Origin of the sequence: Bacillus cereus group sp. N11 (assembly GCF_016483605.1) — a bacterium.
GTDB classification, from domain to species: Bacteria; Bacillota; Bacilli; order Bacillales; family Bacillaceae_G; genus Bacillus_A; species Bacillus_A toyonensis.
Genome location: NZ_JAEHBN010000030.1, coordinates 1 through 52,342, shown reverse-complemented (window position 1 = coordinate 52,342; position 52,342 = coordinate 1). Strand labels below are relative to the sequence as shown.

Sequence of the window (52,342 nt, the reverse complement as noted above, 5' to 3'; positions counted from 1 at the left end):
AAACTCTTTCTTCATGGCAGGAAGTTTGGCAGAGCATGTACCATATGTCAAACCTTTTCCTGTTTCTTTGTATGCATGATTCCATAGAGATAGGAAATGATTGAATACAAAACGAGAACAGCCAATCGTTTTATTGATTAGAATCGCTTGTGCTTTATTTGGATAGATACGAAATTTATATGCTTTACTGTTTCGCTAACTGGTACTCAAACTTCCAATGTAAATAATGATATTTCGGTGACATTTCTAGCAGGTGATCGTATGTCACTAAAAGTAACGACAGGAGGTGCAAATGCTACAACAGATACTGTAGCTCAAGTTGAAATTTTTTAATATACATAGACCCTTAGCGTACAAGGAAACGTGAAAAAGACATTGTTGTTGCAAAATTGTATTCTTCTTATCTTAAACAGAAGAATAAAAGCGTTAACATTATATTTATCGAGTTATGAGGTTTACATTCTCATTTAATGAATATTTTATAGGTCTATAAAGGCGTAGCGAAAATCATTCTTGATTACTCAGTAAAAAAAGACCTGACGTTATATATCAGGTCTTTTTCAGGTCTTATTCTATACCAACTGCATCATAGGCCTTCGCTACAGCTTGTATTTCTTTTGAATTTTTACCATATAAATCTTCTGCGGCTTGAAGTGCAGCTTGGCGCATCATTTTAAAATCAGATTTTGCCGTTAAATATTTTGTAAGAGCACGATAGTAAATTTTTTCTGTAGCTTCGCGGCCAACGCCACTTACTTCCACACCGTAATGCCAGCCACCTTCCGACAATAAATATGCTGCTTTATTATTGATACTACTGTTAATATGAACACCGCCATTATCATATGGTCCAGGATAATATTTTCTATAATGATCTGGATAACCTTGAGTGGGTTCTAATGGATTAGGAATAGAAGCAGGATGACTTAAGGATCGCATCGCATCCCCTGCTATATCCGGTGTATAAATATCTTCTCCTGCCTCCCAATCATCACGGTCTACCATCGCACCGAAAATATCCGAAAATGACTCGTTTAATGCACCAGACTCATCTTGATACTCTAAATTTGCTGTATACTCTGTTACAGCATGTGTTAACTCATGGGCAACTACATCTAAGCTCGCTGAAAATGGAATAAACAGTTTTCCATCACCATCACCATACGCCATATACACACCGTTCCAACTAGCGTTATTCCAGTTTTCTCCTACGTGAACAACAGAACGTAACTTCGCTCCTTTGTTATCATAGGAATTACGATTAAATGTTTTCTTATAATAGTCATATACTTTTTCTGCATTTGCATGTGCATCAACACCTGCTTTATCTTCAAAGAACTTGGATTTACTTTCAATTTCATAACCTGTATATCCCAGTCCTTTTGATGTTGAATTATAGGATTGTTTCAACAAATTTCTCCAATCAAACGTATAAACACCGTTTCCACGTTTACCATCAAATAAATGGAATGCACCTGTTTTTTCATTTTGAACAATTTCAAATGATTGTCTGTTTCCTAAAACACCATATCCAAAACCAGTAATATGATCGACCGCATTATATTTATTGATCACATTTCCATTTGTTGCATCAATAAAATAATACCAGTAGCCTGGTGCTGGTTTTGAAACAGAGGCTTTTACAAGATAGGAAAGATAATATTGTCCATCTTTTTCATAAACGTATAAATCTTTCTTCATACCATCATAGTTATCTACTTTTCCAATCTCTTTCTCAATACCAGCTTTCGCAATATTTACAGCATCATCTTCTGAAATGCTTGCAGTTGATGGGATATTTTTATTTTCTAAATTCGGTATAACTTGTCCAAAAAATGCTTTCACATTATTATTTTTATCAAGTGCTACTGTTTGATCAGATCCATATACAGGAACACCATTATATTTTTCAATAAGCTTCACATGCGTTGTTTCTGCTTCTGTGTCTTTTTCTTCTTTAACGATTTCAAAATGTTTCTCCATATTTCCTGCTAATTTAAACATGTCTTTCTTACTCTTTAAATACTCGAACACAGTCTCTTTTTTATCTAGTCCTTCTGGTGCTTTCCACTCTTCTCCAATATAAGATGGTGTTTGAAATTCTTGGTTGTATTGAATCTTTTGCTCTGCTGCATATGTACGTGACGTTCCAAATGTCGCAAATGCACCTAAAGCCATAGATACAGCTAATGTTGAAGATAAAATCACCTTTTTCAAAATACCACTTCCTATCCCATTTTTTAACACTTTTATACAATTCTAGATATGATAGTAAATCGCCTCCTATTTGAAATTATATAAATATAAAACATAAAATTCAGATAACAAAACTTATAAACATTTCATGGTCATGCAAAAGACGTAAAATCATATGAGAACCAACTATTTGTACGATATGGTCACAGTACCGTAGCCCACAAACCTATATAGTCTGTTGTGGGAGGGGTTGATGGCACACCGCAATCTTGCACGTCAGCGATACTAGAAATCGCCTTCGCCTTTGGTAGCAAGAATCCCACTGACGTTAGTCAGCTTGTGTCTTTAGCCGTAGGAGTGTCAAAAAAACGCTAAGTTGAATACAACAAAAGTCTTGCAAATCTATAAAAATAAAATTAGTGGCTCTGTTGCAAAGTTTACTAAATGAGTCTATACTCCATCGCTATCTGATGAGTATGCTATATTTTTAAAAAAACCAATATACTTGTGACCATGTAAAAAAGCACCCTGTAAACAGGGTGCTTCACTCTACCTAATGACTAATATTAGCAGTTGGGTATAAAGTCGTTCCTCCAATTGAAACTTTTATTTCATTTGTTAATGGAACATTTTGTTCATTAATAATTGTTCGCCACCATTCCCATGCAAGACCTGTACATTCTCTCGCTACGACTTTTACATTTTTTGAATTCGGTGGAAGTGGTATTACTGTAGAGTAATGAGCCGTTTTATCTTGGTTGTTTCCTTCCCAAGTTTTATGTGTTAATACTTCTTTCCCATTTGCATCATATGAGAATTCATCCCAAGATACATCAAATTGAGCAACATATGCACCGTAATGATCAAGCGTCATTTTCGCACTTGAATATTCTGTAGTTGTCGTCTCAATATAATCTGTATTGTTATGAACAGCAGCAGTTGCGTTATCTTTTAAGAAAGTGCTTGTATATGAAATTGGGTATGCTGGATTTTTAGAACTTAATTCTGCATTATCTTTAATAATATTTCGGATTTCATTAAAATCTTTTGTAACAACTTTATTATGCTCTTTTGCATCTCCGCCTAATACGACAGCGGTAAAGGTACTTTCTTCAAAAATATCTTTGTACTGTCCACTCGCTTCAACACCTTGACCCTTAATTAGAGCTTTAAAAGCAGATTGTACATCTTTACTTTTTGATGATGTTTCTAATTTTACATAAACGGTTCTACCATAGGCTACATTTGACACCATAACAGGCGGAGCCGTATTACTTACCCCTTTACGAGTCAACTCTTCAAACGTAACACTGTTATCAAAAAGATCAGATGGATTGTTAGGTAGTTCAGCACTTACGGTATAAAATATTTGCTTATATGCCGCAACCATCACTTTTTTCTCTCCATTTGCAACGGCATTAAAGTCAATGTTTAGACTGTTATCAAGATATTTAGCGTTGACATTAAGAGCACTTGCGATTTGTGATTTACTATACACCATGGACTCTGTATACTGCATTCTTGCAGGTAACGAATGTGTTGATGCATACTTCTCATTCCAAGTAGATACTAAATCATCTACTGCTCCAGAAACATTACCATATGTCGGATTTTGGACAGATATCGTATTTTCTTTTCTCATTCCAGGTAAGTCTATACTAATATTTATAGGTTTTCTCTTAGCCACTAATAAACTAGGTTGATTATCAGCAAAAGCTTTATTTGCAAGTTGTACTGCTCCTGGATACGTACGATTAGCCACAGAATCAATAATGGAAATATCCACAGGTGAAGTTGTAAGTGATTTTTTCTCACGTTCCACTACTACAAATTTACCATTTGAATTTGTACTTTCTTTCGGAACAAAACTCTCTACTTTATCCCCATTTACTGCTAAAATATCTCTACTATCATACTTTAAATTTGCTATACCAGTATCAATGCCAATAGCTTGTTTGGGTGCATTAGCTGAATTACTTTTAGGTGTTTCCGCTAATGAAATAGATGAATAATTAATAGTGCAAAAGCCGATTATTAAACTTGCTAGTAATTTTTTTCCTTTTGTATTTCTTGTTGTCTTCATAAAAATCAACTTCTTCCTTTTTTCGTATTGAGGTATAATAATTATTTATAAATAATTGCTAAATAATGAACTTACATAAATGCTTTTAAAAGTTCTTGAATTAATGGGAGTACTCCACCTATAAATTTTAAAATTATCATATTATTTCCACCCCTTTTGTTGTTGCTAAGATGTGATTTATCTTTATACTCTCATTATAGTAAGCGCTTACAATTCTATCAATACATTTTTATATGTAATATTGCATATTAATAGTGTTAAAGGAACTTTACTCACACAAATAATCTGTATATCAATTCATCTTTGATATACAGATCATTTGTATTATAATTTTTATAAATAATTGCTAAATAGTGAATTTACATAAATGCTTTTAGAAGTTCTTGAACTAATGGGATTGCTCCACCGATAAATTTTAAAACTGCCATTGCTATTTCCATTTAATTTCCTCCTCTTTTGTTAGTACTAGGATTTGATTAATCTTTATACCCTTATTATAGTGAGCGTTTACATTTGTAACAATACTGTATGCAATATTGCATATTTATACGTTTAGACAAAAATTAGACCTCTATTAGTCATTCTTTAATGGTAGCATAGCAAGGTGAGAGTCTTTAAGGGTTCTTCTTAATAGGAGGAAATATGGAAAGAGTACAAGAGATTTACAGTAATCTAAAATTTAAGAGTTGGGTTAAACAGGTATTAGCTGTGGGCGGAATGGTAGGGTTCTGCTACTTTGTGTTATATGTTTTCTGTTTCTTATTTGATATGTAAAAATTATACGACTACACTAGTGGAGTCTTGCCTAGAGAGGTAAGGCTCTCTTGTTGTACTTGACGATGAACAAACTGCATACAATACTTCTTAGGTTCGTCAGATTACTCTGTATGGTGCCTTGTTCCTCTATGTTCTAGAACCAGTAACTCCTATCATTGAAAGTAAATAAGCTTCCATTTATATTGAAAACATAATTGTATTGATAAAAAATGTACTTTTACTAGATACATATTAAAAAGACAAGCATAAGTTATATTACATTTTGGTAAAATCTTTTTGTATACATCCATCTCTATATAAACATATAAATATAATATATTAAAAATAATTTAAATGCAAGAATACTAGTAGTGGAACCGCCAGCATTTTGCTAAATAGCCTACGCTATGCGGAAGTCATTTTAAAATTCTATGTGTCGATTTTTTCTTTACCCTTACGGATAAACCACCATATCAAAGCCACAAATAGCACGAAAAGCGGTATTATTTGAATAAAGAAAAATCCTTTCCAAAAATAAAGTGGATTATTATATGTAAATTCTGTTGACGCCTCATTTGTATAAGAAAGAAAGAAACAAACGAACCTACCAAACAAGAAATTGGAATTGAGAGTAGATTTATCGCTAAACAGATCATTATCAATGATAGATTTTTAGCCTTAATTTTTGGTGAAACAGACATGAAAAATAAAGATATTGAAGTACCTGATATAAGAAAAAATGGTATTACATAAAAAATTAACATAATATCCCTCCATGATTTTGATTGTACCATCAGCAAAGACAATTTTGTGCAAATTTGCATGAATAGGGTACTCATGCGAGGTTAACATAACGTCCTTTTATCGGTAGCAAGAAAAAGGCGAATCCCCTTTGAAAGTGGAGATTCGCCTTTTTCTTTTTCTATAACCCTATTCATCTTTTTATACATTCTTGGGGTCCCACCACATGCCCATCAACTTAAGATTTTGAAATACCCCAAAACGAAAATTTTGTGTATTATGCTCGTTTTTATTATTTTGAGGTAACCCGTCCTTTTTAGCTTGATAGCGATGTGGTGCTATCCTAGTAAAACAGCTTTTTATTACACTGAAATCTGATAATGGAAATAGAATACAGACCATAACCTTAAATTACATGTATCTAGGCTGTACCCAGTTTCAACTATTTTGCCGAAAGAAAATAAAAAGGGGCAATGTTAAGACTTGTAGCGCTTAACCATAAATACACATAAAAAGAAACCAGGCGGTAGTAAATATTAAAAATATTACGGAAAAGTGTATATTAGGAACAAAAAAAGACACCATAAGGTGTCTTCCTGCGACTTGAACCATCTTAATTTTAATAATATGTATTGGACTCCCATCCGAATATTATTTTATCATGTTAAGTAATGTTTGGGTACCGCCAGCATTTTTGAAGAAAAACACGCTAAGCAAAAAATACAATAAGCTGCCCATATGGACAGCTCATTTACATAATTCTCGTTATAGGAAATAAATATCAATCACTGAGCATTAATATTCTTTAACTGAGTAACAGTTCCAAATCTTTTTTGTTTTATATGAGTCCTATAATGATTATAGGACTGAAGTATGATTCGAAATAGCGTTGATTATATGATTCCAATCGTCACAGTGAATCTCGTGACCCGATCCTTCTAGGGTTAGTAACAAAGCATGGGGAATTTCATTAACAAGAGCAAGACCATGCTCGTATGGAAGCACTATATCCTCTGTACCATGGATAACCAAAGTAGGTATATTGATTTCTTTTAACTTCCCCTCATAAGAATCATCACCTTTAAGAAGGGAGTGATTAAACATACTGAGTAGGTTATTTGCTCGTTTTATTTCTTTTTCTACCTGCTTATAAACCCTCTTCTCATCGAATTTATGATTTGAACCACAGAGTAAAGCTGATCCTGTAACCAAGTAATTTGCAACAGATTCTTCATCTGACCAATTTAGTTTGGCCGCATTAGCATGGTAAGCGAGTATCTTCTCATCGATTGGAGGTAAATTCCGGTTGTTGTCTTCAGAACCAAAAATACCTGATGCAATCAAAGTTATACTTAGAACTCTCTGAGGGTTCCTTAAGGCTACAATTTGAGCAATCATTCCACCCAATGACATTCCAACAATATGTGCTTCGTCAATATGATATGCATCGAGTACTCCAATCGCATCATCAGCCATATCTACCACAGTATAGTGGGAACTCCCGGGTTTATAAGTAGTTGACCGTCCGACATCTCTATTATCATAACGAATAACATATCGGCCCGTATTAGCTAATTGTTGACAAAATTCCTCATCCCAATAAACCATTGAACACATGGCTCCCATAATCAGTAAGACTGCTGAATCTGCTGAATTGCCAAAGCTCTCTGTACATATATCAATTTCATTAATTTTGATAATCTTTTCAGTCATGATTAACTCCTCATTTCATTCGTATTTAGTTAATAAAAAAGACACAATCAAATAAACCCACATATTTTTTTTAAAAAATAGTTGGGCATAACGAATTGTGTTTAAAATTAACGTAAACGAATGAACTTGATAATCATGTTAAACACTCTCCTATAAAAAGGGAATAAGGGTAAAACCCTTATTTTGATTATAACATAGCTCTATCAGTAGTAATATAGGTTCACTTTTTCTTATTTTATAATTAAAAAAATAATTCTTATTGTATGAATCTGCACTCTTAGTTGAAGAAAAGACGATGTATACAATATCCAAACCTAATTAACATAACGTCTCATTATTGTTAGTAAGAAAAAGCTAGATTATCCGCAAAATTGTATAAAATCTTGCATACTCTTAGCATGGCCTTTTTCCGAAATGCTGTCGAGACCGAGACCCTTTTAATGTATAAAGAAAAGACCCCCTAAGGTGCCTTCCTCCGACTTGAACCACTTTAATTTTAATAATATAGTTCTGATTTTAAAAACTACAGGGATTTTTTTGGGGCTTTGTAAGTAGTTTTTAAGAAATTATGAGTGATTTTTTTTATTTTGGTTTTCAAAATAGTTTTCTTTAATGATTTTTATAAGATATTCTTTTTCTGTTAGTTCAAATATAAATAATGCTTTTTTCATGATATCAGCAACATCTTCTTCATTATGTTGTTTTAATCTTAATAAATTCCAACCCTTTCCATAGTAGAGTTCACCTAATAGGTATAAAGTATTTAGGTTAATAGCTAATTTGATACCTATATCATTGTATTTTATTGCCTCTTCATGTTGATTTGTATGGCCTAAAATTTTTGCTAAATTAAAAATGATTTTTAATTTAATTTCTTTATCTCTAGGAAAATCTAGCTTATTAAAATTAGTTAAACATCTTCGTAATATATTAATACTTTTTTCATATTCTTTATTTTCCCCATGAAATATAGCCATTGTCTGCATAATCTCTATTTCTCTTTCTGATAAACAATCCATATTGGTTAAAGTTAGTTTTAATGCATGATTTAAAAGATTTAAAGCAATTTTTGTTGATTTATTCACCATAAATATAACGATTGCTTCATGCCATAGTAGAAATTGTTTATCTTCTGTTGATTGGAAATTATTTTGGTTTTTCTCTTGTTTTACTATTTCATAAAGTTCTTTATATTGTTTTTGCTTTGTACAATCTCTCATTACATATTTTACATTTTCTATATATTTTAATTTTTTGTTTTGAGTTAATGCAAATATACTATTTGGATCAATACCAAGTCTTTCTGATAATTGGTATAACAATATGCTAGATGGATAAATCATACCCTTTTCTATCTTGCTAATTTGACTTTGTGAACATATTCCATGACATAATTCGGATTGTGATATATTTTTTTTAATTCGAAGTTCTTTAATGGTAATACCCAAATCGTTAAATTCCATCTTTTCACCTACTATTTAGCACTTTATTAGCATAAGAATATTTTCTAATTCTTAATGTAATGTAAAATTTTTATAGTTGCAATTATTGGTTAATTAATAGTGCATATATCAGTCTATGTTTTTCGGTACTCGTAATTGCAGTAGTTATTTTTGTTGTTATGATTATGACGCAATAGATGTTCAATCAAGAAGAAATTATTCTAGGAAACAAGATACTGAGTAATTTACATAAGGACCGTACCCTTTCCATAGGATGGCGAGGCTTTTTAATGTACAAAAGAAAAGACACCCAGAGGTGCCTTCCTCTGACTTGAACCACTTTAATATTTAATAATATGTATTGGAATCCCATCCGAATATTATTTTACCATGTTACATTATTTTGTTCATTGATGGGAATCATCATATTGCCATCAACCTAAGAGTACCTACTACCTTTTATTGTTATAAATATTATTTTACCTAGATTAATAAGAAGAGATGAAAAAACACCTTCACAAGGTGTCTTTTTTCATTATAGAAATATCTTAAATAGGACTCTTTTTTATAGTCTAATTGCAAAACCTTTGGATATTTCAAATAAATAACTTTAAATCAGTCTCTATATACTAATTAATTCTTAAAAATGTAAACAGACGTTTGTTTAAAATATTTTAGTTATGAATCAATGTGTGAGGTATGATGAGTTCCGTGTTCAATTGTCTACTTAGTTAACTTCTCATTTATTATATAAAATTTATCGCTACAAGTTCTTCTTAACGTTTTTTCATGAGAAGTAATCAACTTTTAAACTTTTTTTAATATTCGAAACCACTATTTGTAATCCAATCCATATTTTATTGATACCAATATAGTTACAGGTATGCTAAAATCCATTTGAAACATTGCTTTTGGGAATGTAATTGCTATTATAATCGCAACTTATTTTCTACAAACTGATTGGATTTCAATCCAAATTGCGGTTTTATTCCGCAGTCCTTAACAAATTGTTAAGGACCTTTTTTATTTGTTCTTTAGTTGTGAAAAAATAAAATTTGCAAAGATATAAAATTTTCATAATGGGGTTAGTTAAAATTATTAGCTTGATGGACATGTGGTTGGAATCCTTTTAAAGAAAAGATTAGAAGAATAAAAGAAAAAAATGAGAATATATTTACAATCGTGAGAAAAAATGTTCTTTGTTTTGTTGTGAATAAAAAGGAGGTATGTCTGATGAATTTCATTCATATTGAAACTAAAAATCATTATAAAAGTGAAAAAGAAAATGAAATGAATAGTATACCAATTATCAAGCGGGTATATTATGAAAATGGAGAAATTAAGTTCGAAATATTAGAAGATAAAAAAATTCCTATAGCATGGTTAGATAAGTAAAAAAAAGGTACTCATTCGAGTGCCTTTTCTTTTATTCTTAAGAAGGTTTTTTACGTTCAAATTATATATGCCTTTAGATATATGAACTACCGAGAAGTGATGTTAATTGACATATATACTATATGCAAGGGATAAAAGTTTTAAAATGGAGATGAATTTCATATTGTATAAAAAGGGATTGGAGATATGAAATTAGTTTATTAGAGAAAAATGGTGTGAAGTTTTTTTATTGATTTTATTTTGCGTTTTTGATGCATTTATTAGTTATGATAAGAGTTTTTGGAGGTGAATTATGTTAAATGAAGAAAGATGGAAAGGTCTTATACCAGATGAATATTTGAGTGCTTCTGCATTAGATCCAAATTTGATTGGTCCTACATTACCACCTATTCCACCTTTTACTTTTCCAACAGGACCAACAGGGCCAACAGGATCAACAGGAACAACAGGACCAACAGGACCAACAGGACCAACAGGATCAACAGGGCCAACAGGGCCAACAGGACCAACAGGATCAACAGGATCAACAGGATCAACAGGATCAACAGGATCAACAGGATCAACAGGATCAACAGGGCCATTTGCCACTAATACCAATGCTTTTATAGTAAATTTTACTACTACAGCTCTTATCCCTCAAGGTACAGGAATACCATTAGATACTAATTTAATATTGACACCAGGAATATCACATACACCTGGTTCTAGTGTTATAAATTTAGATGCTGGTACTTATTTAGTTGAATATAATACTGTATCGCAAGCTCCAACAGGTAATTTTGTATCTACTAGAGCCCTTCTTAATGGTTCTACTATTACTGGAGCTATTGTTGTTAGTCCGCAAGTAGCTTCTGGAACATTTCAATCCTTAAGTTCAGGATTTCTTGTTATAGCACCTAATCCAGTTAATACTTTGGAAATTGCTGCTGATTCTTTAGGAGGGAACATTTATAATTCGCAGTTTGCAAGTATTCCAAATGTATCTGTAAGAATTGTTAGATTAAGCTAATAATCCACTTGTTTACTTGATTTTTAATGTATACTTTTGTTATATAAATTGAGGGTATCAGGGGAATTAGTGAGAAGTCAATAATTTAGTGGGGATGAATGTAAACTAATGGGTAAAAGTTTACTTTGGAGTTTTGAATCATTTTATAACTAATTTTGTAATAAATTTCTCAATACAGATATAGATGTTATATATGGTTGTTATATCGAAAATTAACAAAAAATATAATACTATAAAAATTAAGCTGGTTTCTGTCACTTGTTTTTCTCTTACGCTAAAGATAAGATCGTGTTCCTGGATCTTATCTTTTTTATTTAAAATTCCAACAGGAATGGAGTTCGTGAATTTTATAAAAAGAGAGAAGGTAATTTATTGCTCTTTTTCTACATCAACTTTTATTGTATATTTTGGGGTTACTTGACGTTTACATTTATTTTAAAAAAAGTACTCGTATGAGTACTTTTTCTTACCATGTCATGTAAAAACATTCTAAACTTACTTACATGCATACAATTATCAAAGATGGTTATATAATTGAGAAGATTGTAAATTATCAATCTACGTTTATATGATTAGGAAAGGAGCTAAAAGCTGAAAATGTTAGAAATCATTTTTGTTGCTGTATTACTTTTATCTAGCATCACTCCCATCTTTATCGAACGAGGTTTGACGAAAAAAAATATAGTCATTTTACTGATTAATTATGTATTCTTATTTGCCATCATCATTGTAATTGGTGCAAACTGGCGTATGATCCCCGCCTATTTCTTATTGTTCGTTTTAACATTACAAGTTTTTTTGAAGCCAAAAACTACAGCCGTTTCTGAAAAGTTAGTGATGAAAGTTTTAAAAGGTTTAGGAATTATCGTAACTACTATCGCAATGTTTACATTACCTTTACTTTTTCCGATCATAACACTCCCAGAGCCTACTGGAAAATATACAGTAGGAACGAAAGCTTTTCATTTAATTGATACAAATCGAAAAGAAACCACTGTACCAAATAATCATGAAAATCGTGAGTTAATGATACAAGTATACTATCCTGCCGAAAAAGGATCAGGGAAGCCTTCTGCTTATTTTGAGAACATAAACGAGCTGGCTGAACAATTGGCAGTAACAAACGGTGCTCCGTATATCGTAACGACACATTTAGGGCTGACAAAAACACATTCTTATCAAGATGCTAAGCCACTTCAAGATAAAGAAACATTCCCCCTCCTTTTATTCGGCCATGGGATGGGATTATATGGTCAACAAAATACATTCCAGTTAGAGGAATTAGCTAGTCAAGGCTATGTAGTAATCGCTCTTAATTTCACAGGATATGCAGCAACAACGATTTTCCCTAACGGAAACCGTGTAGACTCTATACCAATTGAATATACACCTACTGACTTAAATAACATAGTTCAAAAATGGGAACAGGATACTACTTTTGTTTTAAACGAAGTAATAGAAGGGAATTTCGATAAAAGTTTTAATACTATCGCAGACTTAATTAACTATGACAAAATTGGAATGTTCGGTCACTCTTTTGGCGGAGCAACTTCCGCACAAATGTTAGTAAAAGATACGCGTATTAAAGCCGCAATTGATATGGATGGCGGATTGTATGGTGATCCAATGCCTAAAGACGGTCCTCAGAAACCATTCATGTTGATGAATGCTGAGGCTACGATTCATTATATGAAAGAAGCTAAAAATCAAAAGACAACCGGAATCCAAAATGAATTATTGGAAATATCCTATTTAAGAAATAAAACTATTGAAAAACCTGGCGTGTACACAGTGGTAATTCCAAAAACAAATCATACTAGTTTTACAGATTTAGCAGCATTTTCACCTATTATTAACGAACCAGACGAAGATGTAGCCGCAAATTATACACTCATTAATAAACTAGTAACTAGCTTCTTCGATCAAAATTTAAAAGGAATAAACAAAAATCATTTAGAAGAAATTCAGAAGCAATATCCTGAACTTCATCTGATTAAACACTAATAACCATTTTCCGAGTTATGTAACCCCTCCTTATACTTGAGGGGTTTCTACTTTAACACAATTATAAAAAAGGCCCCATCACTGGGGCGCTCAAAAAATAATATAAGTAAATGAATTAAAACAAATAACAGACATCTAATAATTCCTTAACGTACGAAATTCACGTTATGTTGGCGAGACCCCTACTTATACTTACTTTCTAACATCGCATAACGCAATAGCTTTAACTTTGTTTCTTTTTTCAATGCTTTCCATTCCGATACAGCAATCTTTATTCTTAATTCCTCCATTAAGGGATACAGACCGCAAAACGGAATAAAACCACGCTAAGGATTTTTGAGCCATTTTAACGCTAATTTAAATTGTGTTGTATTGGATGCTATAAGGAAATCGAAATAACACTTCTTAGCAAAATTAAAAATAATAAAGAAGCCGAATTCCTTAACAGGTGGAATTCGGTTTCTTACTACAATATTTAACTTTAATTAGGAAAGGATTGTCCAATTTAAAAGATAATATATTTATTTATATTTCGGATCGAAAGGTTTTACCTAACTGGTTACCAAGACCAAAATAATGACGGAAATTATATATAAGTGGGCTCCATTTATTTGGGTCAATATGATTTTCTTCAAGAATGATTTCCTTATGAGCGTGTACATGTATAGCTTGTGTCTCAACAATTGCAAAATCAGGAGAATAATCAGGAATTCGAATATGTTTCACCCTTGCCTCAATTTGAATTGGACACTCCATAATTCGAGTAGGTTTTACCGATTTAGACTCAGTAGGTGTTAATCTACTAATATCATATTTTTCTTTTTCATATGTAAACCCATTCTTTTTCTTATAATCCGGAACAGGATTTTTCCCTGTATAGGGCGCTAATTGTTCAACATTCTCCCATAATGAAGGACTCGGAACATTGATTACACATTCAGGATGTCGTTCTAAATTTTCAATAGCTTTCCCACCAAGTCCAATTCCTAATATAATACAATCTCCTAATGCCCATGATGATGACATAGGGCTGATGTTTACTGTTCCATCTTCATTTAGTGAATTTAGTAAAATCACAGGAGTTCCGTAGTATAGAATTTTAGGTTTAATAGTCTCTGTGTTTGAAACCTGAGTCATTTTTTTCATCTTTATTTCTCCTCCTATTCATATGTTCTTCCCTATTTATTGTAGAATATAAACATTTCGATTATCATCGAAATATGGATTACATTAGGGGGAAATTAAAATGAACGCAAATCCAAATGTAGCAGTGATTGCTACTCTTGTGAGTGAAGCTTCTCGTGCAACAATATTAACAGTCTTATTAGATGGTAGATTCCACCCTGCAAGCGAATTAGCGTATATGGCAGGAATCAAACCACAGACGGCTAGTTTCCATTTGACAAAAATGGTCGATGCGAATGTAGTTATAGTTGAAAAACAGGGGAGACATCGATATTATGGAATTCGAAATCCGGAAGTTGCTCAAGTTATGGAGTCATTTTTATCAATAGCTCCACCCATTGAAATTAAATCATTAAAACAGGCTTCGGAAGATAAAGCGATGCGTTTTGCAAGAACATGTTATGATCATCTTGCAGGAAATTTAGGAGTACAATTAACAGATTCTTTAATTAAAATAGGTGTTATTTATGAAGAAAAGGACGGTTTTACTGTTACTGAAAAAGGGGAGCCATTCTTTACAAATTTTCAAATTGATCTTGAAAGGGTTAAGAAAAAGCGTCGTTCATTTACACACAAATGTTTAGATTGGAGTGAAAGACGTCACCACCTTGCGGGAGCATTAGGAAATGCCCTTCTAGAAAGACTATTAGAACTAAATTGGGTTCAACGTTTACCTAAAACAAGAGCAATAAAAATCACTTCTGACGGGAAAAAGGGACTAAAAGAAACATTTTCTTTTGATATTACAAACAACTAAGTTTTGAATATAAAACAGCCGATTTAGTCTTAAAGGGATTAAAGTCGGCTATTTTGTGTTGAAATTTGCTTAACGTGGTTTTTTTCCGAAATGCTGGCGGTACCCATTAAATAGCAAGTGTAGAGATTGCTTGTTTATAGATTAGTTGTTGTTTACCATGAACCATCATTAGGACGGTAAATTTATCTGTTGCAAGAATCTTTCCACGTACTGGAACGCCATTCTTTAAAAATACAGTAACTTCTCCTTTTTTCTCTTTCAATTGTTCATACATATCTTCTTGTAAGTTATACATGAAATGCGCCCCCTATTTTTAGCTACTTTTCTTTTAATACTTTCTGCCTTCCATTGTGGTCTATTTGTATTTCCCATTCACCTTCTATTTTTCCAAACCATTTTCCTATTTTGCTTACATTAGATAGTAAGATCCTCATGATTCAACTCCTTGCCTTTTAGATGCTTATGAACACAATATATACATTTGGAACGATGTTAATTATTCATATAGGATACCGTCATATTGATATAAAGGCGTTATCCTTTCCTATAATTTCTCAGAAAGAATAACGCCTTTTTCTTTTTAGGGGGTATTTTGTCTAGTTAGCTTGATAGCGATGTGGTTCTACCCCTTATAAATGTTACAAAAATCTTTCAAATGGCTCTAACTTGCACAATGCTTCCCGTTAATATAATACGCTGATTCTGTGAAAACCGTAAATACAACCTCTACTTCTGGAAGTCCAAAATCCATTACATATGTAGTAATGGCCTTGGCAAATCGATCACGAATTTCCTGTCCACGCTCGAACCATTTCACTTCAATAAGAGGAAACGCTTCTATTTCTTCTCCATTGAATACAAACGTAGAACTTGGTAGTTCCAACGTAAAATTATCCGTACCACACTCACAAATCTCTGCGAGCTCTTCTACTAATGGCTTGCTTATGTGTTTTAATTGTTCAGTAGTAATTCCACGAAACACAACATGCGGCATGTGAATCCCTCCGTTAGATAGCTTTATATTTGCTCACATCATAGCACAATTTATTCTGCTGCACTAGAATCTATTGATACATTTCAATGACATTCTTAAGAATGATCATATGTTATTGAAGCAATACAAATATTGTAACTATTTAAAACATGTGAGAGCTCGGTAATTGGGTAAATAAAAAATGCCTTATCACATTCTCCCTGTAAGGAGGCATGAGGGGACCTCTATTAGGAAAGGGATGGTGCGCTTATATATTTTTTTAAAAAAAGACACCCTAAAGTGCCTTCCTCCGACTTGATAACCACTTTAAAATAACATTGGATTCCCATCCGAATATTATTTTACCAAGTTAAGTAATATTGGTCATTGAGAAAGTCAAATACGTAGTGTTCATATATAGTGACCCCTAGGATCAAACAAGATTTAATACAGTTTTTTGGTTGATCCAAAGACAAACAAGAACCCTAAAACCGCGCAAAGATAGGAGTGTATAAAAAAAGCATAGATCCGTAGAACAAAAAAGAAGGTTCCTTGGTGAGATTACGGTTTCCACTGTTCCTTGCTACTGATAATGGGACGTTATGTTAACTAGACGTGTATGAGATATACAATCAAACAAAGTTATTTTCCATTTTCATTCTTATTTTGAAATAGATGCACAATCAAAAGTCCACCAACAAATAAGATTGGAAATCCTACGACTATATATAATCCGTTTTTTGGTATTCCTAATATAATTGCAAGATAAACTAAAAGAAAAAGCCCATAATGCTAAAATTATGATTTCTAACATCTTCTTTTTCATTAAAAGTTAAGCACCCCAAATCCCCTTAAAAAGTTGTATTCGGAATGTTATAACAAAATCAAAAAAAGACCCTACAAGAGGGTCTTTCATGGACTAATATTAAGCTTTTTGAACATTAGTAGCTTGTAGGCCACGTTGTCCTTGTTCTACTTCAAACGTTACACTTTGTCCTTCGTCTAAAGATTTGTAACCGTCGATTTGGATAGCTGAGAAATGTACGAATACGTCTTCTCCATCTGCACGCTCGATGAATCCAAAACCTTTGTCTGCATTAAACCATTTTACTTTACCTTGTTCCATAATTATTGCCTCCTAGTGTGGATACCCACACATATGTTACTACCCTTGCTCAAATACCTTAGACGAAAAACAAAATTTATTCTTAATCTCAAACCGAACAAAAATAGGTCTTTATTAAATTAACATACTTTCTAAAAAATAGCAAATTTCAAAACTAAGTCCTTATGGTAATTAGCCACTAATAGTGGTTGTTGGAGAAAAAGTCACTATGATAGTCATCACAGCAAGAAGTTGCCAAAGGACCTCGACAATATCATTAGTTTGATTTTTTTCAGACATTCAACAACTGATAAAATTAGCTGTCTTCGAGTTAAATTTTATTTCTGATAACGAATTTTACGTCAACTAGTCTCTCTTGTGGGGCTAGTTTTTTTGTTTAGCATGGGTTTTTTCCAAAATGCTGACGATACCCCTTTTAAAATTTAATGTAAACTAATGGGTATAAGTTTACTTTCAGTAAAATAACAAATTGTAAGTAGCGAATCCGCTTCTTTTTTATTTTGCATAGAAAAAGGAACCCTAATAGGCTCCTTAATTCGATTCAGAAGTTGTGTAGTTTTTTTTGATGATATCTTTTATGTTGATAATTAAGGATATAAGGAATCCAGCAGCTAGGATACCGTTTACCCAGTAATATGTATTCCCTGATGTAAATTTATTATAAAAGGAATCGACATTATAATATACAAAGCCTGCTGAAATCACGGTAAAAATTACTAACGTACCAAAACTTTTCATACTGTTCACCTCAATTCTAAAATTTCCGACTTTTTTACAATTATACATTTAAATAAAAAGACTTACAAAGAAATTATCATAAGGAAGAGTTAGACAAATGAGGTATCGCAAGGATTTTGGAAAAAAACACGCTAAGCAAAAAAATATAATAAGCTGTCCATATGGACAGCTTATTTACATAATTACTGTTATTGGAAGTTAGTTCATTAAAAATTTTTTAATGGTTTTAACAACTTTATTTGTTTCCTCAATATCAGGAAAATGTGCACTATGTTCAAATACAACAAGATGAGAATTCTTAATGTTGTTTGCTATTTCTTTACTAATTTCAATCCCAGTATTACGATCATGCTTTCCAACAATGATTAATGTATCAACTTTAATATTCTCTACACGTTCAATAAGTGGTATACATGGTTGATTTTCAAAAAGAGTTTTTGCTACTATTCCTGTATTAATTAATCTACTTTCTTCCCACAAACTACGATTTAGTTTGGCAAATTTCTGATCAATAAACAACAAGCTATCCACTGTGTCTGTATCAACTAATTGCCAAACTTGATTATATTTTTCTTTTAAGGATATTTTTGAATTACATAGAGTATCTATACGTTGTTTAACTTCACCTTGTGCTATTGCTGAAAAACCGTTTAATTGAATGTTATACATGCGTTCATAATCTCCTATGGACGGTGCCTGTAATATTAATTTTTCAACAAATTTAGGATATTTCAAAGCATATTCTAGACATAATTGTCCACCAAATGAATAACCCAATAAATGTATTTTTGGTATTTCTAATACTTTTTTTAATTCCTCTAAATCCTCTACAAGAGTATCTATAGAATAGTCATTATCATTGTTTGGTGCTTGAGAACGGCCCGATCCCCTTTGTTCGTAATAAATCACTGTTAAAAATTCTTCTAGTTTCACTCCTATTGTTCGTTCAAATACATAATGATTGCCACCAGGACCACCATGAACAATAATTAGAGGAATTGTGTTATGTTTAGATCCTGCAATTTTACACCAGTGTTTTATCCCCTGAAGTATAAGATATTGTTCGCCATCTTTTAGTTTACTAGTAATCACTATTTTCCCACCTTATGTTGATTTTATAGATTCTATTTTTATATGTATTAGATTCTTATTTAAAGATTGAAATCCCTGTTATATATTCTATACATATTCAGTTAACATAACGTCCTATTATCGGTAGAAAAAAAAGGCGGCCCCTTACTCTCACAAGGAATCCGCCTTTTTTTTTCTATCATTTTATACATTTCTATTGTGGCGCGAGTTTTCGGGTTCTCGTTTATTACTGGATTAGCCGAAAAACTGTATAAAATCTTGTATGCTCTTAGCGTGGTTTTATTTCGAAATGCTGTCGATACCTCTACTTATAGTTGTTTAATCTTAAGGTAAGATGCTTCACTCCACTAAAAAATATAACAATAAATTCGTTTAGAAATCTAGGTGTTAATCAACAATCGCGTCCCATTGTTGATTAACATTGAGATTCATCATCTGTTCTCGGTTTGTTTAAGAAACGGCCCTTGTTATTGTATATTCTTTAATAAGAATTCTGTAATCTCTTCATTTAGCTCATGATGGAAATATTCTCGATTAAATCCATGTGGATCTTGTGAAGGAAGAAAAGATGCATTTGTCATTTCTTTTGGAAATGGACTAAGAAACGAAAAATGTCCCGCGTTTTTAACTATTCTATGCTGAATTTTAGTACTGTCAGTTATCCCATTTAATATAATTTCTGCATGAAAATAAGGTGCAAGTTGATCTTTCTCCCCAACAAGCATTAAAATGGGGATGTTTATGTCTTCCAAAGCACCTTTTGTTTTAAACCAAACTGAAGCTGGTGCTAAAAGAACTAAAGATTTTATTCTGTAATCAGGTGTAATCTTGATAAGATGAGATTTCTCATCAGAAGACTCATAAGAGAAAGAGGTTGGTACTCCTCCCGATGCTGCTAATGCTGTGTATCCTCCCATAGAATGTCCGATGACTGAAACAGAATCAGGTTTTAAAGTTTTTGCAAAATCTTCACTATTAAAGAACCAATCGATTGCCATAGAAATATGCTTTGGCCTAATGGTTAGATTATCTACTGTACCTTCCAAGGTATTGTCGTTTCGATTATTGAATGGATGTTCAGGCATTCCTACTACAAATCCGTTACGAGCCAAGTGACGAGCAATCGTTCGATAAACTAATGGTGAACCACCGGTGCCATGAGATATTAAGACCAATCTAAACACACCTTCTCGAGGTTCAGCATTACTTGAAACATTCAAATGATAAGGTCCAATATTTTCAAATTTTTCAGGAGTATTTGTTGGATACATAACAAACATAGGAAAAGTTATATCTAATTGTTCATCAAAAAGCTCAACCCTTCGATAGCCAGCGAACATTACATCATTTTTTTCTATTTCTTCATTCATCAAATTCATCTCCTATTAACCTTTAATTATTTATCCTCGTAACCTTATTAATAATACAATTGCAATAATCCCTTTATAAGCTCAATAGGTCGTAGTTGGAAATAAAAGTAAGACTATGACCTGTTTTTACACGTATCTCGGCTGTACCCCTAGACGGTGTGTTCCCACCCTTCTGCATGTGCAGAAGTTGCTTAGTCAAATGAAGAAAAGGAGTCCCTGCATAGGTGCAGAGAGAAGATGGAAAATCCGCTTCTCATGGGACCTTGTCTTTGTTGATGCTAAGAAATCCCCACTTCAAGCGGAAGCGAGTAAGTGGGGGAGGTTCATAGTGAATTATTTTTGTACTTAAATCACTTAATCTCTAAAATCATTGCTAGATCGATTGCATAATTCGTGCGAGTTCTTTTTCTAAAGCAGCGGGCTCGTTTGCATAATTGTAAATCCCTAAAAACTTCTCTATAGCCTCTGGATGGGAACTGATTAGCTTGTTGACAGCATCCTGTTGTTCAGATATGCGTTCATTCTTCGAAATTTGGCATCCCATGTGAAACCGAACCATAAACTCATCTTCTATTGCCTTTTGATATTCTTCAGACATTTGATTTGATTGATCGGATTGTCCCTTATATTTTGATAGAATATTGGATAATATACGTGCTCCACATATAGCATCATGGATACCCTGCGCCATGCCAGGATCTTTAAAACAAACTGCATCTCCAACCAACGCCCATCCTTTTCCCATTCCTTTATACCAGTAATTATCATATCCGAGAATGCCTTTGACCGGTTCTACTAGTTCTGCATTTTTCAAGCGCTCCCCAATTGTTGTATTCGGAAAGTTATCTGTAAAGAAATTGCGTAGACAGCCTTCCGGATTCAATTTCAACCGTTCTATCAATTCCTTATTTTCTAATGGGAAAATGCCGACAATTACATATAAATCATCATTCGTCGGAAAGAGAATGGCTGTGTTATCTTTTATCTTGTATACTTCAAATTTAGGGACATTATCGTGGCGAAATCCAGAGAAATACCCGAAATAGATGCCGACTGTTGCCGGAATACTTATTTTGAGTTCACTTTTTACCAGCTTGCGAATAATAGAGGATCGGCCGTCTGCCCCGACTACCAGGCGAGCTAAAAATTCTTGTTTCTCGTTGTCGCCGTCTAAACCTTTCACGCCTATCACTGTTTCGTCATCACGGATGACATCCGTCACACGAAATCCTTCTAAAACAGTTACATTCATTTGGGATTTGGCTTGTTCAAGTAGAATATGATCGAGATAAGTTCTTCTAATACAATAACAACTTTCCTCTCCGTAAACCTCAGGGATGAGACCTTCTATCACGGTATCCTCAAATTGAAATTTAATATCCCGTACCGGCGGTGCTTTTGTTTCCAATAACTTGTCCAGGACACCGGTTTCTCGAAGAAGAGCGACAGTATTATTGAAAAAGGTATGGGTTGATAATGTGTCCCTTGGAAAATTCGCTCGGTCCACTAACAACACATGGAAACCTGCCTTAGCAAGATAAATTGCCAGGGTAGAGCCGGCACATCTAGCACCGGTAATGATGACATCATACGTCTTATTCATCGTATCACTCCATTTTCAAGTATAATTATTAACTTGCTTATCCATTAGCAGAGTTCTAAAGTTAATGCCCCTACGAGTTAAAGTAATAGGGAAAATTGATAAGAATGCACTACATACATAAAGTATGGAAGCTAAAACGAAATAAGTACAGAAAATTCCCACCTGCTATACAATTAAAAAGAATTTGTGGTAAAAATCGGAATGATAATTTAAGTATTAAATAAAGGTCAGTTTACTTGTCTCGTGAAGAGTTAATAGGGGTATCGCCACATGCCCATCAACTTAAAAATATTAACTACCCCCAAGAGTAAAAAAAGCTATTCTTACTAAAAGAATAACTTTTTTTCATTATTTAAATATGATTTCATCTGAATTTAATGGAGATTTCTCCTACAAAAGTAGTAGAATTTTTGTTTGAATTTGCTACCTCAGTTGGGTTTATCATATTTCAATTTCGATAGAATAGTAAATAGGTATATCGGATATGGAGATACATTACAATGATTATACATACTTCAGATTTAGAATTACAGTAACTACTTAACCCGTAGTTACTAATAAAGAAAGGAATAAGCAGAATGATACAGAACATATACGAAACTCATTTACATGTAAGAGATTTAGAAAAGGCAATAGATTTCTATCAAAATAAGCTAGGGTTAGCATTAGCAAGAAAACTATCCAAAAGAAAAGTGGCTTTCTTTTGGGTAGGAGAAAGTAAAAAGCAAATGCTTGGACTATGGGAAGTACATAATATTGAAGATTTTGAGATGAAACACTTTGCTTTTGGTGTAGATTTAGAATTTCTAAAGACTTCTAAATTGTGGTTAGAGAATCGTGGAATAGAAGTGGTAGGAAGTCAAGGAAAAGGAAATCAAGAGCCAATTGTCCAAAGATGGATGCCAGCTGCAAGTGTATACTTTCTGGATTGTGATGGAAATAAATTAGAGTTTATTTCTATGTTACATGATAATCCAGATGAATTAGAATATGCATCCTATTTAAGTGAATGGGATGCGGAACACCAAGAAAAATAAATGAGATTGTATCTATAAAACGAAAAAAACGTTATCCTTTTTGTAAAAATATACAGAAAGGATGACGTTTTTTATGAATCTTTCGATTCAAAACGAACTACAATTATTTGCTGAAGAATTATATGGACATCTTACTCCTTCATTTTTAGAAAATCTTGCTAGAGAACTAGGTTTTGTACAACGAAAACGTAAGTTTTCAGGTCATGATTTAGCCATTATCTGTGTCTGGATTAGTCAACGGGTATCGAGTGATTCTTTAGTGCGACTATGTAGTCAACTTCATGCTGTTACAGGAACTCTTATTGAGTCCAGAAGGACTCAATAAACGTTTCAATAAATTGGTGTTTCACACTTTCACATTTTTGAGGAAGGCGTCTTCTGTCGGAAAAACGATAAAACTCAATAATATCGAAATTTTTTAGCTATAATCATGTTCATACAGTGTGTAAACAAATCAATGTTCAATTAAACAGAAAATCTTTTTGGTTTTATAAATATATCTTTTACAAACCTCTCCACTTCCTCACATGTTGTCATATTTAAAATATGTTCAATAACTAAGTTTATTTCCGCTTTTGATAACTTAAGAATTTGGTTTCTTGCTCGTAAAATAGAAGTGGCACTCATAGAAAATTCGTCTAATCCTAAACCAAGAAGAATAGGGATTGCGATTTCATCCCCAGCCATTTCACCACATATACCTGCCCATTTCCCTTCTTTATGCGCTGCATCAATAATATTTTTGATTAAGCGAAGGATTGCTGGGTTATATGGCTGATACAGATAAGAAACACGCTCATTCATGCGGTCTGCTGCCATCGTATATTGAATTAAATCATTTGTTCCGATTGAAAAGAAATCAACTTCTTTTGCAAACAGGTGAGCCATTATAGCGGAAGATGGAATTTCCACCATCATCCCTACCTCAATACTTTCGGCAACTGTTGTGCCTTCAGCTTGAAGTTTTTCTTTTTCCTCTATTAAAATCGCTTTTGCTTGACGAAATTCATCAAGTGTAGCAATCATCGGGAACATAATTTTTAAATTACCGTGCACACTTGCACGTAACAGCGCACGAAGTTGTGTGCGGAACATATTCTGCATTTCCAAACATAAACGAATCGCACGGAACCCTAAGAATGGATTCATTTCTTTTGGAAGATTTAAATATAGAAGCTCTTTGTCGCCCCCAATATCCAGCGTACGAACAACAACCGGCTTACCTTCCATTCGCTTTAATACCGTTTTGTAAGCCTCAAATTGTTCTTCTTCTGTTGGAAGTGTATCGCGCCCCATGTATAAAAATTCAGTACGGTATAAACCTACTCCTTCGCCACCATTTTCAAGTACACCTTTTACATCATCAGGAATACCGATGTTAGCAAAAATCTCCACGTGATGTCCATCAGATGATAATGTAGGCTCATTTACAAGCTTGGCCCACTCTACTTTTTTGGCCTCGTAAACAGCTTTTTTATCTTCGTATATCTCCACAACATCTTCTGTTGGATTGACGATTACTTTGCCATCTAAACCGTCGATGATAACTAATACTCCGTTTTCGATATCATTTGTTACCCTCTTCGCACCAACAACTGCTGGAATCTCCATAGAACACGCCATAATAGCTGAATGCGATGTACGACCGCCTATATCCGTTGTAAAACCTTTTACATATTTGCGGTTTAATTGGGCGGTATCAGATGGTGTTAAGTCCTCTGCGACAATCACTACTTCTTCTGAAATCATGCTTGGATTGGCAATGGTCACACCTAAAAGATGCGATAACATGCGTTTTGTCACATCACGAATATCAGTAGCGCGCTCTTTCATGTATTCGTTCTCCATTGTCTCAAACAAGTTCACAAACATAGTGGCCACTTCGTTTAAAGCAAACTCCGCATTGACCTGCTCGAATTTGATTTTGTCCTTAATTGGATTGATTAGTTCTGGGTCTCTCAACACGAGAAGGTGAGCATCAAATATTCCTGCTTTATCTTCGCCAAGTTCTTTACGAGCATGCTCTTTTATTCCTTCAAGCTCAGTTTTTGATGTTTCAATCGCTTGTTCAAAGCGTTCTACTTCCTGATCTGTATTCGTTACTGCTATTTTTTCTACAATTAACTCTGGATTTTCTAAGCGAAAAACTTTGGCAATAGCAATGCCTGGAGAAGCTGCAACCCCTTTAATTATGATGGACATTGTTTTATTAACCCCTTTCTCATGTTATTTTTTAGCTCAAACTTATTTTAATTTTATATTTTTCTTGTACGTCTCAACGTCCAGCTGTTCAAACAGATTTACAACAAACAAATGCTCAATGTTACTTTTTTCACATTCGTCTTTACATCTTTATGCCTTATATGTGAAACTTTAATTTTTGTAATACAGTCCCATAAATTAAAGTTTCACATATAATTGTAATTTGATTAGCTATATAGTTTTTGTGTTTTTATTAAATAATTTTGTGCTAGAAACTTTTGTTTTTAATGATCTCTATTTGACAGAGGTGGGGCTAAAAGCCATCGTAATCGCGATTCCTAAAGAAACTGCAATTCCTGTAACATTCGTGCTGATGTTATTGGCCAATCCCCTCACCTTTTATTAACTCTTCGAGCGCTTCTAATGCTTCTTTTGCATCGTCACCTTCAGCTACGATTGTGACTTCAGCCCCACTCGGAACCCCAAGAGACATAACACCCATAATTGATTTTAAATTTATTGACTTCCCTTTGTACTGAAGAGCTATTTCTGCATTATATTGACCTACTTTATTGACCAACTGTGCTGCCGGTCTTGCGTGAATTCCCAATTTTTCGATAATTTTAAATGTTTTTTCTGTCATTTTATATTCCTCTCATTCTTTACTAAATTTTAATAATCATTCTAGTATCTATTTTGTGTTCTAATACCGAAAATTCCTCTTTATACGCCACTATGACAACATTTGGATCAGAAGCAGGAAACTCTGTACTTACTTCCCCTGAGAACATACGATAGATTGCTTCTGGAATAATATGTTCACGTAAATAGTTCGCCCCAACGTTCATGAGCTCTACTATAGCCAGTGCACTTTTTCCTTTGAATTTAAAGTAAACTTCGTAACATGCAAGTGAAGCCATGGACCATACGCAATTCCGTGTCCCATGATGCCATGTTAATGCTACGATTACATCATCAAAGAATCCTTCCCTTACCATCAACGTCTTACACCGCCAATTTCTTCAGGGCAATCGTAATAACAAACAGTTCCTTCTATATTGTTTTCTTCTATGTAATAACGAAGTGTCCTAGCTGCTGTCAGTGAACCTGTTCCGAGTAAGTTATATCCGCAACCATGTCCATTTCCGTCCTTTTCCACCGGATTATATTGTGGTACGCCACTTAAACTGTAATCAGAGAGGAATTTTAGAATGTATAATGGGATATAGTAAAAAACAGATTGATTGAATCACTCATAACAAATGTTATGAGTGATTCAACGATTAGGTTAATTCAGTGTAAAAGCGGCAGCGATCGCCCCTTACTATGGATATACAAAATTCAACAGGCACACCATTAGTATCGTAGGCAGTTCGTTCAAGCAGAAGTGCGGGACGACCTACTTCCGTTTGCAGATATTCACTTTCGTCGGCACGGATGAGAACGGGTTCAAATGCCTCGTTTGCTCTTGTTACCACGGTATTAAACTGTTGTGAAAATAAATCATATAAAGAAATTTCGCCTACCTTTTTTAACTGTTCTATATCTGTAACAACATGTTTCGGAATAAAAGATGATTCTAAAATATACGGCTCATCTTCAGCACAGCGAAGGCGCTTCATTTCAATGACATTCACGTTTTCACTCAGCTGCAGCGCTTCTTTGATTTTGGCGTTCGGTTTGACTTCTTCTATTTTCAGAATGATATCCTTAGGGTTCAAGCCTTTTTCTTTTAATACTTTACTAAAGCTGTAAAATCCCATCAATGACTGCTGTAATTTTGGTTTTGCCACGAAAGTACCTTTTCCTTGGATTCGGTATAGAATTCCTTCCTGTACAAGCTCCTCAATCGCTTTTTTTACCGTGTTGCGACTCACACCAAATTGTTCCATTAATTGATTTTCTGATGGGATTTTATCACCAAGTTTCCAATGACCTTTTTCAATTGAATTCTTTAATCTTTCTATTAATTGATGATAAAGCGGGATTAAACTTTCATGCTGCAATGGTTTCATTTTATTAAACCTGCCTCCAGACCATGCTAATGTTCTTTTAACAACCTAAATTATACCATCAACACTTGTAGCGTCAACCTAACAACCAGGTTCTATAACATAATAGTTTCTACCAAACTATAATAATGACGGTTTATCAAAATCGCTATTACTATCTTCTACGTTTGTAAAATATTGATAGCCCCCTTGGCCGTTTTCCGTGTTCCAGTAAAAACGACTTTTAAAAGAACCCTCCCCACACTTTCTTACCTCGATTCCTTACCCTGAGATTTTTACAAACCACGGGCTTGCTGTCTCTTTCAAGACAATATTTAGTTCTTGGATATTTTTTTTGCCGGTTTCTTGTAACCAAGCACGTCCGGCTTGTTCACTATTTTCAGCAAATTGAGCGACGCCATTTTTCCATGTTGCCCGGCCGCAGAGGACACCATTGAAAGTTGAGCCAGATTTTTTCGCAAACTTCAAGGTTTCTTGGAACAATTCTGCACTTACGCCAGCGCTTAAAAAGATAAACGGCAGATCTGTTGCCTCACTTTGCTCTTTGAAATACGCAGCGGCTTGTTCCTTGCTGTAGGCTGTCTCGCCTTCTGCGTAACCCTCTACAAACTGCATATCTACTGGAACTTCTACCTTTAAAACGTCCACCTTGTATTGTGGTTTAGAGAATTCCCTCATGGCCTCAATAACCTTATGGGGCTTCACTTTGGCATACTCCATGCTTTTCACATCATCATTTTTTGCATCGTAAGACACTATTTCAAGGAAGAACGGAATGTCTTCTTCCGCACACTCAGATCCAACTCGTTCCATATAAACGTGCTTATAGTCATTAATTATTTCATCTTCATCTACATCATAGTATAGTAAAAATTTAACCGCATCTGCTCCAGCTTCCTTCAGGCGTCTAACGGACCACTCTGGCAATAAATCAGGCAATCGGCCCTTGGCTGTTGCATCATAGCCTGTTTTTTCATACGCCACCAATAACCCGCTTTCCGAATGACGGACTTTTGAAGCTGGCAGACCATATTCCGGATCCAATAGAATCGACGTTGCATATGGTGTTAACTCTTCAGAAACCAATTCTTTGAAGCGAATGATGCCCTCATCCCCGACATTATTCTCACTTCCAGCTGCAATCATTTTCTTTAATGAACCGCGTTGATCGATTGCCAAAGCCCCAATAATTCCATTTTCATCCGACAAACGCTTGAGAGCCGCTAATTTATTATTCGTTAATTCTAACATCTGCAATCACCTCTATTAATCTATTTTAATAACTTCTACCATTTCAAAAAATTGATTGAACTTCTCTGGATCAATATAACCTGTTCCCTCTTCCATCGTATTGAGTATTCCCGCCGTCATCGCAGTTTTCAGGATGTCTGGAACGGATTGTTTTCGTTTTAAGGCAACCGCTAATCCCGCAACGGTGGCATCACCCGAGCCAACAGGATTCACGACCTTTATAGCAGGAATGATAACCCTGAAATAATCTCCACCATGCTTGAAAAAAGCACCTGCCGCTCCCATCGAAACGACAATCCATTCAATCCCATGAAATAATTTATTGGTTAACAGTTGCTTCAAGCTGCTTGTGCTCTCCTCCACTTCCATGCCAAGAAGCTGGAACAGTTCTGAGATATTCGGCTTGATTGCAAAGGGTTTTACATTATGGTTCAAAACCTGTCGGAGCGGCTCCCCTGATGTATCAACAATCACGGGAACTCCCTTTTCCCGGCCGATTTCGACCATCTGACGGTAAAATCCAGACCCAAGTCCTTTTGGCAAACTACCCGAAATAGTAACAAGAGAAACTTCAGACAGCAGTTCCCGATATTTTTCTAAAAAGGCTGCTCCTTCTTCCACAGATAAAATTGGCCCGGATTCGAGGATTTCTGTCTGCTTACCATCATGGAGGATCGCGATACAGTTTCTTGATTCTTGATTGATTTTATAAAAATGATTCCTGATATCACTTTTCATCAATTCTTGAATAATGCAATCCCCAATAGTCCCACCTATTACACCTGTAGCTAAAACGTCTTCACCCATCTGCTTGACAACCCGGGCGACGTTTAAACCTTTTCCGCCGGCGGTTTTACGAACATTTCCCACACGATTTACATCATCTAGCTTAAAATTTTGAATTGGATAGGAAATATCAACGGATGGATTCATGGTGACAGCTAAAATCATTGCACTCCCTCTTTCACTATTAAATTTTCAGTTTGAAACTGCCAAACCCCATCAGGATCAGGATACGTGGCAGTTAATTCGAGCTCCGGTATTAAGAAGATAAAATCGGTATCATAACCGTTCGCAATCATACCGCAATTCCCATCGATGCCCATACTTTTCGCGGGTGCTGTACTTGCCATATGGTAGACTTCCTCAGGTGTCGCAATTCCTTCCACACGCTTGAGCAATTCCCCTGTTTTTGAAATGATGTCCACTGTAGTCTGTGTCCCGTCGCCTATTGCCATTTTCATGTTCCTGCACCTCTATTTCTTCTAGTGTACCTACTCATCTGTTTTAAAAAATTGATGTAATTAGTAAGACGAGTTTTCCTTCTAAAAAACGAATCATAATATCGGGTTGTTGGTACAAGTTAAAATGAAAGAAAAACTCGTAGAAACTAGATGACAAGAATAATAGTTAGATTGTTTTAAGTAATTCTATTATATCGTTGCAACTTATAGGATTAACCCAGCAATAATAAAACATTTAATGCGGTCGAATCCGTCCGTATTAAATGTTTGAATTTTAAAAAAATAATACCGAAACCTAGCTACCCTTACAATATTCAGTTGTAGTTCCGTTCTATCATATTCCTTATCGCGGCGTGGGAGTCACAATTATTAGACTTATAGATTTTTTATTGTTTTTATTATATGCTAGACTCTTTGCATCTTGGACGTTCCGACTTTTGAAAACCTTTGATCGCTTCTTTACCAGTATTGATGGCTAAATCTCTTAATCCATCGGTTTGAAGTCCGTCCTTAAGTAAAATAGTTTCGATGACCATAGCAAGATTTGTTCCGCCAACTACAGCAAAACCTTCCTTCCCATTCGTAAGCGAAACCGCCGTTTTAAATGGAGAGCCACCAACTAAATCACATAAGACTAAGATAGATTCACATTTTTGTAATCTTGAAAAAGCCGCAAGTAACTTTTTCTCAAGGTCACATGTTGAATCGCATTCAAGAAAATCCACGTATTCCACATTGGGTTGATCTCCAACAATTAGTTTTACCGAAGATTGAAGACCAGTTGCAAACGATCCATGACCGCTAATAATCAAACCATTCATATTAAAAATCCTCCTAACATGCTAAATATTATAAAATTGTTCCAAATGGAAATGGAATTTTACCAATAATACCGATGATAACAGTAATGATAATTAGCTTAACTGGAGAAAATCCCTTTTTTAATAGATAGTACATTAATAAAGTGTATGCCAAAGGTAATAAGTTTGGTACGAGTTTATCGAGTAAATCCTTTTGCAAAGCAATTTTTGCCTTACCAGCATGGATCACTAGACTTGATTCTAACTTTACGAATGAGGCAATCAATGCGCCAACAACTGTTACTCCAACAATAGATGCTGCATGTGCTACTTTTTTAGTATTTTCCTTTAAAGAACTGATAGCATTTGTTCCGGCACTATAGCCGTAATGCATTAACCCAAATCTAAGAGCAAAATGAACTGTGTTAAAAATTAATAGAAAGACCACTGCCCCCATAGGGTTTCCATCTTGCCCAAGTGAAGCACCTATACCAACACAAATGGGAAGGAGGGTCAGCCAGAATAGGGCATCACCAATTCCACCAAGCGGTCCCATCATGGCTACTCGAATAGATCTAATCATATTTCGATTTTGTTTCTTTTCCTCCATCGCAAGGACAATCCCCATAATAATGTTTACAAGGAATGGATGCGTGTTGAAGAATTCCATATGACTTTTCATCGATTCACTTAAATCATGCTTATTTTTGTGAATCTTTTTCAATCCTGGCAAAATCGAATATAACCATCCTGCGGCCTGCATTCTTTCATAGTTAAATGACGCTTGAAGTAAAAGTGATCGCCATACCATCTTGTTTAAATCTTTTTTAGTTAAAACCTTTTCTGTGGCAACGTCTTGATAATATTCCGGACTGCTCGTATGATCCATTATCGTTTCTACTTGTTTAGATTCCACGTTTTGCCCCTCCCCTTACTGATCCATCACCAGAATTCACTTTGAAATAATCGTATAGCGCGATGGCAATCCCAATTAAAGCAACAGCAATAACTGGCATTTTCATATATGTGACTAAAATAAATCCGACGATTAAAAAGGCAACGTATTGTTTTTTTAACATAATTTTCAATAGCATCGCAAAGCCAATTGCGGCCATCATTCCCCCAGCAACACCAAGGCCACTAATAAGCCATTTTGGTAAAACCTCTACGACCGCTTTAGCACTTTCTGCGCCAAAATAAATTGGTAAAAAAGCAATAACAAAATAGAATATAAATAATGTAAGAATCCCAAAATAATTAATCCGTTCAATTCCCTTTGTGTTAGCCTCTTGTGCATATTGGTCAGCCTTGTGCATGACCGGAGAAAAAGCAGTAAACATGAGAGTTATACATGCCTGAACTGCAACTGCAAACGGAACAGCAATACCGATTGCCACTGTTGGCTCTTGTCCTGTCAAAATCGCAAACGATGTTCCGATTATTCCCCCAATAACAACATTTGGCGGCTGTGCCCCAGCGAGCGGCACCATACCGGCCCACACTAATTCCATAGCAGCACCTGTCATAGCCCCTGTTGTTACATCCCCAAAAATCAAACCAATAATGACACCGGTTACAATTGGACGGTGAATGTGAAACAATCCATTAAACAGGTCTATTCCTGCAATTCCAGCCCATATGGCAACTAATAAAGCTTGAAGCAGCATGTGATTATCCATTCATTCTCACTTCTTTCTATAAGTGTTTATAAATATCATCTGGTCTTTCATCTGGAACACGGCGTACCTCAAGTTTCGCTCCCAAGTCACGAAGCTTCCTAAATGACTCTTTATCATCTGCATCAACAGACACGGTGGAGAATAATTGTGTTTTCCCTTGAGAAAAATGCATATTTCCAATATTCACCTTGTCAATTGGTACACCGCCCTCTACAAGTCGCAGCGCATCTTGTGGTGTTTTTACAACTAAAAAGATATGCTGTTCATCTGCTGCATTGTGAATCACATCAATGGTAGTCTGGATTGAGAAAAAGCGAATTCCGATTGACCCCGGGACAACCATTTCCATTAAATCCTGTTGTACCTCATCTTCAGACACTTCATCATTTGCGACTACAATTAAATTAGCTCCTAAATGATTAACCCATGTAACTCCTACTTGACCATGAACCAATCGGTTATCGATTCTTGTTAGCAAAATATTCGGCATGATGTTACCCCCTATAAATATAATGGATGGAATAGATATATTTTTACTCCTTTAACAACCCGGTTTACCATACCAGATGGTGATGGGTTATCTAGAGTTATTCCCAAATAAATCGAATGGAATAATGTAAAAAGCAGATCATAAAGCAAATAGTTCAATGAAAGAAAATATCAACGAATAGATTCATCGTGACAGCTCAAATCATCGCACTTCCTCTTTCCGTAAATGGTAACGACAAGCACCATCAAGGTACGTCGCCATCAATTCTAGTTCAGGATTCAACACAATAAAGTCAGCATCATAACCCTTAGCAATTTTCCCGCATTCCCCATCCATCCCAATACTTCTAGCAGGTGCGGTACTCGCCATATAGATCGCTTCCTCTGGGGTGGCAATCCCCCAATCAACGACATTTTTCACTGCATCTTTCAGCTGTAAAACACTGCCTGCTAAACTACCACCCTCGATACGAGCGGCACCACCTATCACCTCTACAGCATATTCTCCAAGCTGATAGGTTCCTTCCGGCATTCCTCCAGCCATCATACAATCAGTGACCAAAACGGTTTGATCTCTTCCGCGTGCATTCATTAAAATATTGGCAGCTGCAGGATGAACATGATGTCTGTCACAAATGATTTCCGCAAAAACATCTTTTAGATTCATAGCAGCGCCGGCCATCCCTGGCTCACGATGGTGCAGCGGGCTCATTCCATTGAACGTATGAACAAAAATCGAAGCCCCTCTCTCAACCGCTTGCTTTGCTTCTTCATAAGTTGCATCACTGTGAGCTAACGCTACAGCTATGTCTTTACCCACAGCATATTCAATAAATTCCGTTGTACCTTTTCTTTCTGGTGCAATTGCAATTTTTTTAATAGAATCATTGGATAATCTCTGCCAAGCTTTCAACTTTTCAACGGATGGGTCACAAAAATATTTCGTATTTTGTGCTCCTTTATGTTTTTCGGTAAAAAATGGCCCTTCTAAAAAAATGCCTTTAATTTTGGCTCCCCTGACTTTCGTATAATTGGTACCAATCATTTCAGTTACGTGATTCAACGTTTCTGTTGAAGAGGTTAAGGTTGTCGGCAAAAACGAAGTAACTCCGCAAGAAAGAAGTCCTTCAGATATCTCATTCAATCCTTGAAAATCATTGTCCATAACATCATGATTTTGAAATCCATGAATATGTGTATCTACTAAACCAGGTGCAATCCAATACCCCGCGTAATCAATGATTTCTGCCGCTTCATCAGACTGGTTTTCGGAAAAAACACCAAATTTCCCATCTTTTATTTCTAAAAAGCCAGGTCCTACGACCTTCCCCTCAAGAAAAAACTGATCGGCAAAGATAAACATTGGCTCGCTGCTCTCCCTACCCAAATTACTGGTATTCATAGATAGTTACCCCTTTAACGACACGATTCACTGTTCCTGTGGGCGATGGGGTATCTGGTGAATTGCCAACCTTTATCGAAGCCAGCAATGAAACTGTCTGGCCAACCATGACAAAAGGTAAGGCCAGGTAAGCATCTGGTATAGATTGGGCCTCCCTGTCGAAACTAAATGTGTTCCCATCATAATTGGTTTCTCCGTCAACCTCGATGGCACATATATAGCTAGCAATGTTTTCTAGCTGCATTTCTTTTAACATATCTAAATCGTATTGACGTGTATAAGGTTGGTTGGAAACAAACACAAAAACCACGGACTTTTCATTCACAAATGATTTAGGACCATGCCGGAAGCCTAACGGTGAATCAAAGGCAGTGACTATTTTTCCAGCTGTCAGTTCTAATAATTTTAATTGCGCTTCTCTCGTTAAACCTTCTAAGCTACCAGATCCTAAGTAAATAATGCGGTCAAAATCACGATCGATAATCGCTTGAATGACGTCTTCCCTTTGAATGACACTTTCACCCATTTGCTGAATCATTTTTACAATGGCCGATTTTTCTTCCAGGGACTTAGAATCAAAAACGAGCAAAGTCGATAGTGCCATGCACGTATAACTTCCCGTCATCGCGAATCCTTGATCATTCGATTTTCCAGGCATCAAAAGCAATAAATTATTTTCATCCCCTGCTGCTCGCTTGGCCAATTGCCCATCCTTATTACAAGTAATTGTTAGATGATACAAATCGGTCACAATTTGCTCCGTTAATTGGACGGCAGCAACACTTTCCGGACTGTTACCGCTTCTTGCAAACGAAACGAGTAAGGTTGGAAAATCCGCTTTTAGGAATTGATAAGGATTGGATACCAAGGTGGTTGTCGGAATGCTCAGTAATTCCCACTGTTTTTCATCCACTTTTTCTTTTAGGTATGGGGTAACGAGATCCCCGACATAGGCAGATGTTCCAGCACCGGTAAAAATAACGCGAACCCGTTCGTGTTTCATTGATATTTTTAGTAAAAAGTTTTCAATCTCACTGCTTCTATCCGTATACAATGCTAAGGTTTCAGCCCATAGATCAGGCTGCTGCTTTATTTCTGCGGTTGTGATTTGGGCACCTAATGGTACTAATTTTTCTTCACTGAATGTAAACATATCCGGCCACTCCTCTTTAAATTCTTTCGAATACTAGCAATCCTGCGCCAACAACACCATGATTATTCAAGTGTAACTGCGCATTTCTTGAAAAAATTGATGTAATTTGGAAGGTGAGTTTTCTTCAAAAAACCCATTCCACGCTCTTTCTAACATTGGGTTGATGGTACAAGTTAGACGGAAGAAAAGCTCATAGATTTCACGCTATGAGAATAATCTGAATATTGTAAGTAATTCCATTATACCACTTTAGAATGTAGGGTCAACCCAACAAGTTAAAAAACATATAATTTTCAGATAAGGGAGTTCGACAGCATCTTTTTCATATACATCTTAATTTTCTCCCCAATCATAATAAAGATTGTGGTGTTAGGGTTAACGGGTTAACCCTAACACCACTAAGGTAATAAGAGATGTTTATGTTTATTTCTCTACCTAAGCAGGATTCTTTACAAAGACTTCTGCCTCTGCAACAGACAACATAAGAGGCCCACTGTGCGATTCCTCAAAGTTAATCGATAGCTTTGTAAATTTAGTTCCAGTAGGTATAGCAGCCTCTGTTAAATCGAAAGTTACTGATTTATCGTCGAATTTAACACTTTTTGCACCTAGATCGTACTCTTTCCCAGATTCAGTATATACTTTGGCACTTAGTGTTTTAATTTTGCCGTTCGTGTATTGCGGGCGATTATAAACGATAAATTTAGTCAATTCTTGTGGTTTAGTAAAGTTGAAATCCACGGGTAACGGTAGTGAAATCCCTTCATTTCCAGTGAGACTCCATTTCAATTCCGCCAATGAACTTTCACTTATCTCACCGTCAATCAGGTTGGCAAAAGCTGATTGACCGCCCTGCATCTTTTCCCCTTCACCAGTAACCGTCATATCTTTATCCGATAATTGTAGTTCCTTTGGCTCTTGTGGCTTTTCTACCTCTCCAGGCTCTTGGCCAGGCCTTAAAACCTCTCCTATTTTATCAATAGTGTCAAAGGCTGTATTAATCAGTAAGGACCTCGTTATCGGCATATCAAATTGAAGATCTTTTCTAGCCTTTAACTTAATCGTGGCTAATGTCTTCGTACCTTCTAATGTATTTTGTGTTCCCTTGTTAGAAAAAGCAGCCATAATTCGTTGTTCAGGCTTTCCAATCCCCGCAAGTAAGGAATAATTCAACATATTAGCAGTTTCATTGGAAGCTGAAACAATATTTTCACCGCAAGTCCCATCAGGCTTACACTCTTTTACTAATTCATATTTGTTAGGATCTAGCTTTAGTTCTAAGTTGAACGCATTAATATCTTTTAATCCTGCCCCGATTATTTCTACTAAAAATTCCTCTCCCGCTTTTAACTCCTGTTTACTAGGTCTAATATCCAATAATCCGGAAACCGGTTTGCCTGTTGCTTGAAGTGGGTTTTGACCCAATTGTGATGCTACGTACATTAAATCGTATGCGTCGATTACACCATTGAAATTAATATCCACCTTTGAAACCTGTTCCCAAGCTTCAGTTTGATCGACACCCATATAGCTGGCAAAGAATAGCAGGTCACCTTCATCAATGACTCCGTTCGGTATATTCTCACCAACAACCATTCCTTCAGTTTTATCCTTTTTGTATGGTCTGAATTCCATTGCACTTCCAAAGCCACCTACAGAGTTTGTAATGGTCAACTTAATATACCTTGCAGTAATATTTTTCTGAAAATCAATGACTTTCGTATCGTTATTTCTCTCAAATGTTCCATCAGTGATGACATTTTTATAAGTTTTTCCATCTAAACTTACGTCTAAATTATATTTTAATATCGTACCATTTCCTGCATTTGACCTTGGAATATACTCAAGCTTATCTAATTCATAAGCTAACTTCATATCAATCTCAAAGGTATGTGGCAGTTTATTGCCCGTATCTCCCCATGCAGTATGCCACATTGTTTCATCCTTTCCATCTACAGCTAGAGATGCTTCTTCCCCCGGCTGTTCACTATCTGCTTTTGCAGTCATATCCTTAGGGACATTTCTGTATCGGTCAAGCTTTGTTCTTATTTTGATCTCATCACTCCAGCCTGATGATCCTTTTGTATTCGTTGCTCTTACTCGATAAGAATGTTCTGTATCAGATGTTAAACCTGTATGAAGATAGAATGGTGCTTGTCCACTATCACTTGACTTAAACACATTTGTATGAACCACACCATCAATCATTAAATCATATGTTGGATTCGAACCATCAACCTTGTTCCAATCTAATTTAATACCTCTATCTGTTATGGTTGCCTCATCAGCTTTAAGCCCTGATGGAATAGTCGGTACTTCTGTATCTACTACATCTTTCTTTTGAGTATTATCGAATCCATCTACTGTAAAAGTTACTTTATTTTTCGTGATATCTGTTTTCCCTACCTTAATAGAGAGCTTTGGTGATGTAACAATGTCAGTCTTTTCAAATGGTGAGCCTTTTGTAGAATATTTGTTCAAGTTAGGCTGTTCATTATAGAAGTACACGTTTTCTGAGTTTTTATATTCCTCTTCATTTGTAACTTTTCTTAATGGAACATCTTTATTTCCAACCTTAACCGTTATATCCTTGGGATTTACACGTGTATTGACAATTACTTCAGTGCCTCTGTCTTTAACCATACCTTTATAGCCTTTTCCTTTTGCGGTATCAACAGTTATAACAGATTTTCCCTTGATTACCTTTGAAGTGACTTTCGTTGTTGTATTTTTCTTTTCCTTATACTCAACAGTTTTACCATCATCTTCATATAGGGTAAACTCTGATTCTCCTGATGGATAAACATCAAATATTCTATTTTCCGAACCATTTAATTCATTAATAGAATTATTTTCTGGTGCCATTGGAATAATTGCACCAGCCTTAACAAATACAGGAGTTTTCCATAGTGGAGCATTAAAATTATGAAGGACTGAACCTCCCTGATATTGCTCACCTGTAAAATAATCGATCCAAACTTGATCTTTATCTGGAAGATAAATATCATTCCTTACTTCAGCATCATTAGAGTTCCCATCATATATTGGTGCTACTAATAGATTTGGCCCCCACATATACTGATACTGTGTTTGTGTCCCATACGTATACGGATCATTCGGAGATTCTAACATCATCCCTCGAACCATCGGCATCGATTTTGATGTAGATTCCTCAGCAATCGTGTAGATATAAGGCATCATTTGTGACTTTAATTTTAAATACATCCGATTAATCGATGCATAGGGTTCACCATAATTCCATGGATTTTTAGACTTGCTGTAATCATTACCTCCTGATGCCCAGCCGTCCATATCGATTTGGATAGGAGTGAATGCTTTCCATTGAAAATCACGTGTCTGTACTTTTGGATCTCCACCAAATATACCATCCATATCTGAACCAACGTTTGGATTTCCTGATAAGCCTGCGCCAATGTAAGTAGGGATGTGCATTCTTATGTACTCCCAATTACCGCCATATTGGTCGCCTGACCATAATGTAGCATAACGCTGAGTACCAGCCCACCCATCTAGCGAAATAACAAATGGACGTGCGCCACCTGAATTCTCTGCTTTTTGAATTCCTTCTGCTGCTTGTCGTGTGGCATTTAAGGCCATGGAATATCCTTCCCAAACCCATGCAACATCCGTCTTTATTGCTCTTACACCTGCTTTTACTTCCCCATCAAGATCTCTACGTAACGGACTATCTCCAGGTAAATTAGGATCTGGATAAAGATTGCTTTGTGTCCATAAACCTACCTCTACTTTCTGGTCATTTGCTTTATCGACAAATTGCTCCAAATTATTTAATCCGCCATATCCGCATCCATAGCCGTCATTTGGTAATATCCATCCTAAAGGCATATCATTATCTACATATTGATTTACTGTATTTAATCCATTAGTTAGGAGTGTTCGTTGGTCCTTATGACCATTATGAGTTCCATTAAAACAATCAGCATGACCTAAATAGAAACCAGATTTTGGCATAAGGGCCGGTTTCCCAGTTAATTCTGTATAGTCGTTAATGATGTTTGGAATGGAGTCATCTACAAAATAATAAGCATCAAATCTGTCTTCATTGTGAGTAAAGGTAGACGTTTTCGTAAAATCATAAATACCCGGCTTAAAAGTATTTCGCATGACTCCGTAGCCCTCAGTGCTTAAATAGAATGGGACTGGACTTGATGCAGCTCCTGCATCCCAACCTCCCCCGACTGCAATATTTATGGAATTATTCTTATGGGCATAAAACCCATTCTGTTGACCTCCACCATAAAAATATTCACTTTCTTTTGTATCGAGGGTTTGAACAGTACTTCCGCTCGAATGTTTTAGCGGTTCACTTTCACTCCAAAGAGTCTTTGCTCTTTTTTTATCGTACAGGCTCATCTTTGAAGTAGCTTTATCCACCCTTAACTCTAAAGCTTTAGTAGATATTTTATAGACATTGTTATCCCTTTCATCGACCTTAATGTCAATTGCTCCATATTCCTTTTTGTAATCGCTAACATTTTTGTCGATAATTTTCGTCTCATGCTCAGGTTTATTTGGAGTTGGATATTCTTCAAAAACACCCTTTGGGTCCAAATGCAATCGAAAAACATTATTTTTCAGAAAATTAATTTTTATTTTTTCTCCTGTTTCTAAGTCAAAGTATACATTATTTCCTTCTTTCGTAACCTTAGTAATTTTACCTATAGTCTTATAGGTTTGATTGTCAGATACATTATTAATGGAGTACTTCTTTTTAATTGCAGTAGCAGATGCTGTTGGAAGCATAGTAAACAACATACCCACTGATAAGGACAAGGTTATCAGTTTTTTAAACCTAGCTCGACGTTTTAGCATATTCTACCTCCAAATGTAATAATAGTTTACCGAAAATGAATTCCAATAGTCTTTAACTCTTCGTATGGGTAATTGGCGTATCAATTTCTAGTAGAGCCAATCGTAAGAAAAGAAAGACAGTCCCCTCAAAAACTTAAAAGCTTGCCATTTTTCCTGTTCATGAATAACAATCTTTTTTTGACTTGCAAAAAATCATTTATACCACCGCTCCTTCTATATTTTATATATATTTGTATGGAAATATATAATCGTAATTAAGTAAGACCTTTATAAAGTTTAGTTTGAGGTTATATATGATGAAAAATGAAATTTGGTATACTAGCAGATTACTTAAAATCTATATTGATAGGGCATTTGCGATTGAAAAATAATCGTCGAGAGATGTGTTGTCATTATCAATTTAGACATTCATTTCCTTTTATATTTGTAATACCCTTGCTGCCTACTGGGATGCATCTTCTGTTTTATTCCTAATATAAGATCCACTCCCTTCTCTCTTATAGTTTTAATTGAGTGAATTTTCTCACATTTGTAATATATAATAAATTGGGTTGATGGGTCAACCCTTTAATATAAATATCCTGATAGGAGTAGCGTCACATCCACCCTTTCAGATTTTGAGACACCTCCATAATGAGATTTTTACCTTTCCACAGTTATTTATGGGAATTCGGTTCATTTTTTTCGTTTTGGAGAACAATCAATTTCTTAAGTTGATGGCGATGGGGTATCGCCAGCATTTCAGAAAAAACCCACGCTAAGCAAAAAATATAATAAGCTGTCCATATGGACAGCTTATTTACATAATGATCGTTATTAGAAGTCGTTTTAAAATTCTACATGTTTACTTTTTTCTTGTTCTTACGAATACACCACAACACCACAGTTAAAAATAATAAAAAAATCAGTAAAAAGAGCGGTATTTTTTGAATAAAGAAAAATCCTTTCCAAAAATCTAACCTAGTACTATCAGGAGAATCTGTTGCCATCCCACCTATAAAAAAAGACAACGGAATAGTAAGTATATTTATCCCTAAACCGATCATTACGAATGATAGATTTTCACTCCAGATTTTTGGTAATGCTGCCATAATAAATAAAACTAATGCGGTACCAATTATAAGAAACAGTAATCCAAAATAAAATCCAAAATAAAATACAATATCCATAATAAATCCCATAATATCCCTCCAAGACTTTAATTGTACCATCAATAAGGGTAATTTTGGTTGAATATGATATTCATAGAAAGTTAACATAACGCAATATTATCGGTAGCCTGGCGAGGGTTCAGGGCTCTTGGTTATTACTGGATTAGCCGAAAAACTGTATAAAATCCTGCATGCTCTTAGCGTGGTTTTTTTCCAAAATGCTGGGGATACCCCATGCCCATCAAGCTAACAAATGTAAATACCCCCAAAACGAGAAAATTGACAACTTCATGTGAAATTGTACATTTCTTGCTTTGGGAGTTATAAAATTCTTAAGTTGATGGATATGTGGAGAAACCCCAGATACTTGCTCTTTTTCAACTCTTAAATAATAAATAAATTATTGTCTTTCAAATTACTGTTTAATAACTTTTTGATAATACTCATGATTACTTAATAACTCATCATGAGTTCCAAAACCTGTAATTCTACCATCCTCTAATACAATAATTTGATCAGCATCTACAATGGTAGACAATCTATGTGCTATTACAAAAGTTGTTTGTTTATGAAATATATAAAAGCCTTGCACATTTTATTGTTCTAAGGCTCTTTAAAGTTGTTTAATTTCTATCCATTTAATTGCATTTGCACTCAAAAATTAATAATAAAGTTATTTAATCCTTATTGAACTAAAGCACCTGTTAGTTGAAGAATAACAAAATGAACTGACAGGCAACAGATATGGAAATTTGGTTGAAAAAGATATTGATTGTATTTACTTGCTTGATTCGCAAACCGAATTGCTCCTAATTAGCCAGTCTTTGATTAGTTCTTGTACTATTTTACGTTTTTCTATTTGAAGCATATGACCCGCACCATCTAAAATGGAAAACGTAGCATTCGGAAATTTTTCTAGAAGAAAAAAGTGATCTTTATAACCACAGATTGAATCTTGTTTCCCTAGAATGATGAGTACAGGTTGTGTAAGTGTACCTACATCATTAAGCGGTTCTTCAGAAAGAAAATACCCTTTCTCTCTCCAATTTGACATTAAAAAATTTTTATTAGCTAATAATCGTCCAGGTTGGATTTCGTTTAAAAAGTAATTAAGGTTCTCTTTATTTTGATAATTCATTAATGTTTCAAAAGCCATTCTTATATCAGAATCCAATTCTGTTAATAAATCTTCCTCTTTTGTAATAACTATTTTTTTAGGAAGATTCCTATCTTTCAAATGAAGTGAAGTGGCCAGCAAACAAATACTCTTTACATTTTTATGTCTATGGTGCAAAACACCTTGTGCCAAATATCCTCCATATGAAAAACCAATAAGAGAAAATGCTTGGTTAGGAATTGTCATATCAATAAAGTTCAAAATATTTAAAAGCATATCATCTGAAGAGTTGAAATTTTCGTCAATTAAACTTCGACCGTGAGCAGGTAAATCTATATATATCCTCTGAAAACCCTGAATCTTATCAAAAATTGGCTCTATCCAAGTTTTCATAGATTTATGGTCTGTACCCATTGAATGCATTATTAATATTGGAAAGCCATTCCCTATGATTTCATAATAAATACTACCCTTTGCAACTAAGCAATTCATTGAAATTTTTCTCCCTATTCATATCAATTTTATCTAACCTATTCTAGGTTAACCTACTCTGATATAGTTCTGTACTAAGTTGAAAATACCTTTTGACCACTGGATAGAAAGATTTTTAAATAACTTTATTATTCTTTAAATGATTATGTTGTGAATTAAACAACTTTATTGTCATTGTACAATTACCAAATAATTATGGTTCACCTTGAATAGAAAGAATAACTTTTTTTTACACTTGGGGGTAGTCGGATTTCTTAAGTTGATGGGCATGTATGGTGACCCCTTATATGAATATTATATTCATGGGTAAGAACGAATGTTTGTCATTTGTTTAGAAAATTTAGTAAACTTGTTTATGAGGATAAGTGAGAGGAGAAATATAAATGAATACAATTGATTTATTGTTATTAAACTTAACAGAAGTTAGAAGACGGAGTATAAAAATATGGAAAACGATTCCTAGCGATAAATTGGATTGGAAACCAGATGAAAAAGCTATGACTTGTTTAGAAATGATTCGGCATGTACTGGAATCAGAACATTATTATCATCTGGCTATTGAAAATAGGGGAAGTCTGAAAGAGTATAATTCTCCATTTGAAAACAGACCTTTTTTATCTGTCGAAGATGAACTGGATTTTGCTGAGATATATCACAAACAATTTTTAGATACTGTTCGTTCTTTTTCTAGTGAAGATTTAAATACAATTAAAATTGATCGTTCAAATGTAGGGTATATCCGTTCTTTAGGGGATATGTTAATGCGTATAGCATATCATGAGGGTGTTCATACAGGACAAATGTTAGATTATATGAGAACAATGAAAATTGAACGCCCAAATATATGGGATTAATAATTTCACTATCAATAACGATAATTATGTAAATGAGCTGTCCATATGGGCGGCTTATTTTATTTTTTGCTTAGCGTGTTTTTTTCCGAAATGCTGGCGGTACCCCATGCCCATCAACCTAAGATTTTGAATTATCCCCAAAACGAAAATTTCATTCCTTCATAGTTGTCCATAGAAGTTCAGTTCGTTTTTTTCGTTTATGGGAAGAATGTATTTCTTAACTTGATAGCGCTGTGGCGATTCCCCTAAGAGACCTAAAAAAACTATGTAAAGAAGGTTTTCCAAAAGATTAAGCATAGAGCTACTCTTTTTGGAAAACCCCTAATCGATATATTCGTGTTATTATTCTTGATATTGCTGTTGAACCGCCTTCGGTAGTTCCTCAAAGATTATTCTTTTAAAAATGTTAATAATGCTTCATTAAGTTCTTTTGCATGAGTTGCGTTTAATCCATGAGGACCACCCTGTATTAGAGCAAGTTTACTATCAGGAATGGAATCATATGTGCGTTTTCCACTTAACTCAAAAGGTACAGTTGCATCAGAGTCACCGTGAATAATAAGATTTAATATCAAATGTAAAAGCTACCAATATATACATATAAGCCAGTATTATAGTTTAATACTGATTTATTTGATGCTTTTATCATTTTAACCAAGAAGACTCCTTCCTCAAGGAACGCGAAGTGAGTAGGTGGAAGATGAATTAGCTTCGAACAAGGGATAGCAGGAAGCCATCTTAATTGTTCGACATACATAAACTGTTACTTTACTACCTATCGAATGTATGTTTGTTGTATGATAGACACATATCGAAATGGGGGTGAAACGAATGATGATCAATACAGCATATAAATTTCGTATCTATCCAAATAAAGCACAAGCGACCCTAATCAATAAAACGATTGGCTGTTCTCGTTTTGTATTCAATCATTTCCTATCTCTATGGGATAATGCATACAAAGAAACAGGAAAAGGTTTGACATATAGTACATGCTCTGCCAAACTTCCTGCCATGAAGAAAGAGTTTGTTTGGCTAAAAGAAGTGGATAGTATTGCGATTCAGTCATCTGTTCGCAACCTTGCGGATGCTTATACACGCCTTTTCAAAAAACAAAACAATGCCCCGCGTTTCAAATCTAAGAAAAACAACGTACAATCTTACACAACAAAACAAACAAATGAAAACATTGCCGTTGTAGGAAACAAAATAAAATTGCCAAAACTAGGTCTTGTTCGATTTGCTAAAAGTCGTGAAGTAAAGGGACGTATTTTAAATGCTACAGTTAGACGGAAACTTTCTGGCAGATACTTTGTGTCATTGTTAGTCGAAACAGAAGTGCAAGAACTTCCGAAAACACATTCTTACATTGGAATGGATGTGGGACTAAAAGATTTCGCCATATTATCAGATGGAACAACCTATAAAAATCCGAAGTTTTTTCGATCATTAGAAGAAAAATTGGCAAAAGCACAGCGTGTTCTTTCTAGAAGAATGAAAGGATCTTCTCGCTGGAATAAACAACGAGTAAAAGTAGCTAGAATTCATGAATACATGACGAATGCTAGAAAAGATTACTTGGACAAAATCTCGACTGAAATCATCAAAAACCACGATGTTATCGGTATAGAGGATTTGCAAGTATCGAATATGTTAAAGAATCATAAGTTAGCAAAAGCAATTAGTGAGGTATCATGGTCTCAGTTTCGAACTATGTTGGAATATAAGGCAAAATGGTACGGCAAACAAGTCATTGTCGTATCGAAAACATTTGCTTCAAGCCAATTATGTTCTTGTTGTGGATATCAAAACAAAGACGTTAAAAATCTAAACCTACGTAAATGGGACTGCCCTTCTTGCCTTACACACCATGACAGGGATATTAACGCAAGTATCAATCTAAAGAATGAAGCGATAAGGCTTCTAACCGCAAGGACTGTGGAGCTAGCCTAATAAATTAGAGTTCGATAGAACTCTTTACTTAGGAATCCCCCTCTTCTAAACGAAGTGAAAGTGGGGGTAGTTCAATTATGTACTTGTTAATTTAGCATAGATGATAAAAAATAAGGTTAATTGTCCTATTATCACAATATTCGGCACTACTATAATTAAATTAATAACAAAAAAGAGTGCTAAAATTCCTAAAAACAAGCATAAATGATAAATGTTCAAGCGGTGTTCTTCAAACCTGTATTGATGAAAAACAATTGTAGTTGACAGGAAATAGAGCAATACAGAACCAAAAACAAAATATAAGATAAAAGAATAATAGACCTCATGTAAAAATAATAATCTAATGGATGCTGCAACCATACTCAAAGACATTAAAATAAATAGATGACCGTAAATAATAATTTGACCAGAAGTTTGTCTAGACTTGTCGAGTTTCTTCTCCATGTTATCAAAATATTGCCACCACATCGAAATAATGAGGATAAATGAAATGATCGCAAAGCTTATTGAATCCCAATTTCCTTGTTTAGGTTGAATGACCACAAGAGTGCTTACAAGAGCTTCCCCAAAGAGAATAATGGAAAATAGACCAAATCTCTCTAACAAGTGGGCTGTATTTGTAGGAACCTTTTCTAAACACTTCCTTCCAAGCAGTGGGACAATAATATCGATAAGAATCCCAAAATATAACACAGCATATCGAATCCAAGAATCAAAAAAGACGGATAATAATGAAATAACGATTCCAATCCAAAAATATCTTCCTAAAAAGAGTGCTGCTTTTTTTCGAGCCCCCTCTTCTATACGCTGGACAACAAGATATTGAATTGCAGTCACGACCCTTAAACCAATATAGCCAATTAAAAAAGAAAGATAATAAGGATCAAAATCAGCTGATAAGCTTGATGTCATTATTAGGACAAAAAACATTTGCAAGATCAAAAAAATTCGTTGATGAAATAAATCTTTTCCAAACCGGTTAACAAAGATGGTTTGCCCTACCCAAGCCCACCAGATCGGAATAAAAATTAAGACAAACTTTACTAAATACTCTGCATGGATTTGACCATCTTCAACATGAAGTAAAACATGAGTCGCAGCCGTCACTGCCGCCACAAATAACAAATCATAAAAGAGTTCTAACCACGTCACTTTCTTTTCTTCCATTTCTGCACTCCCTCCTTATAGTTAATAGTATGCTAAAAATATATAGTAATTGGAAGAGAAAATAATATAGACATAAACCATTTCTCATCGCTTGAAAAACTCGAGCCAATAATAAGAAAACTAATGAGAAATCCCTACATTCTAGGCCTTTTGCAATAAACACTTCATTAAATTAAATCGAATAGTTCGAAAATTATACATAAAGGTATTCATTAAAAATAAACGTTTATAAATTAATCAAACCCACCTTTATAAACTTGATATTTCAATGTTTCATAGATGATACCTAACTGTTTATAAAGATATACCTTTATAAACACGAGTTTTTTGAAACAAGAAAATGTGTACCTCAAGTGAATTTGAAAGTAAACAAATGGCTGAAATTTTACATTGGTAAATAGATAAAAGATTTTTTATTCATATCATTAGCAAACATAAATGTTCAATAAAGATACTTAATTACAAATACAATTATTTGTTTTATAATTATATTCAGAAAATAGAATGGAAAGGTCTTGGTATTATGTTGGGTATTGATGTTATAAAAACAACAGAGGAATTAATTATTAAATGGCAATTGGCAAAAGTTAATATTCCATTAAATGAAATTATTGAAGTTACTGAAGATGATACTTATGCTGGCGTTGAAAAAAATGATGCAATTCGAATTGGGACACCTTATGCTACAACTGATCGCATCTTAATTAAAACTAAAAAGCAAGATTATGTATTATTTACTACTAATAAAGTTTCAATTTTAAATAAAATAAATGCTTAATAACTTGATTGGTTTAATATAATTCTTTAGAAAAAAGGCGACTAATGTAAAGTCGTCTTTTTTTTTCAATACACTTGTTAACTTAATATTTTTCTTTAACAAAATGAGTTGATTTTTTCTATCCCTCGTGAATTTCTTTAATACTTTTTCCTCCTAAAAATGCATGTCCTGTTTTAATTTTTTCTACTGTTTCAAATCCATACTTTTCATACACTTTTTCTACTTTTTCGTTAATTGGAATCACCCAAAGATTATCTAGTCCTCTATTCATTACTTCACTTTGAATAAAATGAATAAGTTCACCTATTAACCCTTTACCTCTAAACTTTTCAATTGTAGCTACACTTTCCATTCGGGCCTGTTTTTCATGTTCAAAAATACGAGCAATGGAACATGCTACTCCATTATATCTAAGTAGATAATGAGTGAATGCTGGATGTTGGAATTCCTCTTGAAAAGCTTTTTTTCTAACTTCGCCTCCTCCAAACTCTTTTATATTACATTCAATATCTAAAGCTACTTCAAAGTTTAATTCAGATACTTTTTCAATAGTAACTTTTTCATTTTTATCTTTTTTAGTTAATTTCTTATTCCATAATTGGACTGGACTTATTAATTCTTCAAATCCAAAATTCTTTATTTGTAATTCAGAAATCAGTTTTTCTTGCATATCTAAGTTGTATATATAAAATCTAGGTACTATATTTTTAGTCTTATAAAAATGGATTACTTCATCTACTATCAATTGTGGATCTAAACTTACTACACTTACATGTGCATGATTCGCATCATAATAATATGGGTTACTTTCATTACAAAATATAGAACCCCATGATTTCTCTATTCGGCTAGTAAAGGTTTCAAGATATGCAAAATCAAGCTCAAGAACATTTTTCAAACTAGTCATAAGATAGTTCCTCTTCTCTATTTATTTCTTCAATATCTTCTGTATTTTATTATACATTTAAATATCTTAATTTTCAGGTTTTATTGTAATATATCTCATACCCTTCAAAAAATATTTTCAATATCATTGCAAGTACAACAATGTATCGTAATGAAAAACCCTTTAAACATACAAGTTTTATTTTTATAAGTATTAAAATAATATATAATAATAAAAATATATTATTTTAAAAATTGAGGTAACCATTATGCGAAGTTTAAAAATATTATTAGGACTATTATTTACATTCATAAGTATATGTATATATTTTTTTTTAGTAGAACCTAAAGATAAAATAAAACTAACTCCTGATATGATTTCAAAGGTAAAATATTTAGAAACAAATTCGGTTGCTGAAGGTACTATTAAAGATTATGGTCAAGATGCAAAAAATGTATTTCAAAAACTAATTAGTTCAAAAACAGTTGTATCAAAAACAACTTTTTGGAAAAAAAAGCTTTTCGAAAACTCTTCTAATCTTTCTCAACGTATTATTGAATTTTCATTAGATAATAAAGAAAAGATTACATTTGAAATATTGACTTTCAATGTAGAAGGACATAAAAAAGAATCATATATTCGACATATAGGAGATTCTACTATTTATCACTTAAATGCAGAGCATACTGAAGATATACTGATGCAGTTTACTAATCGTTAATATTTCCTTCGTACTAAGATCATACTTTTAAACACATCTATTAATATCATCTTGAAAAGCACTTCTGAAACTATCAAAAGTGCTTTTTTTTCATGATTTGAAAGTAAACTTTTCAATATTAGTTTACTTTCATTCCCCCTTAAACATTGACTTCTCAGCAATCCCTCTGATATCCTCAAAGAAGAAAAAGACAATGTCCTTGATACATTCCTTATTTAATCCAAAAATATTAAAATGTGAATACTATAAAAATTAACTATCTACTTCCCATCAAAATTATGGTAATCCTATTAAACCTGGGGTTACCCCTTCTACCTTTGCCCATTCAAACGAGCACTCAATTAGCATTTGATTCTTACACTTAATTTTTAATAAACCTTCTTCTTCTATCGTATTTATTTCAAAATAATCAATTATATTTTCTGTCCCTAAACCTTTTATTGTTAAATTATGAATAGTAAAGAAAGAGATTTCTACATAAATTACATCCCACTTATTCCATCGTTTTGGCTTGTTTTCAATATTTTCCCTTGTCATCAATTGAATAACTAAAGTAGGACCATCTCTTTTAAGACGCACATCTAATAAATCTGATTCTTCAAACTTTGGTATTTTCCCAAAAATACTAATTAACGCTTGTGGATTTAAAAATTTAAATTGATCAATCATTTTTATACTCCCTATTTATTATTTCTCTTCTCAAAATAATAATTCTCCATACCATCTACCTGTCCTGTTCGTGTATTGTATTCAGGTCTTACATTATGATGCGGTGGCTGATCTCCAATGCCACCTTCTCCAAACTTATCACGCTAAGCAAAAAATACAATAAGCTGCCCATATGGACAGCTCATTTACATAATTATCGTTATTGGAAGTTACTTTTCAAGTATTAATAGACGGTCAAGTTCAGTTTCGTGATAACTCTACACGCTCAAAGTGTTCAACTGTTGGAAATGGATCATAAAAGTGATGCAATAATGCTTTCCACTCTTGATATTGTTCAGATTGACGAAATCCTATCGTGTGGTCTTCTAAAGTTTCCCATTGCACAAGGAGCAAATATTTTCCTTTCTGCTCCATACAGCGTTGTAATTCATGATTTATGTATCCTTGCATGGAAGAGATGATTGAAGATGCTTGCTTAAATATCGATTCATACTCTGTCTCCATACCGTCTTTTACTTGCAACATGACTGCTTCTAAAATCATTTTGAAGTCCTCCTCCTTTTCCTAATTGTACCATGTGGGAGGGAACGCTGGATGAGGAGTTTTGATGTATAACATATACACGTCAAGTTAACATAACGTCCTATTATAAGCAGTATAGGGGATCTCCCAAATTGGAAGATCCCCTATACTGCTTATTAAACAATCGAGCTCTATTCTTAAACAGGTATGTGCTTACTTACTAATAAAAAACAAATAGAGCTACATCACTTTGTTATGTTAAATAAACGACCTCGTTAGTTAAATTAAATAAATAGTTGCTCTTATAATAGAGAAGTCCGCGCTAGTTCCGCAAGCGAATTAGTGCATTCTTATTTCCTTCCACTTAAAATCATTGCATTTCCTAAGACTTTTTTGTTCAATACAAGTTTTGGTAATTCCATTTCTTCAGTAAGCTTGTAGCTATTTAATTCAGATACACCCTGTTTCTTTAAGACATTTAAGAGTTCTTTTTCATCTCCAAATATTTTTTCATCCATAAACAAATCTAAGAAAACAAATTTACCACCAGGTTTTAACACTCTTAATGCCTCTTTAATTACTTCAGTTTTATTTTCTCTATCTTTTACTTCATGAAATGTTAGACAGCTTACAATTGTATCAAATTCATTATCAGTAAAAGGGAGTTCTGCAGCACTTGCTTTTAGAAAATCAATTCTATCAGAGACCCCTTCTATTTTAGCATTCTGTTGGCATTGGGATTTGGAATATTCCCAATTTCCGCCCCAATAATCAACTCCAGTTAGAAAGGAATTAGGAAAGGTCTTTGCCAGTTTAATAATCAGTGAACCGCTACCAGTTCCTATATCTAGTATTTTTCCTTTTCCATCCCAATTCACTTTGGTAACAATTAAATTATGTATTTTTGACTGATAATTCCCCCCAAATGCTGCAAATTGGTAAACTGAATAAGAAAGTATAAATGCTATATAAATAAAAGGCAACGCAAAAACACCTGACAGGATTCGCAGATATAAATTAACAGGTAATAATGTTATCAAGAGAAGAATGAGTGAAATAACTAAAAAAATAATTAGTTTGTAAATTCGTATCCAAGTTTTATATTTAGCTTTTGTTTTCAACATATCAACCATCCTTAAATAACCTATCTTTTGTTTGTTGTAATTACATAGAAAATCAATAATTGTGTCCTATAGTTTAAATACATTACTTCATAAGCTGGATCTGTTTTAACATTAATATCCAATTATTTCAGGAGAGATCCTCCATAATTTGGTCCGATTATTGAACAAGTATCACATGCATATGATATACAAATCCAGTTAACATAACGCACAATTATCGGTAGCAAGGAAAAAGGCGGACCCTTACTCTCACAGGGAATCCCCTTTTTCATTTTCTATAAAGCTATTCATTTTTTTATACATTCCTATCCTGGCGCGGATTTAGGGTTCTCGTTTTTTACTGGGTTCGTCGAAAAACTGTATAAAACCTTGCATACTCTTAGCTTTTTTTTCTATGGAATGCTGTCGATACCTTTTTAATGCATAAAGAAAAGATACCCTAAGGTGCCTTCCTCTGAATTGAACCACTTTAATTTTAATAATATAGTTTTAAGTTTAAAAACTATAGGGATTTTTCCTGTGGGATTTGTAAGTAGTTTTTACGAAATTATGAGTGTTTTTTATTCTGTATTTCAATAAGTTCATCTTTAATCATTTGTATA

General features: G+C 34.2%; 45 protein-coding genes and 4 pseudogenes. 10 read left to right on the top strand and 39 right to left on the bottom strand.

The genetic code is table 11. The annotated features are described in order from the left end of the window. The 6 genes and pseudogenes from JDS98_RS28530 to JDS98_RS28510 all read right to left on the bottom strand — a co-directional run. A partial coding sequence (locus JDS98_RS28530) for a helix-turn-helix domain-containing protein (RefSeq protein WP_199634580.1) occupies positions 1-168 on the bottom strand: 168 nt, incomplete at its 3' end. 399 nt (positions 169-567) lie between these two features. Then, complete coding sequence (locus tag JDS98_RS28525; RefSeq protein ID WP_199634576.1) at positions 568-2,217, bottom strand: M4 family metallopeptidase; 1,650 nt, start codon at positions 2,215-2,217, stop codon at positions 568-570. A 532-nt stretch (positions 2,218-2,749) separates the two neighbouring features. Then, entirely contained in the window at positions 2,750-4,279 is a 1,530-nt protein-coding gene (locus JDS98_RS28520; RefSeq protein WP_199634575.1) for a thiol-activated cytolysin family protein, read from the bottom strand. A 1,185-nt stretch (positions 4,280-5,464) separates the two neighbouring features. Next, positions 5,465-5,799: pseudogene (locus tag JDS98_RS30415) on the bottom strand (hypothetical protein). Positions 5,800-6,634: 835 nt separating this feature from the next. Continuing rightward, positions 6,635-7,489 carry an alpha/beta fold macrolide esterase gene (gene mle, locus JDS98_RS28515; protein ID WP_199634574.1) on the bottom strand — a complete coding sequence of 285 codons (855 nt, stop codon included), beginning with the start codon at positions 7,487-7,489 and terminating at the stop codon, positions 6,635-6,637. A gap of 566 nt (positions 7,490-8,055) precedes the next feature. Then, positions 8,056-8,952, bottom strand: a complete 897-nt coding sequence (locus JDS98_RS28510) for a helix-turn-helix domain-containing protein (RefSeq protein ID WP_098855060.1) — start codon at positions 8,950-8,952, stop codon at positions 8,056-8,058. Between the two features lie 1,212 nt (positions 8,953-10,164). Between JDS98_RS28510 and JDS98_RS28505 the strand changes: the two genes are divergently transcribed. From JDS98_RS28505 to JDS98_RS28495, 3 genes are all read left to right on the top strand, one after another. After that, on the top strand, positions 10,165-10,326 hold the full coding sequence (locus JDS98_RS28505) for a hypothetical protein (RefSeq protein ID WP_199634573.1): 162 nt from the start codon (positions 10,165-10,167) through the stop codon (positions 10,324-10,326). A gap of 292 nt (positions 10,327-10,618) precedes the next feature. Next, positions 10,619-11,335, top strand: a complete 717-nt coding sequence (locus JDS98_RS28500) for an exosporium leader peptide-containing protein (protein WP_199634572.1) — start codon at positions 10,619-10,621, stop codon at positions 11,333-11,335. Between the two features lie 597 nt (positions 11,336-11,932). Then, positions 11,933-13,339 (top strand): alpha/beta hydrolase family protein, encoded by a 1,407-nt coding sequence (locus JDS98_RS28495; RefSeq protein WP_098911330.1) that lies wholly within the window; start codon positions 11,933-11,935, stop codon positions 13,337-13,339. A gap of 525 nt (positions 13,340-13,864) precedes the next feature. Here JDS98_RS28495 and JDS98_RS28490 read toward each other — a convergent pair. Continuing rightward, a complete protein-coding gene (locus JDS98_RS28490; protein ID WP_000738849.1) occupies positions 13,865-14,485 on the bottom strand; it encodes a flavin reductase family protein in 621 nt (206 codons plus the stop codon). Positions 14,486-14,585: 100 nt separating this feature from the next. Here JDS98_RS28490 and JDS98_RS28485 point away from each other — a divergent pair, with 100 nt between their 5' ends. Further along, positions 14,586-15,281 (top strand): ArsR/SmtB family transcription factor, encoded by a 696-nt coding sequence (locus JDS98_RS28485; protein WP_199634571.1) that lies wholly within the window; start codon positions 14,586-14,588, stop codon positions 15,279-15,281. A 106-nt stretch (positions 15,282-15,387) separates the two neighbouring features. Here the strand turns inward: JDS98_RS28485 and hfq are convergent, their stop codons facing one another. From hfq to JDS98_RS28450, 7 genes are all read right to left on the bottom strand, one after another. Next, positions 15,388-15,576, bottom strand: coding sequence for an RNA chaperone Hfq (gene hfq, locus JDS98_RS28480; protein WP_000282532.1), 189 nt, complete (start codon positions 15,574-15,576; stop codon positions 15,388-15,390). A 366-nt stretch (positions 15,577-15,942) separates the two neighbouring features. Then, positions 15,943-16,275 (bottom strand): DUF1904 family protein, encoded by a 333-nt coding sequence (locus JDS98_RS28475; RefSeq protein WP_001120954.1) that lies wholly within the window; start codon positions 16,273-16,275, stop codon positions 15,943-15,945. A 904-nt stretch (positions 16,276-17,179) separates the two neighbouring features. After that, entirely contained in the window at positions 17,180-17,380 is a 201-nt protein-coding gene (locus JDS98_RS28470; RefSeq protein WP_000434814.1) for a cold-shock protein, read from the bottom strand. 531 nt (positions 17,381-17,911) lie between these two features. After that, entirely contained in the window at positions 17,912-18,118 is a 207-nt protein-coding gene (locus JDS98_RS28465) for a hypothetical protein (RefSeq protein ID WP_098712075.1), read from the bottom strand. Positions 18,119-18,316: 198 nt separating this feature from the next. After that, complete coding sequence (locus tag JDS98_RS28460; protein ID WP_098712074.1) at positions 18,317-19,210, bottom strand: alpha/beta fold hydrolase; 894 nt, start codon at positions 19,208-19,210, stop codon at positions 18,317-18,319. 467 nt (positions 19,211-19,677) lie between these two features. After that, positions 19,678-20,580, bottom strand: a complete 903-nt coding sequence (locus JDS98_RS28455; protein WP_141506616.1) for an alpha/beta hydrolase family protein — start codon at positions 20,578-20,580, stop codon at positions 19,678-19,680. 373 nt (positions 20,581-20,953) lie between these two features. After that, entirely contained in the window at positions 20,954-22,183 is a 1,230-nt protein-coding gene (locus tag JDS98_RS28450) for an NAD(P)/FAD-dependent oxidoreductase (RefSeq protein ID WP_199634570.1), read from the bottom strand. A gap of 578 nt (positions 22,184-22,761) precedes the next feature. On the opposite strand from JDS98_RS28450, the gene JDS98_RS28445 reads away from it, so the two are divergent. Continuing rightward, positions 22,762-23,220 (top strand): VOC family protein, encoded by a 459-nt coding sequence (locus tag JDS98_RS28445; protein WP_000615633.1) that lies wholly within the window; start codon positions 22,762-22,764, stop codon positions 23,218-23,220. 73 nt (positions 23,221-23,293) lie between these two features. Beyond that, positions 23,294-23,585: pseudogene (locus JDS98_RS28440) on the top strand (IS4 family transposase); the annotation flags it as partial. Positions 23,586-23,685: 100 nt separating this feature from the next. Here the strand turns inward: JDS98_RS28440 and ptsP are convergent. From ptsP to JDS98_RS28355, 18 genes and pseudogenes are all read right to left on the bottom strand, one after another. After that, on the bottom strand, positions 23,686-25,422 hold the full coding sequence (gene ptsP, locus JDS98_RS28435) for a phosphoenolpyruvate--protein phosphotransferase (RefSeq protein ID WP_199634569.1): 1,737 nt from the start codon (positions 25,420-25,422) through the stop codon (positions 23,686-23,688). Positions 25,423-25,798: 376 nt separating this feature from the next. Further along, on the bottom strand, positions 25,799-26,065 hold the full coding sequence (locus JDS98_RS28430; protein ID WP_199634568.1) for a phosphocarrier protein HPr: 267 nt from the start codon (positions 26,063-26,065) through the stop codon (positions 25,799-25,801). 22 nt (positions 26,066-26,087) lie between these two features. After that, positions 26,088-26,423, bottom strand: coding sequence for a hypothetical protein (locus JDS98_RS28425; protein WP_199634567.1), 336 nt, complete (start codon positions 26,421-26,423; stop codon positions 26,088-26,090). Beyond that, on the bottom strand, positions 26,420-26,581 hold the full coding sequence (locus JDS98_RS28420; protein WP_199634566.1) for a hypothetical protein: 162 nt from the start codon (positions 26,579-26,581) through the stop codon (positions 26,420-26,422). Before JDS98_RS28420 ends, JDS98_RS28425 begins: the two co-directional genes overlap by 4 nt. A gap of 124 nt (positions 26,582-26,705) precedes the next feature. Then, positions 26,706-27,437 carry a GntR family transcriptional regulator gene (locus JDS98_RS28415; RefSeq protein WP_199634565.1) on the bottom strand — a complete coding sequence of 244 codons (732 nt, stop codon included), beginning with the start codon at positions 27,435-27,437 and terminating at the stop codon, positions 26,706-26,708. 258 nt (positions 27,438-27,695) lie between these two features. Then, positions 27,696-28,685 carry a tagatose-bisphosphate aldolase gene (lacD, locus tag JDS98_RS28410; RefSeq protein ID WP_199634564.1) on the bottom strand — a complete coding sequence of 330 codons (990 nt, stop codon included), beginning with the start codon at positions 28,683-28,685 and terminating at the stop codon, positions 27,696-27,698. Positions 28,686-28,700: 15 nt separating this feature from the next. Then, positions 28,701-29,636 carry a tagatose-6-phosphate kinase gene (gene lacC, locus JDS98_RS28405; protein WP_199634563.1) on the bottom strand — a complete coding sequence of 312 codons (936 nt, stop codon included), beginning with the start codon at positions 29,634-29,636 and terminating at the stop codon, positions 28,701-28,703. Further along, a complete protein-coding gene (locus JDS98_RS30520) occupies positions 29,633-29,923 on the bottom strand; it encodes an amidohydrolase family protein (RefSeq protein ID WP_199634579.1) in 291 nt (96 codons plus the stop codon). Before JDS98_RS30520 ends, lacC begins: the two co-directional genes overlap by 4 nt. Before the next feature lie 404 nt (positions 29,924-30,327). Continuing rightward, positions 30,328-30,750, bottom strand: a complete 423-nt coding sequence (gene agaF, locus JDS98_RS28395; protein ID WP_199634562.1) for a PTS galactosamine/N-acetylgalactosamine transporter subunit IIA — start codon at positions 30,748-30,750, stop codon at positions 30,328-30,330. Positions 30,751-30,778: 28 nt separating this feature from the next. After that, positions 30,779-31,618 carry a PTS system mannose/fructose/sorbose family transporter subunit IID gene (locus tag JDS98_RS28390; protein WP_097904115.1) on the bottom strand — a complete coding sequence of 280 codons (840 nt, stop codon included), beginning with the start codon at positions 31,616-31,618 and terminating at the stop codon, positions 30,779-30,781. Positions 31,619-31,634: 16 nt separating this feature from the next. Further along, entirely contained in the window at positions 31,635-32,408 is a 774-nt protein-coding gene (gene agaW, locus JDS98_RS28385) for a PTS N-acetylgalactosamine transporter subunit IIC (RefSeq protein ID WP_199634561.1), read from the bottom strand. 16 nt (positions 32,409-32,424) lie between these two features. After that, the gene (agaV, locus tag JDS98_RS28380) at positions 32,425-32,898 is read right to left on the bottom strand and encodes a PTS N-acetylgalactosamine transporter subunit IIB (protein WP_002116766.1); all 474 of its coding nucleotides are present in this window, start codon (positions 32,896-32,898) and stop codon (positions 32,425-32,427) included. A gap of 201 nt (positions 32,899-33,099) precedes the next feature. Next, complete coding sequence (gene nagA / locus JDS98_RS28375) at positions 33,100-34,299, bottom strand: N-acetylglucosamine-6-phosphate deacetylase (RefSeq protein ID WP_242480996.1); 1,200 nt, start codon at positions 34,297-34,299, stop codon at positions 33,100-33,102. After that, entirely contained in the window at positions 34,286-35,452 is a 1,167-nt protein-coding gene (locus tag JDS98_RS28370) for an AgaS family sugar isomerase (protein WP_199634560.1), read from the bottom strand. Before JDS98_RS28370 ends, nagA begins: the two co-directional genes overlap by 14 nt. 435 nt (positions 35,453-35,887) lie before the next feature. Next, positions 35,888-40,249 (bottom strand): discoidin domain-containing protein, encoded by a 4,362-nt coding sequence (locus tag JDS98_RS28365; RefSeq protein WP_242480998.1) that lies wholly within the window; start codon positions 40,247-40,249, stop codon positions 35,888-35,890. 893 nt (positions 40,250-41,142) lie between these two features. Beyond that, positions 41,143-41,475 carry a hypothetical protein gene (locus JDS98_RS28360; protein WP_199634577.1) on the bottom strand — a complete coding sequence of 111 codons (333 nt, stop codon included), beginning with the start codon at positions 41,473-41,475 and terminating at the stop codon, positions 41,143-41,145. Positions 41,476-41,872: 397 nt separating this feature from the next. After that, positions 41,873-42,022 (bottom strand): annotated as a pseudogene (locus JDS98_RS30515) (hypothetical protein); the annotation flags it as partial. Between the two features lie 213 nt (positions 42,023-42,235). Then, positions 42,236-43,066, bottom strand: coding sequence for an alpha/beta fold hydrolase (locus JDS98_RS28355; RefSeq protein WP_053446611.1), 831 nt, complete (start codon positions 43,064-43,066; stop codon positions 42,236-42,238). Positions 43,067-43,449: 383 nt separating this feature from the next. Here JDS98_RS28355 and JDS98_RS28350 point away from each other — a divergent pair, with 383 nt between their 5' ends. After that, positions 43,450-43,920 (top strand): DinB family protein, encoded by a 471-nt coding sequence (locus tag JDS98_RS28350; RefSeq protein WP_053446612.1) that lies wholly within the window; start codon positions 43,450-43,452, stop codon positions 43,918-43,920. Positions 43,921-44,309: 389 nt separating this feature from the next. Here the strand turns inward: JDS98_RS28350 and JDS98_RS28345 are convergent. Continuing rightward, positions 44,310-44,492: pseudogene (locus JDS98_RS28345) on the bottom strand (alpha/beta fold hydrolase); the annotation flags it as partial. A gap of 259 nt (positions 44,493-44,751) precedes the next feature. Here JDS98_RS28345 and tnpB point away from each other — a divergent pair. Continuing rightward, entirely contained in the window at positions 44,752-45,873 is a 1,122-nt protein-coding gene (gene tnpB / locus JDS98_RS28340) for an IS200/IS605 family element RNA-guided endonuclease TnpB (protein WP_199634558.1), read from the top strand. A 75-nt stretch (positions 45,874-45,948) separates the two neighbouring features. Here the strand turns inward: tnpB and JDS98_RS28335 are convergent, their stop codons facing one another. Continuing rightward, complete coding sequence (locus tag JDS98_RS28335) at positions 45,949-47,040, bottom strand: low temperature requirement protein A (RefSeq protein ID WP_199634557.1); 1,092 nt, start codon at positions 47,038-47,040, stop codon at positions 45,949-45,951. Between the two features lie 523 nt (positions 47,041-47,563). Between JDS98_RS28335 and JDS98_RS28330 the strand changes: the two genes are divergently transcribed. Further along, positions 47,564-47,818 carry a SunI/YnzG family protein gene (locus JDS98_RS28330; RefSeq protein ID WP_044440149.1) on the top strand — a complete coding sequence of 85 codons (255 nt, stop codon included), beginning with the start codon at positions 47,564-47,566 and terminating at the stop codon, positions 47,816-47,818. A 118-nt stretch (positions 47,819-47,936) separates the two neighbouring features. On the opposite strand, the gene JDS98_RS28325 is transcribed toward JDS98_RS28330, so the two are convergent. Further along, complete coding sequence (locus JDS98_RS28325; RefSeq protein WP_199634556.1) at positions 47,937-48,725, bottom strand: GNAT family N-acetyltransferase; 789 nt, start codon at positions 48,723-48,725, stop codon at positions 47,937-47,939. A 247-nt stretch (positions 48,726-48,972) separates the two neighbouring features. On the opposite strand from JDS98_RS28325, the gene JDS98_RS28320 reads away from it, so the two are divergent. Then, on the top strand, positions 48,973-49,425 hold the full coding sequence (locus JDS98_RS28320; protein ID WP_199634555.1) for a hypothetical protein: 453 nt from the start codon (positions 48,973-48,975) through the stop codon (positions 49,423-49,425). A gap of 276 nt (positions 49,426-49,701) precedes the next feature. Here the strand turns inward: JDS98_RS28320 and JDS98_RS28315 are convergent, their stop codons facing one another. The 4 genes from JDS98_RS28315 to JDS98_RS28300 form a co-directional block, all read right to left on the bottom strand. After that, positions 49,702-50,094 (bottom strand): immunity 50 family protein, encoded by a 393-nt coding sequence (locus JDS98_RS28315; protein WP_199634554.1) that lies wholly within the window; start codon positions 50,092-50,094, stop codon positions 49,702-49,704. An 11-nt stretch (positions 50,095-50,105) separates the two neighbouring features. Beyond that, the gene (locus JDS98_RS30405; protein ID WP_223268724.1) at positions 50,106-50,213 is read right to left on the bottom strand and encodes an HNH/endonuclease VII fold putative polymorphic toxin; all 108 of its coding nucleotides are present in this window, start codon (positions 50,211-50,213) and stop codon (positions 50,106-50,108) included. A 121-nt stretch (positions 50,214-50,334) separates the two neighbouring features. Further along, entirely contained in the window at positions 50,335-50,637 is a 303-nt protein-coding gene (locus JDS98_RS28305) for an antibiotic biosynthesis monooxygenase family protein (protein WP_098712068.1), read from the bottom strand. A 329-nt stretch (positions 50,638-50,966) separates the two neighbouring features. Further along, positions 50,967-51,740, bottom strand: a complete 774-nt coding sequence (locus JDS98_RS28300) for a class I SAM-dependent methyltransferase (protein WP_098712069.1) — start codon at positions 51,738-51,740, stop codon at positions 50,967-50,969. Between the last annotated feature and the right edge of the window lie 602 nt (positions 51,741-52,342).

Excerpts from the sequence above, each read along its gene's own strand:
- JDS98_RS28415 (WP_199634565.1), bottom strand. The coding sequence starts at position 27,437 with ATGAAACCATTGCAGCATGAAAGTTTAATCCCGCTTTATCATCAATTA.
- agaW (WP_199634561.1), bottom strand. The coding sequence starts at position 32,408 with ATGGATAATCACATGCTGCTTCAAGCTTTATTAGTTGCCATATGGGCT.
- JDS98_RS28490 (WP_000738849.1), bottom strand. The coding sequence starts at position 14,485 with ATGAAAAAAATGACTCAGGTTTCAAACACAGAGACTATTAAACCTAAA.
- JDS98_RS28320 (WP_199634555.1), top strand. The coding sequence starts at position 48,973 with ATGCGAAGTTTAAAAATATTATTAGGACTATTATTTACATTCATAAGT.
- JDS98_RS28495 (WP_098911330.1), top strand. The coding sequence starts at position 11,933 with ATGTTAGAAATCATTTTTGTTGCTGTATTACTTTTATCTAGCATCACT.
- mle (WP_199634574.1), bottom strand. The coding sequence starts at position 7,489 with ATGACTGAAAAGATTATCAAAATTAATGAAATTGATATATGTACAGAG.
- JDS98_RS28315 (WP_199634554.1), bottom strand. The coding sequence starts at position 50,094 with ATGATTGATCAATTTAAATTTTTAAATCCACAAGCGTTAATTAGTATT.
- ptsP (WP_199634569.1), bottom strand. The coding sequence starts at position 25,422 with ATGTCCATCATAATTAAAGGGGTTGCAGCTTCTCCAGGCATTGCTATT.
- JDS98_RS30520 (WP_199634579.1), bottom strand. The coding sequence starts at position 29,923 with ATGGCAATAGGCGACGGGACACAGACTACAGTGGACATCATTTCAAAA.
- JDS98_RS28450 (WP_199634570.1), bottom strand. The coding sequence starts at position 22,183 with ATGAATAAGACGTATGATGTCATCATTACCGGTGCTAGATGTGCCGGC.
- JDS98_RS28325 (WP_199634556.1), bottom strand. The coding sequence starts at position 48,725 with ATGACTAGTTTGAAAAATGTTCTTGAGCTTGATTTTGCATATCTTGAA.
- JDS98_RS28370 (WP_199634560.1), bottom strand. The coding sequence starts at position 35,452 with ATGTTTACATTCAGTGAAGAAAAATTAGTACCATTAGGTGCCCAAATC.
- JDS98_RS28305 (WP_098712068.1), bottom strand. The coding sequence starts at position 50,637 with ATGATTTTAGAAGCAGTCATGTTGCAAGTAAAAGACGGTATGGAGACA.
- JDS98_RS28355 (WP_053446611.1), bottom strand. The coding sequence starts at position 43,066 with ATGAATTGCTTAGTTGCAAAGGGTAGTATTTATTATGAAATCATAGGG.
- JDS98_RS28510 (WP_098855060.1), bottom strand. The coding sequence starts at position 8,952 with ATGGAATTTAACGATTTGGGTATTACCATTAAAGAACTTCGAATTAAA.
- lacD (WP_199634564.1), bottom strand. The coding sequence starts at position 28,685 with ATGTTAGAATTAACGAATAATAAATTAGCGGCTCTCAAGCGTTTGTCG.
- JDS98_RS28390 (WP_097904115.1), bottom strand. The coding sequence starts at position 31,618 with ATGGATCATACGAGCAGTCCGGAATATTATCAAGACGTTGCCACAGAA.
- JDS98_RS28465 (WP_098712075.1), bottom strand. The coding sequence starts at position 18,118 with ATGAAAAGTTTTGGTACGTTAGTAATTTTTACCGTGATTTCAGCAGGC.
- JDS98_RS28330 (WP_044440149.1), top strand. The coding sequence starts at position 47,564 with ATGTTGGGTATTGATGTTATAAAAACAACAGAGGAATTAATTATTAAA.
- JDS98_RS28350 (WP_053446612.1), top strand. The coding sequence starts at position 43,450 with ATGAATACAATTGATTTATTGTTATTAAACTTAACAGAAGTTAGAAGA.
- JDS98_RS28300 (WP_098712069.1), bottom strand. The coding sequence starts at position 51,740 with ATGTTGAAAACAAAAGCTAAATATAAAACTTGGATACGAATTTACAAA.
- JDS98_RS28485 (WP_199634571.1), top strand. The coding sequence starts at position 14,586 with ATGAACGCAAATCCAAATGTAGCAGTGATTGCTACTCTTGTGAGTGAA.
- agaF (WP_199634562.1), bottom strand. The coding sequence starts at position 30,750 with ATGAATGGTTTGATTATTAGCGGTCATGGATCGTTTGCAACTGGTCTT.
- agaV (WP_002116766.1), bottom strand. The coding sequence starts at position 32,898 with ATGCCGAATATTTTGCTAACAAGAATCGATAACCGATTGGTTCATGGT.
- lacC (WP_199634563.1), bottom strand. The coding sequence starts at position 29,636 with ATGATTTTAGCTGTCACCATGAATCCATCCGTTGATATTTCCTATCCA.
- JDS98_RS28365 (WP_242480998.1), bottom strand. The coding sequence starts at position 40,249 with ATGTTGTTTACTATGCTTCCAACAGCATCTGCTACTGCAATTAAAAAG.
- JDS98_RS28500 (WP_199634572.1), top strand. The coding sequence starts at position 10,619 with ATGTTAAATGAAGAAAGATGGAAAGGTCTTATACCAGATGAATATTTG.
- JDS98_RS28505 (WP_199634573.1), top strand. The coding sequence starts at position 10,165 with ATGAATTTCATTCATATTGAAACTAAAAATCATTATAAAAGTGAAAAA.
- nagA (WP_242480996.1), bottom strand. The coding sequence starts at position 34,299 with ATGAATACCAGTAATTTGGGTAGGGAGAGCAGCGAGCCAATGTTTATC.
- JDS98_RS28360 (WP_199634577.1), bottom strand. The coding sequence starts at position 41,475 with ATGGATATTGTATTTTATTTTGGATTTTATTTTGGATTACTGTTTCTT.
- hfq (WP_000282532.1), bottom strand. The coding sequence starts at position 15,576 with ATGTATAACTTACAAGAAGATATGTATGAACAATTGAAAGAGAAAAAA.
- JDS98_RS28455 (WP_141506616.1), bottom strand. The coding sequence starts at position 20,580 with ATGAATGAAGAAATAGAAAAAAATGATGTAATGTTCGCTGGCTATCGA.
- tnpB (WP_199634558.1), top strand. The coding sequence starts at position 44,752 with ATGATGATCAATACAGCATATAAATTTCGTATCTATCCAAATAAAGCA.
- JDS98_RS28430 (WP_199634568.1), bottom strand. The coding sequence starts at position 26,065 with ATGACAGAAAAAACATTTAAAATTATCGAAAAATTGGGAATTCACGCA.
- JDS98_RS28470 (WP_000434814.1), bottom strand. The coding sequence starts at position 17,380 with ATGGAACAAGGTAAAGTAAAATGGTTTAATGCAGACAAAGGTTTTGGA.
- JDS98_RS28520 (WP_199634575.1), bottom strand. The coding sequence starts at position 4,279 with ATGAAGACAACAAGAAATACAAAAGGAAAAAAATTACTAGCAAGTTTA.
- JDS98_RS28445 (WP_000615633.1), top strand. The coding sequence starts at position 22,762 with ATGATACAGAACATATACGAAACTCATTTACATGTAAGAGATTTAGAA.
- JDS98_RS28335 (WP_199634557.1), bottom strand. The coding sequence starts at position 47,040 with ATGGAAGAAAAGAAAGTGACGTGGTTAGAACTCTTTTATGATTTGTTA.
- JDS98_RS28475 (WP_001120954.1), bottom strand. The coding sequence starts at position 16,275 with ATGCCGCATGTTGTGTTTCGTGGAATTACTACTGAACAATTAAAACAC.